This is a genomic window from Burkholderia sp. Bp8991 (genome assembly GCF_003853795.1).
In the GTDB taxonomy this organism is placed as follows: Bacteria; Pseudomonadota; Gammaproteobacteria; order Burkholderiales; family Burkholderiaceae; genus Burkholderia.
On the sequence record NZ_QTQJ01000018.1, the window covers coordinates 115,344 to 162,705 of the forward strand.

Here is a 47,362-nt window from a genome sequence, read left to right on the forward strand (position 1 = left end):
AGTACCGGCGCAGCCGCCGCGGCTGCGTTCGTTGCATGCGCATCGGCCGCGCGCGCGCAATCCGCGTCCGCGCCGCCTGCCGTCCCGCCTGCGGCCCCGTCCGCGGCCGCGGCGGCCGCTGCCGCCGCCGCGTCGCAACCGTCACCCTGCCCGCCCGACTGGGAACCGCAGCTCTGCGAACTGAAGGCCGCGGTCGACGTGCTGAAGAAGCAGCACCTGACCGACGTCGACATCGGCGCGCTGCTCGACGCCACCGTGCACGACGGGATCAAGACGCTGCCGCACGCGCGCTTCTTCAACGCGAAGGAGGAGCAGGAACGGCGCGACGACGAGCGCCGCGCGCGCGACGGCACGCCGGGCATCGGCATCGTGTTCGAGACACGGCCCGACGGGCTGCACATCCTCGACGTCATCCCCGACGCGCCCGCCGAACAGGCCGGCGTGCGGCCCGACGATCTCGTCGTCGCGATGAACGACCGGAGCGTCGTCGGCATCGACAGCAGCGAGGTCGTGAAATTCGCGAAGGGCGACGCGGGCGTGCCGCTGAAGCTCACGGTCCGGCGCGGTCCGAACCACGCGACGCTGACCTTCGCGCCGGTCCGCGCGATCGTCCGGCCACACCCGGCGACGACGAAGCGGCTCGCCGGCGACATCCTGTACACGCGGCTGTCGAGCTTTCCGGAGCCCGCGGTCGGCAGCTATATCGACGCGGTGCAGGCCGCGCGCCGCGCGGGGCCGCCGGTGAAAGGCGTGATCCTCGACCTGCGCATCAACGGCGGCGGCGCGCTGAATGCGGCGATCGGCATCACCGCGCTGTTCGCCGGGCGCGACCGTACCGCGATGATCACGCTCGAGCGCGACGGCACGAAGCGCCGCCGCTTCACGACCAACTGGCCCGACTACGAACTGCCGGTCATGCGCGGCCAGGATCCGCTCGCGCCGCTGCAGGCCGACGACTGGTGGCGCACCGTGCCGCTCGTGGTGCTCGTCGACGGACAGAGCGCGTCGGCCGCCGAAGCGACGGCGGCGGCACTGAAGGATCTCGGCCGCGCGCGGCTGCTCGGGATGCCGACCTACGGAAAGGGACTCGCGCAGACCGGCGTCGACCTGATCGACGGCACGCGCCTCGCTTTCACGTTCGCGCGCAACCTGCGGCCGAACGGCTGCCCGATGGATGGCTACGGCGTCGTGCCGGACTGGCTCGTGCCGCCGCGCCGCGACTCGGACGTCGACGGCGTGCTGCTGTGGTACCGCGAAGTCGATCTCGCCCGCGCGCCGTATGCGGACCGGCTCGCACCCGACCCGTTCGCGCAGGTTCGCAAGGCACGGCAGGCACTGCGCGAAGCCCGCGTGCGCGCGAAGATCGATACGGCGAAGAGCGCGGCGCTTCCGCAGCGCGAATTCGGCACGGCAAGTGACTGGCAGCTCCGGCAAGCGCTCGACGCGCTCGCCGGCCGCCCGGTGCAGACCGTCGCTGCACCGGCGCAACTGATGCCGGCGCAGCCGGTATGCGAGCGCGGCGAGCACTGACGTGCCGTCGGACCGACCGCATCGGCCGCGGTGGTAGATTGAACGCTCCGTCACCTCCGGACCGAAGCCGATGACACACGCCAGACCACGCCGCTCCATCCGCGCATTCCTCGAACATCCGCTCGCCGTGGGAATCGCCTGTGCACTGATCGGCAGCGCCAGCACCTGGATCGTCAACCACGAGATGGCGCGCGCCGACGAGCAGCGCAAGGCCTTCGATGAAGCGTGGGGTCGAGCCGAGCTTTTCGCCGAGAAGCAGGCACGGTACGACGATGTCGCGGCACTCGACGCGCTGGCGGCAGAGATGCCGCAAAACCCGGTGTCGGCGCTCCTCCGGAAGCACTATCGCGCGCTCGGTGCCGATGCGCAACGTGCTCGAGACGACGCACGCGATGCACTGGCCACTCGGCGCCTGCTGCTCTCGAAACCACAGTACGACGCCACTCACCGCTTCATCGAAACGGTATCCGCGACGAACCCGGCCGGCCGGCAGAACATCCCGGCCGATCTCGAAACGCTGCGCGCGACGGCAAAGACGCTGCGCGATACCGACGGCTGATCGACGGCCGCCCTTCCCGATCACCGGAACCCGAACCGCCGCCGCAACACCACCAGCGCCGCGAGGCTCAGCACGGCCGCGAACATCAGGTAGAAGCTCGGCGCGGTCTTCATCCCGGTCGCGCGGATCAGCCATGCGATGATGAACGGCCCGAAGCCGCCGAAGATCGTCACCGCGACGTTATAGGCGAGCGACATCCCGGTCGTGCGCGTCTGCACCGGAAACACTTCGGACAGCAGCCCCGGCAGCGCCGCGAAATAGCCGGTCATCAGGAACGCGAGCAGTACCTGCAGCGCGATCAGCGTGCCGAAGCCCGGATGCGCGACGAGATACGCGAACGCCGGATAGATCAGCACGAGAATGCCGACGGCCGGCGCGAGCATCACGCGCACGCGGCCGTAACGATCCGACCAGTGGCCGACGAGCGGCGCGAACGCCATCTGGATCACGCCGACGACGAGGATCGCCGCGAACGCGGCCGACGGCGCGAGGCCGAGCTGCTTCACGCCGTAGGTCGGCATGAACAGCACGAGATAGGTCGCGACGGTGCCGAGCACCACCACGCCCATCGCGGCGACGAGCCGCGCCTTGTGCGACGCGAACGTGTCGCGCAGCGGGCTCGCGGTGCTTTCCGCCGCGAGGAATTCGGGCGTCTCGTCGACCTTCGAGCGGATGTAGTACGCGACGGGCCCGAGCAGCAGTCCGAAAAAGAACGGGATGCGCCAGCCCCACGCGGCCATCTGCTCGGCCGTGAGCTGCGCGTTCAGCACGGTGCCGAAACCCGCCGCGAGCAGCGTCGTGAGCCCCTGGCTCGCGACCTGCCAGCTCGCGAAGAAACCGCGCCGCCCGGGCACATGCTCGGCCAGGAACGCGGTCGCGCTGCCGAATTCGCCGCCGGCCGAAAAGCCCTGCATCAATCGCGCGGCGACGAGGATCAGCGGCGCCGCGACGCCGATCGTCCGGTAGGTCGGCAGTACCGCGATGACCAGCGTGCCGGCCATCATCAGCAGGATCGACAGCGTGAGCGCGGCCTTGCGGCCCGCGCGGTCGGCGTACGCGCCGAGCACGATCGCGCCGAGCGGGCGCATGAAGAACGACACGCCGAACGTGCCGAGCGTGAGCAGCAGCGACACGGTGTCGTTGCCGGCCGGAAAGAACAGCTTCGAGATCGTCACCGCGAAGAAGCCGTAGACGACGAGGTCGAACCATTCGAGCGCGTTGCCGATCGACGCGGCGACCACCGCGCGCCATACGCGCGACGACGAAGCAATGGAGCTGGACTGCGTGACGGCGTGCATCGGCGATCTCCTTGTCGTTGTACGTTCTGTCCGACGCGTCCGTTCTCGCGCCGCGAGCTGTGCGCACGATTATAGGCGCGCAAAAAAAACCGCCGCGCCCCCGAACAACGGGAGCGCGGCGGCTGGCACGCGACGGGCCGGCGAGCGTGACGCGGCGGCCGGCCCGGCCGGGCGCGTTACTGCTGCTTGACGGCTTCGGCCGTGATCAGCAGCTTCGTCTTCATCTTGAAGCCGTACTGCTTGCCGTAGTCGAGGCCGAAATCGTCGCGGCTGAATTCGCCGACCGCGTCGACGCCGCACACTTCACGCTTGAGCATCGGATGCGGCATGCACTTGAACGAATCGATCTTCAGCGTGAGCGGCTTCGTGACGCCGTGCAGCGTCAGGTTGCCGACCACCGACACCGGCTTGTCGCCGTCGAACTTGATGGTGCCCTTGTAGTTCGCCTGCGGGAACTTGGAGACGTCGAAGAACTCGGCCGTCTGCAGGTGCTCGTCGAGCTTCGCGCTGCCCGTCTGGATCGACGCGACGTCGGTCGTCACGTCGACCGTGCCGGTCTTCGCCGCGCGGTCGAGCGTCACGCTGCCGCTCGACTTGTCGAACTTGCCGCGCCAGACCGACAGGCCGCCGAAGTGGTCGGCCTCGAAGCTCGGGTACGTGTGGCTCGGGTCGAACTGGTACGTCGCGCTGTCGGCGAATGCCGAGAACGACAGCGAGGCGGCCAGCGCGCCCGCGGCGATGATCAGATGCTTTTTCAAATGCTTTCTCCTTGGAACAGCGCCGCGCCCTCGCGCGGCATTCGGGGTGATGCGACAGCCCGCCGCTTACTTCGTGGCGACGAGATGGAACTTGATCTGCACTTCGTCGGCGACGATCGACGTGTCCTTCCACTCGCCGGTGCCGACGTTGAACGCCGAACGCTTGATCGGCAGCACGCCGTCGAAGGTCTGCGTCGCGCCGCTCTGCGTGACCGTGACGGGCACGGTGACGGTCTCGGACTTGCCCTTGATCGTCAGCTTGCCGGTCACGTTGTACTTGTTGCCGCCGGCCGGCGCGATCGCCGACGACGCGAAGGTCGCCTGCGGATACGCCTTCGCGTCGAACCAGTCCTTGCCCGTGACCTGCTCGTTGTACATCTTGTCGCCGAGGTCGAAGCTCGCGATGTCGATCGACATTTGCGCGCTGCCCTGCGCCGCCTTCGCGGGGTCGAACTTCACCTGCGCGGAGAACTTCTTGAACGCGCCTTCGGTCGGCACGTTCATCTGCTTCGACACGGCGGACACCTTGCTCTTCGAGAGATCGACGTCGGCATGCGCCGCGGCCGACGCGACAAGTGACGCCGCGGCGAACGCGGTCAGCATGGAGCGGGAGAAAGACACTTTCATGGGATCCTTCATTTGGCGGAGGGAAGCATCCGCGACAGCAGGCCGTCGCGGTCCAACAACTGGTGCTTGAGCGCCGCGAGCACGTGCATGGCGACGAGCGCAAGCAGAATGTAATTCAAGGACACGTGCAGCGTCTTGAAGGTTTCCTTCAGCACCGGATCGGGATCGATCAGGCGCGGCAGCGGCACGATGCCGAGGTAGACGACCGGGATGTTCGACGCCGAGCTGTACAGGTAGCCCGTTACCGGGATCACGATCATCAGCACGTACAGCAGCATGTGCACGCCGTGCGACACCGCGCGCTGCCACGCCGGCGTGTCGCCCGGCAGCGGCGGCGGCACGTGGGTCGCGCGCCACAGCACGCGCACGACGGCCAGTGCGAACACCGTCACGCCGATCCACTTGTGCCACGAGAAGTACTTCAGCTTCGTCGGCGTGAAGCCGGGGATGTCGGTCATGACCCAGCCGAGTGCGAAGCCGCAGACGATCAGCAGCGCGATCAGCCAGTGCAGCGCGATCGCGGTGTGCGCGTAGCGTGCCGGCCCGGCCGGCGGCGATTTCGATGCCATCTTGGATTCCTCAGTTGAGCGAACGGCTGCGCCGGCCCATTCGTCCGACGCTTGTCAAGGCCGCCATGCTACCGCAACCTTTTGCCACGCGCGGACTCTGAGGACACGCGCGCCAGCCGGCTGCCAGGTTTACGCCATGTTACCGACCGGTCACGCGGCAACCGGGCGTTGACACGTCGAAAAAGCCGTTTTGGTAAGATTGGCGCGGGTTCCGGCCCCGTCGACGCGTCTCCCGCCCGTCGCACAACCGCTTTTCCCATGCAACGACACGACCTGATTGCCTGCCACGAATGCGACGCACTGTTGCATAAACCGCACCTCGCGCGCCGCGAAATCGCACGCTGCCCGCGCTGCGACGCGCTGCTCTATCGCGACAGCACCACGCAGATCGAGCGAATCAGCGCGCTGGCGGTCGCGGCGCTCGTCACGTTCATCATCGCGCAGGGGTTCCCGATCCTCGAAATGGACCTGAACGGCACCCGCGTGCAGACGACGCTGATCGGCGCGATCGATGCGCTGTGGCATCAGGACATGGAGATCGTCGGCGTGATGGTGTTCTGTTCGACCGTGCTGTTCCCGCTCGTCGAGATGGCCGCGCTGCTTTACGTGCTGCTGCCGATCCGGCGTGGCGTCGTGCCGCCGGGCCTGAACTTCGTGCTGCGCATGATCCAGTTCGTGCGGCCGTGGGGGATGATCGAGGTGTTCATGCTCGGGATCCTCGTGACGATCGTGAAGATGGTGAGCCTCGCGCGCGTCGTGCCCGACGCGGCGCTGTTCGCGTTCGCCGCACTCACGCTGATGACCGCCGTCGTGCTGATGTTCGATCCGCGCACGCTGTGGGACATGGCCGACGACCTGCGCGCCGGGCGCTCGCCCGTGCGGCCCGACAACGCCCCGCCGCGACCGGAAGCCCCCCGCCGATGACGACGCCGACCGCCGCCCGCGAGGGCTATGCCAGCTGCCACGCATGCGGGCTCGTGCAGACGATCGACCATCCGCACGCGCATTGCGCCCGCTGCGGAAGCGCGCTGCACATCCGCAAGCCGAACAGCATCATGCGTACGTGGGCGCTGCTGATCGCGGCCGCGATCCTCTATATCCCGGCGAACCTGCTGCCGATCCTGCACACGTCGTCGATCGTCGGCTCGCAGGAAGACACGATCATGAGCGGCGTCATCTATTTCTGGACGTCCGGCGACTGGCCGCTCGCGGTCGTCGTGTTCGTCGCCAGCATCCTCGTGCCGATGCTCAAGCTCGGCGTGCTGACGATCCTCGTCACCAGCGCGCAGCGGCGCGCCACGTGGCGGCCGCTGCAGCGCACGCGCCTGTTCCGGATCGTCGAGCGGATCGGCCGCTGGTCGATGCTCGACATCTTCGTCGTGACGCTCACCGTCGCGCTCGTCCATTTCCGTTCGCTCGCCGTCATCACGGCCGGCCCCGGCGCGCTCGCGTTCGGCTCGGTCGTGATCCTGACGATGCTCGCGTCGATGCAGTTCGATCCCCGCCTGATCTGGGATCCAGTCGAAACCTCAGGGAAACACCATGAATAGTCCGCAAGGCCCGCAGCACGATGCGTCCCGGCCGCCCGATCCCGCGATCTCGACGAAAAGCGGCTGGCTGCCGTCGCTCGTCTGGCTCGTGCCGCTGATCGCCGCGCTGATCGGCATCGGCCTCGTGATCAAGTCCGTGCGCGAGCGCGGCCCGGAAATCTCGATCAGCTTCCACAGCGCGGAAGGGCTCGAGCCGGGCAAGACGCAGGTCAGGTACAAGGACGTCGAGATCGGCACGGTCAAGACGATCAAGCTGTCGAAAGACCTGTCGCGCGTGCTGGTGCAGGTGCAGCTGAAGAAGGAAGCCGAGGACTTCGCGATCAAGGGCTCGCGCTTCTGGATCGTGCGTCCGCGCATCGGCGCGACCGGCGTGTCGGGGCTCGGCACGCTGCTGTCGGGCGCGTACATCGGCGTCGATGCCGGCCACGGGCAGGACACGCAGACCGACTTCACCGGCCTCGAGACGCCGCCGCCCGTGACCGGCGACCAGAAGGGCACGCAGTACGTGCTGCGCGGCGATTCGCTCGGCTCGGTCGACATCGGCTCGCCCGTCTACTACCGCCGCGTGCAGGTCGGCCAGGTGGTCGGCTTCTCGCTCGACAAGGACGGCACCGGCGTCACGTTCAACGTGTTCGTCAATGCGCCGTACAACCAGTACGTCGGCGTGAACTCGCGCTGGTGGCAGGCGAGCGGCGTCGACCTGCGGCTCGATTCGAGCGGCCTGAAGCTGAATACGCAGTCGCTCGCGACGGTGATCCTCGGCGGCATCGCGTTCCAGACGCCGCCGAACCAGGACAGCGGCGCGACGGCGCCGAACAACACGACCTTCCGCCTCGGCTCCGACGAGGCCGACGCGATGCGCGATCCGGACGGCCAGCCGCTGCAGGTCGTGATGAACTTCAACCAGTCGCTGCGCGGGCTCGCGGTCGGCGCGCCGGTCGACTTCCGCGGCATCGTGCTCGGCGAAGTCACGAACATCGGCATCGACTTCGATCCGAAGACCAAGAACTTCCTGATGCCGGTGACGATGAACGTATATCCGGAGCGGCTCGGACCGCGCTTCCGCGAAACGATCGAGAGCAAGGGCGAACCGGCCCGCCGCGAGATCGTCGAGCGCCTGGTCCAGCACGGCCTGCGCGGCCAGCTGCGCACGGGCAACCTGCTGACGAGCCAGCTGTACGTCGCGCTCGACTTCTTCCCGAAGGCGCCGGCCGTGAAGATCGACACAGCGCGCCAGCCGCTCGAGCTGCCGACCGTGCCGAACACGCTCGACGAACTGCAGCTGCAGGTCGCCGACATCGCGAAGAAGCTCGACAAGGTGCCGTTCGACCAGATCGGCGCGAACCTGAACAGCGCGCTGTCGAATGCCGACAAGCTGTTCAAGCAGCTCGACACGCAGGTCGCGCCGGAAGCGCGCGACACGCTGTCGGCCGCGCGGCAGACCTTCTCGACCGCCGAGGTGACGCTGCAGCAGGATTCGCCGCTGCAGTCCGACGTGCGCGGTGCGCTGAAGGAACTCACGCGCACGCTGCAATCGCTGAACGCGCTCGCCGACTATCTGGAGCGCCATCCCGAATCGCTGCTCAAGGGCAAATCAGGAGATCGATAATGACGACGACACGCGTGAACGTCCTCGCGAGCGGCGCGGCGGCAGTGTTCGCCGCACTCGCGCTCGCCGCGTGCAGCTCGCCGCCCGCGCGGTTCTATACGCTGAGCCCGGCCGACGCCGCGGCGCCCGTGCGCACTGCACCCGCCAACCCGCCGTTCCTGATCGAGGTGCCGTCCGTCGGCGTGCCCGAACAGGTCGCGAAGAACCAGCTCGTCGTGCAGAAGAACGCCGCGCAGGTCGACGTGCTCGAGCAGGAACGCTGGGCCGCGCCGCCCGCCGACGAGATTCGCCGCGCGCTGTCCGACGACCTCGCCGCACAGCTCGGCACGATCGACGTCGCGAATTCCGCGTATCCGGCCGGCGTGCCCGTCTATCGGATCAGCGTGAACGTGCAGCGCTTCGAGTCGTGGCCCGGCAAGCGTGCGGCGATCGATGCGGTGTGGAGCGTGCGCGCGGTCGGCACGCAGGCACTGATGACCTGCCGCACGAGCGTCGCGGAACCGGTCGCCGACGGCTACGACGCGCTCGTCGCCGGTCACCGGCGCGCGCTCGACGTGATTGCATCGCAGGCCGCGTCCGGCGTGCGCGCGCTCGCCGCGCGGCGCGGCTCGACGGCTGCCTCGACCCCGTCGACGACCGCGTCCGGCAAGGCAGCGGCCGCCGCGCCCGTCATACCCTGCCCGGCCAATCCGACGCCCGGCGGCGACGCGAGCGCGAGCGTCAAGTCCGGCGCGTAAGCGCGGCGCGCGGCCGGCGTCCGGTGCCTGCGCGCCCGCGACCGGATTCGGCACGCGCCGCCCGATAGTCCTCGTCGGCATCGATCCGCGTGCGCGCGCCGCCGCGCACGCGAACCCGCCGCCCTCGTCGCCACGGCCGACGCAGCACGGCATCCATCGGCCGGACGGCCGCTTTGCAGTGTTTGTCAAAATCCGCCGGAACCGGCGCCATGCAATGCGGTCGGCTTGCGTTTTCGCGCCCAATTGACGATCCTACGCACTTTCCGGCGCGTGCCGCGTGCCGCCTGTCGCGCGCGCCAGCCGGCGGCGATCCGCCCGTTGTGTCCGGTCCGGCCGCCGCGTCTCCCGGGGCTCGCACGCGTGTTCGCGTGCACCGCATCGGGGCAGCCGCATCGCGGGTCGCCGCGCATCGTCCGGCATCCCGACCAGCTTCACCGTTCTCGCCGGCGCCGCGCCGTCTGTTCCCGGCCGGCATCCCGAACCCGCCCGTCCAGGGCTATCGCTATTCCGTTTATGTTTCATTCCCTGACGACCCTGATCAAGAAGTGGCGCGCGTCGCGCAATGCGGGCCACCAGCTCGATGCGCTGCTCGCGCATGCCGACGCGGACGCGCCGTACGCCGAGCGCAGCGAATGGCTGATCGAGCTCGCGCACTGGCTGCGCCGCAACGGCGCGATGCAGGCCGCGCACGACACGCCGGCCGCACGCGATGCCGACGCACGCGCGTATCCGGCGCACGCGCGGCTGCGCTACCTGTTCCACGTGCTCGACCGCAACCCGGCATGGAAATCGCACGCGGCGCGCATCCTGCGCGGGATCCTGCGCGAATGCGACGGCATCTCGCTGCTGTGCGACGCGGGGATGCCCGTGCATTCCGGTTTCTTCGGCGCGCTGTTCGAGCGCATCGACTCGTCGCTGATCCCGCCGGCGCCGAACCGCCGCGAGCTGACGGCGCTGTTCACGCTGATGTTCCCGACGCCGGAAGACGCGCAATGGATCGACGCACTGCCCGACGACCTGCTCGCCCGCCTCGCCGAGCTGATCTCGTTCGACGTCACCGACGAAGAACGCCACGAGCCCGGCTCGTTCTCGCGCGACCTGCTGGCCGCGCTGCACAACCTGACCTGCCAGATCAGCTCGACCGGCCTGTCGCAGACGGTGCGCAGCCGCCTGTCCGACGACGACGCGCGCAAGCCGCTCGAAACGCAGCCGTTCTACCGCCTCACGCGTGCGATGCTCGCGGTCGAGACCGCCCACGCGGCCGTCGAGGACGGCGGCGACCCGAGCAAGCTGCTGCACGAAGTGAATTACCTGCGCGTGCTGCTCGACGAATGCCGGATCGCGGTCGACGACGTGTTCGCGCACCTGTACCGCAACGGCGTGTCGGTCGACATCGTGTTCCAGGTCGAACGGATGCGCATGCGCATCCTGCGCGCGGAACTGCTGCTCAACGCGTGGATGGCACGCGATGACCTGCGCGGGATGGCACGCCTGACGGCCGAACTCGTCGACGCGAACCAGAACAGCCAGAGCGTGTCGCACCTCGTGCGCAGCAACTTCTCGCTGTTCGCGCGCAAGCTCGTCGAGACCAACGCGGACACCGGCGAGCACTACATCTCGCGCGGCCGCGCCGAGTACCTGAAGATGCTGCGGATGGCCGCGGGCGGCGGGCTCGTCACCGTCGTGACCGTGTGCGTGAAGTTCGCGATCACGGGCGCGCACCTGCAGTCGATGCTCGAAGGGCTGCTCGCGGGCGTCAACTACGCGGCCAGCTTCATGCTGATGCACTTCCTGCACTTCACGCTCGCGACCAAGCAGCCCGCGATGACAGCGCCGACGCTCGCGCGCGAGCTCGACGACACCGGTCACGAGGAAGGCGTGAAGGCGTTCGTCGCGTCGGTGATCGCGCTGATCCGCACACAGGCCGCGGCGATCTCCGGCAACGTGCTCGTCGTGCTGCCCGTCTGTCTGCTCGTGCAGCTGTTCGCGGGCAACCTGCTGCACGCGAACCTGATCTCGCCGGAAAAGGCGCATGCGACGCTGCATTCGTTCTCGCTGCTGGGCCCGACCCCGTTCTATGCGGCGCTCACGGGCGTGCTGCTGTGGGCGTCGAGCCTGCTCGCGGGCTGGGCCGACAACTGGTTCGTGCTGCACCGGGTCGGCGACGCGCTCACGTACAACCGCCGGCTGCGGCTCACGCTCGGCGCGTCGGGCGCCGCGAAACTCGCGCACTTCTGCCGCTCGAACGTCGCGGGCGTGGTCGCCAACGTCGGCCTCGGCCTGATGCTCGGCCTGATCCCCGCGATCGTCACCGTGTTCCTGTTCCCGTTCGAGGTGCGGCACGTGACGCTGTCGGCCGGCTCGATCGGAATCGCGCTCGGCGTGCTCGGCAAGGGCGCGCTGAGCACGCCCGAACTCTGGTGGGCCGGCGCCGGCGTGCTGAGCATGGCGATCCTCAACGTGCTCGTGAGCTTCGCGCTCGCGTTCACGATGGCCGTGCGCTCGCGCAGCCTGCGCCGCACCAAGGTGCGCGCGCTGGTCGGCGCGATCGTCCGCACGGTGCTCGCGAAGCCGTCCGCGCTGTTCTGGCCGGCCGGCGGAACGGCCGCGCGCGCCGGCCAGACGGGCTCGCACTGAGCGTTCGACGGCGGCGCGCCCGCCCGGGCGGGCGCCGCCGCGCGGCCCGGCGGGCCGCCCGTCACGGCCGGCCGACCCGCGCCGGCGTCCCGAATCCGACGCAACGCCGGCCCCGGGCGCCCGCGCCGCGTACAATAGTGGACTTTTGCACGTCCTCACCCGCCTTATGTCCTCGCCCACCCTGTACGAATTCTTCGCTCCCTGCCCGCGCGGCCTCGAAGCGGCGCTTGCCGCCGAGCTGGCCGAAATCGCCGGCCGCCATCTGGACGGCGCGCCGTTCACCGCGGGCGCGCAGGTGCCGGGCGGCGTCCATTTCCGCGGCGGCTGGGCCGCCGGCATGGCCGCGAACCTCCATTCGCGAATCGCGAGCCGGATCCTGCTGAAGATCGCGCATCGCCCGTACCGCAACGAACAGGACGTCTACGCGCTCGCGCTCGAGCAGCCGTGGGAACGCTGGTTCGCGTCGACGCAGACGCTGCGCGTCGACATCACCGCGATCAAGTCGCCGCTGAAGAGCCTCGAGTTCGCGACGCTGCGCGTGAAGGACGCGATCTGCGACCGGATGCGCGACAAGACCGGTTCGCGCCCGAGCATCGACACCGGCGCGCCGGACGTGCGCGTGTTCGCGTTCCTGACGGCCACCGAGTGCACGCTGTACCTCGATACGTCGGGCGAGCCGCTGTTCAAGCGCGGCTGGCGCCTCGACAAGGGCGCGGCGCCGCTGCGCGAGAACCTCGCGGCCGGCATCCTGCGCCTGACGGGCTGGACGCCCGGCACCGCGCTGTACGACCCGATGTGCGGCAGCGGCACGTTCCTCGCGGAAGCCGCGCAGATCGCACTCGGCGTCGCGCCGGGCGTCGAGCGCCGGTTCGGCTTCGAGAAGCTCAAGCAGTACGACATCACCGCATGGCAGGGCCTGAAGGTCGCGGCGCTCGACGCGAAACGCGCGGCGCGCGGCAAGCGCGATTCGCTCGGCGTGTACGGCAGCGACATCTCGGGCGACATGCTCGAGAAGGCGCGCGCGAACCTCGAGCGCGCGGGCGTGCCGTCGGTGTGGCTCAAGCAGGTCGACGCGCGCGGCATGACGCCGCCGTGCGACGGCCCGGGCATCATCCTCGCGAACCCGCCGTACGGCGAGCGGATCGAGGTGCGCGGCCGCAGCGCGCGCGGCGAGGTGCGCGAGACGGGCCGCAACCGCGGCAACGACGACGCATTCCGCCGCACGCACACCGACGCGCCGGACAGCGAGTTCTTCAACGCGCTCGGCGATGCGCTCAAGCAGCGCTTCACCGGCTGGCAGGCGTTCCTGCTGACGTCGGACCGCTCGCTGCCGGGCCAGCTGCGCCTGCGCGAATCGGCGAAGACGCCGCTGTTCAACGGCGCGCTCGAATGCCGGCTGTTCCGCTTCGACCTGATCGCCGGCAGCGTGAAGGCACGCCCGGCCACGCCGGAAGGCGACGCCTGATACGCGACGCGGCGGCTGCGGCCGCCTGCTGACACCCTGACGATGCCCGGCCAATCGGCCGGGCATTTTTCTTTCCGCCGCACCCAGGCGAGCGGCGCCACGCGCGCCGCCGAGGTTCCGCGCGGTCGTTGCGGGAGCGAAGCCGCCGTTTGTCAGCGTCATTTGTCAGCGTCGCCACGACTACTGACAGCACGCTGTCAGCAGCCCCCGGTCACACTGCAATCCCGGCGCAATGCAAGGCTGGTTTCCATCAAGAACCCGAACAACACGGAGCTCGTCATGACGTCCGCAACTGCAACCGACACCGCAACCCTGGAACGCGCGATCGCGTGGTTCGACATCCCGTCCCTCGATTTCGACCGGGCGATCCGTTTCTACGAAACCGTGCTGCAGACGACGCTGCAGCGCGAAGTCATCGGCGGCGTGCCGATGGCCATGTTCGATCACGAAGCGTCGAGCACGGGCGGCAGCATCGTGTTCGATCCGCAGCAGATGAAGCCGAGCGCGAACGGCGTGCTCGTCTACCTGAACGCCGGCGAGTCGGTCGTCGCGGCACTCGAACGCGCGAAGCGCGCGGGCGGCGTCGTGCAGGGCTCGGTCGTCGAGTTGCCGAACAACTACGGCTACATCGGCTACCTGATCGACACCGAAGGCAACCGCGTCGGCCTGCACGCGCCGAAATGCCACTGAGTGCGTCCACCCTCCGGCCGGCGCGGCGCTATCATCGCGAAGTCCCCGTAGCCGTTGGAGTCGAGGTGCAGCCATGACGCGCCGTGCCGACCGCCTGTTCCAGATCGCCGAGCTGCTGCGCGGGCGGCGTCTCACGACCGCGCAGCAACTCGCCGACTGGCTGTCGGTGTCGCCGCGCACGGTCTATCGCGACGTGCGCGACCTGCAGCTGTCGGGTGTGCCGATCGAAGGCGAAGCCGGCATCGGCTACCGGCTGAACCGCAACGCCAGCCTGCCGCCGCTCACGTTCACGGCCGAGGAGCTCGCGGCGCTCGCGGCCGGCGCGCGCATGCTCGAGACCTGGGGCGGCGCGCGCTTCGCGGGCGGCGCGCGTTCGGCGCTCGCGAAGATCGCGTCGGCGATGCCGGCCGACAAGCGCACCGCGCTCGATCGCCTGCCGGTGTTCGCGCCGTCGTTCCACATCGACGAGACGTTCTGCGCGAAGGTCGACGCGATCCACCAGGCGGTCGACACGCATCACGTCGTCAGCTTCGACTACCGCGACCGGCTCGGCGCGCACACGAAGCGCCGCGTGTGGCCGCTCGGGCTCGTCTACTGGGGCGGACGCTGGACGATCGGCGCATGGTGCGAGCTGCGCGACGACTTCCGCACCTTCGACATCGCGCGGATGGGTGATATCTCCGTGCACGAGCAGTTTCCGGACATGGAAGGCCGGCGGATCGCCGACTACATGCGGATCGCGGAAGCGCCGATGCGCTGAGGCGGGGAGAGCCGCCGCCCGCTGAATGCCGCGCCGCGGTTCGGCGGTTCGGCTACCTGGTTGTCCGGCGGTCTGTCTGGCTGTCCGGCCGCCCGACTGTCAGGCCACCTCGCCGCCATTCGCACGCCGGGGCGTCCGCGCCCCGGTCGCACCCGTCACTCGCCGAACACCACCGACCGCTTCGGCCGCTCGTCGACGTGCAGCGAAAACACGTCCGGGCGCGCATAGTGCCCGACCACATCGAAGTCGTAACGCGCGCGCACGAGTTCGTCGGTATCGATACGCGCGGTCACGAGCCCGGCCTCGCCGATCAGCGGCTCGGTCAGCAGGTCGCCGAGCGGCCCGACGATCACGCTGCCGCCGCGGATCAGCGGCCGCTCCGGATCCCAGCCCGGCACGTCGATGCCGAGCGCGCGCGGCGACGGCTGCACTTGGCAGGCGCTCACGACGAAGCAGCGTCCCTCGTGCGCGATGTGCCGCATCGAGCTTTGCCACAGGTCGCGCTCGTCGACGGTCGGCGCACACCAGATCTGCACGCCTTTCGCATACATCGCGCAGCGCAGCAGCGGCATGTGGTTCTCCCAGCAGATCACGGCGCCCGCGCGGCCCGCGGCCGTGTCGACCACCGGCAGCGTCGAGCCGTCGCCCTGCCCCCAGATCAGCCGTTCGGTGCCGGTCGGCATCAGCTTGCGGTGCTTCGCGACGAGCCCGTCGCGCGGATCGAAGAACAGCGCCGTGCAGTACAGCGTGCTGCCGCCGCGCTCGATCACACCGACCACGAGGCTCGCGCCCGTGCGCTGCGAGAGCGCGGCCAGTTCGTCGGTTTCGGGGCCCGGCACGTCGATCGCCTGCGCGGCGTAGCGCGCATACGCGTCGCGGCCCTCGGGCAGCCGGTAGCCGAGCCGCGTGCCGAAGATCTCGCCTTTCGGATAGCCGCCGAGCACGGCTTCGGGCAGCACGACGAGCGACGCGCCGCTGTCGCGGATCGCGGTTTCGTAGCCGAGGATCGTGTCGAGCGTGGCGCGCGTGCCGGCGGGCGATGCGCCGATCTGCAGCGCGGCGATGACTGAGGTGGACATGACGACGTCTCCGGTGAATGGGGTGACGCCATCTTTATCGATATCATTTCATCGATCAAATCGATACAACGATAACTGACATGAATACGGATGATATCGCCGGGCTCGACCTGAACCTGCTGAAGGTGTTCGAGGCGCTGTACGAGGAAGGCGGCGCGAGCCGCGCGGCGCTGCGGCTCGGCCTCACGCAGTCGGCCGTCAGCGCGGCGCTCGCGCGGCTGCGCGTGATCTACGCCGACCCGCTGTTCGTGCGCACTGGCCGCGGGCTCGCGCCGACGCCGCGCGCGGACGAGCTCAAGCCGATCCTGTCCGACGCGCTCGACCGCTGCCGCGCGAGCCTCGCGATCGCGGCCGACGGCGGCGAGCGGGTCGGCCGCACGATCTCGATCGGGCTGTCGGACGACTTCGAGATCGCGCTCGGCCGCGCGCTGATCGACGCGGTCGCGCGGGAAGCCGCGGGCATCCGGCTGATCTTCCGGCAGACCCACAGCGGCATCGCGGGCGACGCGCTGCTGCGGCACGGCGTCGATCTCGCGATCGCGTCGGGCGGGTTCTCGGCGAACGGGCTCAGCCGGCGCGCGGTCGCGACGGGCGGCTACGCATGCCTGATCGATCCGGCCGGCCGGGCGCGCGCGCCGCGCACGCTCGCGCTCGCCGATTTCCTGCGGCGCGATCACCTGCTCGTGTCGTCGGGCGGCGTGATCGGGATCGTCGACGAAGCGCTGGCCGCGCTCGGCCACAAGCGGCGCGTGGCGGCGTCGACCACGCATTTCGCGGCGCTGCCGTACCTGCTCGCCGGCTCCGACGCGGTGGCGACGATACCGGCGCACGCGGCCCGCGCGATCGCGCAGTCGACGTCGCTGCGCGCGCTCGCGTGCCCGGTCGAGCTGCCGCGCTACCCGGTGGAAATCGGCTGGCGCACGAGCACGCAGCGCGACCCGGCAATCGTGCGCGTGCGGGACACGATCGCCGCCTGCGTCGCGACGATCGTCGCGCCATAAAAGGGCGCGATGCGGCGTGCACCGCCGAGGCGAGGGCGAGAGCACGGGGGTCGGATTCGTCTAACGTAATGGCCGGCAGCGTCCGGGCGCAACCGGTAAAATGCCGATCCATGAAACCCGAAATCTGGACCCCGCATGTGACCGTCGCGGCGCTCGTCGAGCGCGCCGGTCGCTTTCTCGTGATCGAGGAAGAAACCTCGACGGGCCTGCGCATCAACCAGCCGGCCGGCCATCTCGAGGCCGGCGAGACGCTCGCCGACGCCGTGATCCGCGAGACGCTCGAGGAAACCGCGCATCCGTTCGTCCCCGATGCGCTCGTCGGCGTCTATCTCGCGCACTACGACCGCCCCGGCAGCGCCGGCGCGACCTACCTGCGCTTCACGTTCTGCGGCACGGCCGGCGAGCCGCTGCCGGGCCACGTGCTCGACGACGGCATCGTCCGCACGCTGTGGATGAGCGCCGACGAGCTGCGCGCGTGCAGCGAGCGTCACCGCTCGCCCGCGGTGATGCGCTGCGTCGACGACTATCTGGCCGGGCGGCGCATTCCGCTCGATTTCGTGCACACGCATTCGGTCGCGCCGCGCCCGGACGCATTCGACCGTCAGGCGGTAAACAAATGAGCAAGCGCCGTGTAGTAGTGGGCATGTCGGGCGGCGTCGATTCGTCGGTGACCGCGTGGCTGCTGAAGGAACAGGGATACGACGTGGTCGGCCTGTTCATGAAGAACTGGGAAGACGACGACGACGGCGAATACTGCTCGACGCGCCAGGACTGGATCGACGTGGTGTCGGTGGCCGACCTGATCGGCATCGACGTGGAAGCCGTGAACTTCGCGGCCGAATACAAGGACCGCGTGTTCGCCGAATTCCTGCGCGAATATTCGGCCGGCCGCACGCCGAACCCGGACGTGCTGTGCAACGCCGAGATCAAGTTCAAGGCGTTCCTCGACCACGCGATGTCGCTCGACGCGGAAATGATCGCGACCGGCCACTACGCGCGCGTGCGCGAGCGCGACGGCCGCTTCGAACTGCTGAAGGCATTCGATCATACGAAAGACCAGTCGTACTTCCTGCACCGGCTGAACCAGGCGCAACTGTCGAAGACGATGTTCCCGCTCGGCGAGATCCCGAAGACGAAGGTGCGCGAGATCGCCGCGCAGATCGGCCTGCCGAACGCGAAGAAGAAGGACTCGACCGGCATCTGCTTCATCGGCGAACGGCCGTTCCGCGACTTCCTGAACCGCTATCTTCCGACGAAACCCGGTCCGATGAAGACGCCGGACGGCAAGGTGGTCGGCGAGCACATCGGCCTCGCGTTCTACACGTTCGGCCAGCGCAAGGGCATCGGCCTCGGCGGCAGCAAGAGCGGCAGCGGCGAGCCGTGGTTCGTCGCGGCGAAGGACATCGCGTCGAACACGCTGTACGTCGTGCAGGGCCACGACCATCCGTGGCTGCTGTCGCGCGAGCTCGTTGCCGGCAACGTGAGCTGGGTCGCGGGCGAACCGCCGGCCGACGGCTTCGCGTGCGGCGCGAAGACGCGCTACCGGCAGGCCGATGCGGCATGCGCGTTCGGCGCCGCCGCACCCGGCCCGGCCGGCGAAGCCCGCTTCTCGCTCGCCTTCGACGACGCGCAATGGGCGGTCACGCCCGGCCAGTCGGCCGTGCTGTACGACGGCGAGATCTGCCTCGGCGGCGGCATCATCGAGTTCGCGGCCACCGGCCAGCCCGGCCAGACGGCGCCGGCACCGGCGGTAGCCCGCGCGGGTGCGCTCGCCGAAGCACGCTGACATCCATTCGGTTTAGACTTGCGGCACGCCGCGCCCGGCGGAACACGATTCCGCCGCGGCCGGTGCGCCGCCGCGCAGCGTACGCATGGCGGCATTTCAAGATGCAGGGTCTATTCATGTATGGAACGCACATGCGTTGCCACGAGAACGGCCGCTCGCGAGGCGCGCGACGCCGCGAATACTGACGTATTCGCAAGGAGCGCAACGCGGCGAGCGGCCGTTCTCGTGGCAACCCCAAATTAAGAAATTCATGTCACGGGAATGCCCGAAATCGCCCGCATGGCGGCGTCGCTCGTCACTTGTTTGGCTCGGCCAAACGGCGCTCCTCGCTCCTTGCCCTGCGCGCGCTTTCGGGCATTCGCATGCGCGTTCCATACATGAATAGACCCTAGGAGTCCCCATGCTTTCCAGACGCTACCTCGCGATGTGGTGTGCCGTCCTGCTGCTCGTTGCCGCGGCCGCGCTCGCGTCGATCCACGTGCTTTCCTGGCTGTGGATCATCATCCCCGTCGCCCTCGTCGCCGTCGGCCTGTACGACCTGAACCAGGACCGTCACGCGATCCTGCGCAACTACCCGCTCTGGGGCCATTTCCGCTTCCTGTTCGAGTTCATCCGGCCTGAAATCCGCCAGTACTTCGTCGAGGACGACACCGACGAGAAACCGTTCTCGCGCGCGCAGCGCAGCCTCGTCTACCAGCGCGCGAAGAACGTCGCCGACAACCGCCCGTACGGCACCGAACTGAACGTGAAGTCCGTCGCGCACGAATGGATCAGCCACTCGCTCGCGCCGACGAAGCTGCCGAACCACGACTTCCGCATCCGGGTCGGCGCGAACCGCGCGCAGCCGTACGACATCTCGATCTTCAACATCTCGGCGATGAGCTTCGGCTCGTTGTCCGCGAACGCGATCCGCTCGCTGAACCTCGGCGCGAAGAAAGGCGGGTTCGCGCACGACACCGGCGAAGGCTCGCTGTCGAAGTACCATCGCGAAAACGGCGGCGACATCATCTGGGAAATCGCGTCCGGCTACTTCGGCTGCCGCAATGAGGACGGCACGTTCAACCCGGACAAGTTCGCGAAGCAGGCCGCCGATCCGCAGGTCAAGATGATCGAGATCAAGCTGTCGCAAGGCGCGAAGCCGGGCCACGGCGGCGTGCTGCCGGCCGCGAAGATCACGCCCGAGATCGCCGAGACGCGCGGCGTGCCGATGGGCAAGGACTGCATCTCGCCCGCGACGCACTCGCAATTCTCGACGCCGCGCGGGCTGCTCGAATTCGTCGAACGGCTGCGCACGCTGTCGGGCGGCAAGCCGACCGGCTTCAAGCTGTGCATCGGCCATCCGTGGGAGTTCTTCGGGATCGCGAAGGCGATGCTAGAGACGGGCATCGTGCCCGACTTCATCGTCGTCGACGGCGCGGAAGGCGGCACCGGCGCGGCGCCGCTCGAATTCACCGACCATGTCGGCGTGCCGCTGCAGGAGGGCCTGCTGCTGGTGCACAACACGCTCGTCGGGATCGGCGTGCGCGATCGCGTGAAGATCGGCGCGAGCGGCAAGATCATCAGCGCGTTCGACATCGCACGCACGCTCGCGATCGGCGCGGACTGGGTGAACTCGGCACGCGGCTTCATGTTCGCGGTCGGCTGCATCCAGGCGCAGCACTGCCACACCGACCGCTGCCCGACCGGCGTCGCCACGCAGGACCCGGTGCGCCAGCGCGCCCTCGTCGTGCCCGACAAGGCCGAGCGCGTGTTCAACTTCCACCGCAATACGCTGCACGCACTGCAGGAACTCGTGCAGGCGGCCGGCCTCGGCCATCCGTCCGAGCTGCGCGCGCATCACATCGTGCAGCGCGTCGCGCCGCACGAGGTGCGGCTGATGTCGCAGCTGCTGAAGTACCTGAAGCCCGGCGCGCTGCTCGACGGCCAGACCTGCGGCTATACGCTGTACGACAAGTGGTGGCCGATCGCGCGCAGCGATTCGTTCGTGCTCGGCGAAACCGTTTACACGTCGATCGAGTAACGCGCGAGCGCCCGCCGCCGGGCGGCTCGCCAAAGAGAAAAGCGCCCCGCGGGGCGCTTTTCTCTTGTCTGCCCGATCCGCGGGCGGCGGCAGGTCAGCCTTGCGGCAGCGTGTCGACGAACGTCTGCCGCTGCGATAGCTTCACGAAATGCTTGTCGAGATTCGGATGGCGGTCGCGCCAGTTGAGTTCGGACATCCGGAAGTCGAGGTAGCCGAGCGCGCAGCCGAGTGCGATGTCGGCGAGCGTGTAATGATTACCGACGCACCACGTCTTGCCGCCGAGGCCCTGCGACATCGCGACGAGCGCGTCGTCGATCTTGCGCTGCTGGCGCGCGATCCAGCTCGCGCTGCGCTGCGCTTCGTCGCGCAGCGTGTGTTCGAGACGGATCGCCACGGCCGCGTCGAGCACGCCGTCGCCCAGCGCTTCCCAGCACCGCACTTCGAGCCGCTCGCGTCCCGACGGCGGAATCAGCTTGCCGACCGGCGACAGCGTGTCGACGTATTCGCAGATCACGCGGGAATCGAACACCGCGGCACCATCCTCCATCACGAGACACGGGACCTTGCCGAGCGGATTCGATGCATGAATGTCCGTCTCCGGCGCCCATACGTTCTCGAGCTCCAGCTTGTAGTCGATCTTCTTTTCAGCAAGCACGATCCGCGCCTTGCGGACGTACGGGCTGCTGAGCGAACCGATTAATTTCATCATCTGCCTTTTCAAGGGAACTGCCGAGAGTATACGTTGTCGCCGATCATAACCGGCCGGCGCGGCCCGATAGAAAATCGCCCGTCCGGCCTGTGGATGGTTTGCAACAGCCGCCGCCGAGCCCCGTCCGGCGCGGCTTGCGGCCGTGTCTCTCACGCGCCGCGTCCGGCGGCGCTACAATCGCACGATGAATGCGCCCCTCGATACCGCCATCGCCGTCGACGTCTACCGCCAGCGCCGTGAACGCGTGCTTGCCACACTGCGCGCCGCCGGCGGCGGCGTCGCCATCGTTCCCACCGCGCCGGAAATGCTGCGCAACCGCGATACGGCCTTTCCGTACCGGCATGACAGCTACTTCCACTACCTGACGGGCTTCACCGAGCCGGACGCCGTGCTCGTGCTGAACGCGGCCGGGTCGCACGGCGCGCCGGAATCGATCCTGTTCTGCCGCGCGAAGAATGCCGACCGCGAGATCTGGGAAGGTTTCCATTACGGGCCCGAGGCCGCGCGCGATGCGTTCGGCTTCGACGCGGCCTACGCGGTCGACGTGATCGACACCGAAATGCCGCGCCTGCTCGCCGATGCGGGCACCGTGCACTACCGGTTCGGCGCGTCGGCCGAGTTCGACCGCCAGCTCGCCGGCTGGATCGATGCGGTGCGCGCGCAGGCGCGCAGCGGCGTCGCCGCACCGGACGCGCTGCTCGACCTCACGCCCCTGCTCGACGACATGCGGCTCGTGAAGGACGAACACGAACTCGCGATCATGATGCGCGCCGCACACATCTCCGCGCTCGCGCACCGTCGCGCGATGCAGGTGTGCCGCCCGGGGATCCGCGAGTACGAACTCGAGGCCGAGCTGCTGTACACGTTCCGCAAGCATGGCGCGCAGGCGCCCGCGTACGGCTCGATCGTCGCGGCCGGCGCGAACGCGTGCGTGCTGCATTACCCGGCCGGCAACGCGGCCGCGCGGGACGGCGACCTGATCCTGATCGATGCCGCGTGCGAACTCGACGGCTACGCGTCGGACATCACGCGCACGTTCCCGGCCAACGGGCGCTTCTCGCCCGCGCAGCGCACGCTGTACGACATCGTGCTCGCCGCGCAGCAGGCCGCGATTGACGCGACGCGCGCGGGCGTGCCGTTCGAGGCGCCGCACGACGCGGCCGTGCGGGTGCTGGCGCAAGGGCTGCTCGATACGGGCATCATCCCGAAGACGCGCTTCTCGAGCGTCGACGACGTGCTCGCCGAGCGCGCGTACGCACGCTTCTACATGCACCGCACCGGCCACTGGATCGGCATGGACGTGCACGATTGCGGCGACTACCGCGAGCGGCTCGCCGCGCGCGACGCCAACGGCGCGCTGCCGTGGCGCACGCTGAAAGCCGGCATGACGCTCACCGTCGAGCCGGGCCTGTACGTGCGCGCCGCCGACGACGTGCCGTCCGAATACTGGAACATCGGCATCCGCATCGAGGACGACGCGATCGTGCGCGAGCACGGTTGCGAGCTGATCACGCGCGACGTGCCGGTGGCGGCCGACGAGATCGAGGCGCTGATGCGTGCGGGCGCGGCGCACGGCGCGTGAGCGTACCGCAGGTTGACATCGCGCCGGTGCCGGACCGTCGTTGGCCCGGTGTTGATCTGCCGTTGACCTGCCGTTGACCCGCAGTTGACCGTTACCCCGTTTCACGAACACTGATGACGACCGCTTCCTCCCCGGCCACGCCGGACCATGACCTCGCCATCGTCGGCGCGGGCCCCGTCGGGCTCGCGCTCGCCGGCTGGCTCGCCCGACGCAGCGCGACGCAGCACGCGTCGATCGCGCTGATCGACGCGCGCGAGCCGGCCGCGAGCGCGAACGACCCGCGCGCGATCGCCGTGTCGCACGGCAGCCGCGTGCTGCTCGACACGCTCGGATGGCCGGCCGACGCAACGCCGATCGAACACATCCACGTGTCGCAGCGCGGCCATTTCGGCCGCACGCTGATCGACCGCGACGAGCACGACCTCGCCGCGCTCGGCTACGTCGTGCGCTACGGCTCGATCGTGCAGGCGCTCGCGCAGGCCGTGCGCGGCACGCGCGTCGACTGGCTCACGTCGACCACCGCACGCACGCCGCAACAGGACGCCGACGGCGTCACGCTGACGCTCGACGGCCCGCAAGGCGAGCGCACGCTGCGCGCGCGCATCGTCATCAACGCCGAAGGCGGGCTGTTCCACGAACAGCAGGCCGATACCGGCAAGCATCGCCGCGACTATGGCCAGACCGCGATCGTCGGCACGGTCACCGTCTCGGCGCCGCGCCCGAACGTCGCCTGGGAGCGCTTCACGCACGAAGGCCCGCTCGCGCTGCTGCCGCTTGGCGGTGCCGATTATTCGCTCGTGTGGTGCTGCACGCCCGACGAGGCGGCCCGCCGCGCCGCCCTTCCCGACGACGCGTTCCTGCGCGAACTCGGCGCTGCATTCGGCGAGCGGATGGGCCGATTCGTCGCGATCGCGGGGCGCGCATCGTTCCCGCTCGGATTGAACGCGGCACAGACGCTCGTCAACGGGCGCATCGCGATCGTCGGCAACGCCGCGCAAACGCTGCATCCGGTCGCCGGCCAGGGGCTCAACCTCGGGCTGCGCGATGCGCACACGCTCGTCGACGCGCTGTCCACGCAGGGCTTCGAAGCGACCGCGCTTGCCACCTTCAACGCACGGCGCGCGCTCGACCGGCGCTTCACGATCGGCGCGACGGACACGCTCGCGCGCCTGTTTACCGTCGACGCCGGCCCTCTTCCGCTGCTGCGCGGCGCGGCGCTCACCGCGCTCGAATTCGTGCCGCCGCTCAAGAAGGCGATCGCACGCCAGATGATGTTCGGCCAGCGCAACTGACACGCCGCGCGTTGCGCGCGGTCAGGCCGCGCAAACCGGGTCAAATCGGCGGGGCATGGGAATACGGTAAAATAGCTGTTTTCCCTCTGCCCTTTTTTGCCCGCGACGCCCGGCGCTCGCGGGCGGTGCCATTGCGATGCCCGTTATCGGCTCTCACGTATTGCGTAACAACCTGTTCGTCGCCCCGATGGCCGGCGTGACGGATCGTCCGTTCCGCCAGCTGTGCAAGCGGCTGGGGGCCGGGTACGCCGTGTCCGAGATGGTCGCGTCCAATGCGCAGCTGTGGAAGAGCGCGAAGACGATGCGACGGGCGAACCACGAAGGAGAGGTCGAGCCGATCGCGGTGCAGATCGCCGGCGCCGATCCGGCGATGATGGCCGAAGCGGCCCGCTACAACGTCGACAACGGCGCGCAGATCATCGACATCAACATGGGTTGCCCGGCGAAGAAGGTCTGCAACGTCGCGGCCGGCTCCGCGCTGCTGCAGAACGAGCCGCTCGTGCAGCGGATCGTCGAGGCCGTCGTCGCGGCGGTCGGCACGGGGCCGGATGCGGTGCCCGTCACGCTGAAGATCCGCACCGGCTGGGATCGCGAGCACAAGAACGCGATCACGGTCGCGCGCCTCGCCGAGGCGGCCGGCATCTCGATGCTGACCGTGCACGGCCGCACGCGCGCCGACCTCTACCGCGGCGACGCGGAATACGACACCATCGCGGCCGTGAAGGCGGCCGTGCGCATCCCGGTCGTCGCTAACGGCGACATCACGTCGCCGGCAAAAGCGAAGGCCGTGCTCGACGCCACCAGCGCCGACGCACTGATGATCGGTCGCGCCGCGCAAGGCCGGCCGTGGCTGTTCCGTGAAATCGATCATTTCCTGCAAACCGGCGAGCTGCTGCCCCCGCCGCGGATCGACGAGATCCAGCACGTGATGAACGAACACCTGGAAGACCACTACGCGTTCTATGGTGAATTCACGGGCGTCCGTACTGCGCGCAAGCACATCGGCTGGTACACTCGCGGCCTTTCCGGTGCCAACGGGTTCCGGCACAGGATGAACACGCTCGATTCCACCCGCGAGCAACTCGCCGCCGTCAATGCATTCTTCGAGGCGCAAAAGGCGCTGTCGGACCACCTCGTCTACGTCGATGACGAAGAGGAAAACGGCCAGGGCGAGTCGGACGACCATAACCAGTTAGCAGCATGAGCAAGCACAACATCGAACAATGTGTCCGCGAGAGCCTGGACGTGTATTTCCGGGATCTAGACGGCTCCAATCCGCACGACGTCTATGAAATGGTGATGTCCTGCGTCGAAAAGCCGATGCTCGAGGTCGTGCTCGTACAGGCCGGCGGCAACCAGTCGCTCGCCGCGGAGTACCTCGGCATCAATCGCAATACGCTGCGCAAGAAGCTGCAGCAGCACGGCCTGCTGTAGGCGGCCGTCCCGTCCCCGTTTCCCTGGCTATTGGTGGTTCCATCATGATCAAGCAAGCGCTCATTTCCGTTTCCGACAAGACCGGCATCGTCGACTTCGCGAAGTCGCTGTCCGACCTCGGCGTCAAACTCCTGTCGACCGGCGGCACCGCGAAACTCCTCGCCGACGCGGGCCTGCCCGTGACCGAAGTCGCTGACTACACGGGCTTCCCGGAAATGCTCGATGGGCGCGTGAAGACGCTCCACCCGAAGGTGCACGGCGGCATCCTCGCCCGCCGCGACCTGCCCGAGCACATGCAGGCGCTGGAGCAGCACGGCATCCCGACGATCGACCTGCTGGTCGTGAATCTGTACCCGTTCGTCGCGACGATCGCGAAGGACGACTGCACGCTCGCCGACGCGATCGAGAACATCGACATCGGCGGCCCGACGATGCTGCGCTCGGCCGCGAAGAACCACCGCGACGTGACGGTCGTCGTCGACCCGGCCGATTACGCGGTCGTGCTCGATGAAATGAAGGCGAACGGCAACGCGATCGGCTATGCGACCAACTTCCGCCTCGCGACCAAGGTGTTCGCGCACACCGCGCAATACGACGGCGCGATCACGAACTACCTGACGAGCCTGACCGACGAGCTGCAGCACGCATCGCGCAGCGCATACCCGGCCACGCTGAACATGGCGTTCGACAAGGTGCAGGACCTGCGCTACGGCGAGAACCCGCACCAGAGCGCGGCGTTCTACCGCGACCTCGCGGCGCCGGCCGGCGCACTGGCGAACTACCGCCAGCTGCAGGGCAAGGAACTGTCGTACAACAACATCGCGGATTCGGACGCGGCGTGGGAATGCGTGAAGACGTTCGACGCGCCGGCCTGCGTGATCATCAAGCACGCGAACCCGTGCGGCGTCGCGGTCGGCAACGATTCGGCCGACGCGTACGCGAAGGCATTCCAGACCGACCCGACGTCGGCGTTCGGCGGCATCATCGCGTTCAACCGCGAAGTCGACGAGACGGCCGCGCAGGCGGTGGCCAAGCAGTTCGTCGAAGTGCTGATCGCGCCGTCGTTCACGGACGCCGCGAAGCAGGTGTTCGCCGCGAAGCAGAACGTGCGCCTGCTCGAAATCGCGCTCGGCGACGGCCATAACGCGTTCGACCTGAAGCGCGTGGGCGGCGGCCTGCTCGTGCAGTCGCTCGATTCGAAGAACGTGCAGCCGAGCGAGCTGCGCGTCGTCACGAAGCGTCAACCGACCGCGAAGGAAATGGACGACCTGCTGTTCGCATGGCGCGTCGCGAAGTACGTGAAGTCGAACGCGATCGTGTTCTGCGGCAACGGCATGACGCTCGGCGTCGGCGCAGGTCAGATGAGCCGCGTCGATTCGGCACGCATCGCGAGCATCAAGGCGCAGAACGCGGGCCTCACGCTGGCCGGTTCGGCCGTCGCGTCGGATGCGTTCTTCCCGTTCCGCGACGGTCTCGACGTCGTCGTGGCGGCAGGCGCGACCTGCGTGATCCAGCCGGGCGGCTCGATGCGCGACGACGAAGTGATCGCGGCGGCCGACGAGCACGGCATCGCAATGATCCTGACGGGCGTGCGCCACTTCCGTCACTGATCGCACGCGGCCCGCGCGGCCGCCGCACGAAAACCCGGCGGCATCATACCCGCCGGGTTTTTTATTGCGCGGCGCCGGCGCACGCAGCCACGCGGCCGGCCCCGCGCACCATTCGTTGTAGTATCGCGGCATCAGGTTTTTCTCCTCACTCATGCGAATTCTCGGCATCGACCCCGGCCTGCGCGTCACCGGCTTCGGCGTCATCGACGTCAGCGGCCACCGGCTCGCCTATGTCGCAAGCGGCGTGATCCGCACGCCTACGGCTGACCTGGCTACCCGGCTCGGCACGATCTTCCAGGGCGTATCGACGCTCGTGCGCGAACACGCGCCCGACCAGGCCGCGATCGAGCAGGTGTTCGTGAACGTGAACCCGCAGTCGACGCTGCTGCTCGGCCAGGCGCGCGGTGCCGCGATCTGCGGGCTCGTCTCCGGCGGCCTGCCGGTGGCGGAATACACCGCGCTGCAACTGAAGCAGGCGGTCGTCGGTTACGGCCGCGCGACCAAGTCGCAGATGCAGGAGATGGTCACGAGACTGCTCAACCTGACCGGCCAGCCTGGCAGCGACGCGGCCGACGCGCTCGGGATGGCGATCTGCCACGCGCACAGCGGCAATACGCTCGGCACGATCGGCGGCCTCGCGCCGGCGCTCGCGAAAAGGGGGCTGCGCGTGCGGCGCGGACGGCTCGTCGGCTGACGCGACGGCACGCATCCCCTCGGCGCGGCGCGCGGCTACCCGAGTCGCGCGCATTGCGCCTGCCACCGCCCTGCCTGCCTGATCGCCGCGCGTCGCGCACGCGTCGCGCGGCGCCCCGACCTGACGGCCAACCCATCGGCATCGCGCCGCACCTGCGCTACACTCGCGCTTTCTTCCTCGCATCCCGCCATCCATGATCGGTCGCATCGCCGGCATCCTGCTCGAAAAGAATCCGCCTCACCTGCTCGTCGACTGCAACGGCGTCGGTTACGAAATCGACGTGCCGATGAGCACCTTCTACAACCTGCCGCAAACGGGCGAGCGCGTCGTGCTGCTCACGCAGCAGATCGTGCGCGAGGACGCGCACCTGCTGTACGGCTTCCTGACGCCGCAGGAGCGGACGACCTTCCGCGAACTGCTGAAGATCACCGGCATCGGCGCGCGCATGGCGCTGGCCGTGCTGTCCGGCATGAGCGTGCAGGAGCTCGCGCAGGCGGTGACGATGCAGGACGCCGCGCGCCTCACGCGCCTGCCCGGCATCGGCAAGAAGACCGCCGAGCGCCTGCTGCTCGAGTTGAAGGGCAAGCTCGGCGCGGACCTCGGCGCACTCGCCGGCGCCGCGTCCCAGTCCGACCACGCGACCGACATCCTCAACGCGCTGCTCGCGCTCGGCTATTCGGAAAAGGAAGGCCTCGCCGCGATCAAGAACGTGCCGGCCGGCACCGGCGTGTCCGAAGGCATCAAACTCGCGCTCAAGGCACTGTCGAAGGTGTAACGGCCGCCCGAGCCGGCTGTCGGAGCCAGTGTCGCGCCGTCGCGCGGCACGCGCCAGTCGGCCGTTCGGCCAGTTCGGCCGCGCGACGGCGCGCGGTACAATGGCCGCATGATTGAAACCGACAAACTCGCCGCCGAGCGGATCATCGCCGCCACGCCCGCCTCGTCGCACGAGGAGGTGTTCGAACGCGCGCTGCGGCCGCGCCAGCTCGACGACTACGTCGGCCAGGAAAAGGTGCGCGGCCAGCTCGAGATCTTCATCGAGGCCGCGAAGCGCCGCGCCGAGCCGCTCGACCACGTGCTGCTGTTCGGGCCGCCCGGCCTCGGCAAGACCACCCTCGCGCACATCATCGCGCGCGAGATGGGCGTGAACCTGCGCCAGACGTCGGGCCCCGTGCTCGAACGCGCGGGCGATCTCGCCGCGCTGCTGACCAACCTCGAAGCGAACGACGTGCTGTTCATCGACGAGATCCACCGGCTGTCGCCGGTCGTCGAGGAAATCCTGTATCCGGCGCTCGAGGATTACCAGATCGACATCATGATCGGCGAAGGGCCGGCCGCGCGCAGCGTGAAGCTCGACCTGCAGCCGTTCACGCTGGTCGGCGCGACCACGCGCGCGGGGATGCTGACCAACCCGCTGCGCGATCGCTTCGGGATCGTCGCGCGCCTCGAGTTCTACGATGCCGAGCAATTGTCGCGCATCGTGCGGCGCTCGGCGTCGCTGCTGAACGCGCAGATCGATTCGAACGGCGCGCTGGAGATCGCGAAGCGCTCGCGCGGCACGCCGCGGATCGCGAACCGGCTGCTGCGCCGCGTGCGCGACTATGCGGAAGTGAAGGCCGACGGCCAGATCACCGCGGCCGTCGCCGACGCCGCGCTCGCGATGCTCGACGTCGACCCGGTCGGCTTCGACCTGATGGACCGCAAGCTGCTCGAGGCGATCCTGCACAAGTTCGACGGCGGCCCGGTCGGCATCGACAACCTCGCAGCTGCGATCGGCGAGGAGCGCGACACGATCGAGGACGTGCTCGAACCGTACCTGATCCAGCAGGGCTTCCTGCAGCGCACGCCGCGCGGGCGCGTCGCGACGCTGCTCACGTACCGCCACTTCGGGCTCTCCGCGCCCGACGCCGGCAACCCCGAACGCGGGATGTGGGATACCGCCGACGGGAAGTAACCCGCTGCCCGCGCCAAGCTCGCCATGACCACGCCGCCCAGCCCGCACCCCGCCCCGCCCACACCGGGCCCGCGCTGGGTCGAACCGATCCGCAAGCGGCTCGTGGCCGGCATCACGCACCTGACGACGGGCGGCGGCGGTCCGTCGATCGATCTCTCGTCGCCGCCCGGAGACCCGGGGCTGTTCGGCCCCGACGCGATCTGCTGGCGCGTGCATGCCGATTTCACGTCGATGATGACGGGCGGCATTGCCGCGCTACTGCTGCAGGCGCTCCATCCGCTCGCGCTCGCGGGCGTCTGGGATCACTCGTCGTTTCGCACCGACATCCTCGGCCGCTTGCGGCGCACCGCCACGTTCATCACGGGCACGACGTTCGGCAGCCGCGCGGACGCACTCGCGCTCATCGAGCGCGTGAAAACGATCCACGCGCGCATATCGGGCACTGCGCCCGACGGCCGGCCGTATCGAGCCGACGATCCGGCGTTGCTGACGTGGGTGCATGTCGCGGAAGTTTCGAGCTTCCTCGCCGCGCATTTGCGCTATGTGAATCCGTCGCTGTCGGGCGAGCTGCAGGACAGCTACTACGCGGAAACGGCATTGATCGCGGAGTTGCTCGGCGCCCGGGATGTGCCCCGTTCACGCGCCGAGGTAGCGGCCTATTTCGCGCGCATGCAGCCCGAACTCGAAGCCGGGCCGCACACCTTCGAGGTCATGGACATCCTGTTGAACGTGCCGGTCGCAACGCCCGCGCTGCGGCCAGCCGCGTCGCTGATCATGCATGCGGGAATCGACCTGCTGCCGCCCTGGGCGCAGCGCATGCTCGACGTGTCGACGTTCGCGCCGCTGCGACGCGCGGTGGTCCGGCCCGGTGTGCGGGCAGTCGCGCCCGTGCTGCGCTGGGCGCTCGTCAACGGCGCGTCGAAGCGCGCACGCCGCCGCGCAACCGCGACACCGCCCGACGGCACCCCGCCCGCCTGACGATCTGCTTCTTCCGCCGGGCGAAGCCAGTACGACCGGATCAGAGTACCTTGCGATACCCGTCGTCGTCGCTCGCGGCGTCGAGGTGCGACACGTCGGCCCATTGCACGACCTGTGCGCGACCATCGACGTAATCGACGACGTTGATGCTCGTGTTGAGCAGCTGATAGCTGCGCGGCGCCGACAGGTCGATACCGTTGGCGAAGCGGTACACGCAGTCGAGCACGCCGCCGTGTGCAACACACGCGATCCGGCCGCCCGGATGCGCGGCGACGATCGGCTCGAGCGCATGCAGCACGCGATGATAGAACTCGCGCTGCGACTCGCCGCCGTCGGGCGCGAAGCCCGGGTCGCGCGTCTGCCACGCGGCGTAGGCGTCCGGAAACAGCGTCTCGATCTCGGTGCTGTCATGCCCCTGGAACACGCCGTACGCGCGTTCGCGCAGCCCTTCGCGCAACTGCAGCGGCAGCCCGAGCGCATCGGCAAAGGGTTGCGCGGTTTGTTGCGCGCGCATCAGGTCGCTCGAATAGATCGCGTCGATCCGCTGTCCTTCGCGCGCGTCCCGCGCGAGCCGGACGGCCAGCCGCTGCGCCTGCGCGAGCCCCGTGTCGGCCAGTGGAATGTCGATATGGCCCTGGATGCGCTTGATGCGGTTCCAGGCCGTCTCGCCATGGCGAATGAAGAGAATCTGCGTGGTGGCCATCGCGGCGCGTCTCCGGGAATGAATCAGGGCCGCACTTGCAGCCAGAACGTCACGGGGCCGTCGTTGACGAGCGACACCTGCATGTCGGCGCCGAACTCGCCCGTCTCGACGACCGGATGACGCTCGCGCGCGGCCGCGACGAAATAGTCGAACAGGCGCGCGCCTTCGTCGGGCGGCGCGGCCGGCGTGAAGCTCGGCCGCAGCCCGCTGTTGGTATCGGCCGCGAGCGTGAACTGCGACACGAGCAGCAGGCCGCCGGCGCCGCCCGCGCCGTCGATGTTCGACACCGGCAGGTTCATCTTGCCCGCGGCATCGCTGAACACGCGATAGCCGAGCAGCTTCGCGAGCAGCTTGTCGGCCGCGGCCTCGGTGTCGCCGCGCTCCGCGCAGACGAGCGCGAGCAGCCCTGCGCCGATCTCGCCCGTCGTACGGTCGCCGACGCGCACGTCGGCGCGCTTCACGCGCTGGATCAGCGCGATCATGCGGTCAGCGTGACGCGCGCGAAGCGGCGCTTGCCGACCTGGACGACGAACTCGCCGGCCTCGACCTTCAGTCCCTTGTCGGAGACGGTCGCGCCGTCGATCTTCACGCCGCCCTGCTCGATGTTGCGCAGCGCTTCGCTCGTCGACGGCACGAGGCCCGCCTGCTTCAGCAGCTGGCCGATCGCGAGCGGCGCGCCCGCGAGCGTGACCGACGGGATGTCGTCCGGCACGCCGCCCTTCGCGCGGTGGTTGAAGTCCTCCAGCGCACGCTCGGCATCGGCCTGCGAGTGGAAGCGCGCGACGATTTCCTGCGCGAGCAGCACCTTGAAGTCGCGCGGGTTGCGGCCGCCTTCGGCGTCGCGCTTGAAGCCCGCGATTTCTTCGATGCTGCGGAACGACAGCAGCTCGAAGTAACGCCACATCAGCGTGTCCGAGATGCTCATCAGCTTGCCGAACATGTCGGTCGGCTTCTCGCTGATGCCGACGTAGTTGCCCTTCGACTTCGACATCTTCTCGACGCCGTCGAGGCCTTCGAGCAGCGGCATCGTGAGAATGCACTGCTGTTCCTGGCCGTACTGCTTCTGCAGTTCGCGGCCGACCAGCAGGTTGAACTTCTGGTCGGTGCCACCGAGCTCGAGGTCGGCGTTCAGCGCGACCGAGTCGTAGCCCTGCATCAGCGGGTACAGGAATTCGTGGATCGAGATCGGCACGCCGCCCTGGAAGCGCTTCGTGAAATCCTCGCGCTCGAGGATCCGCGCGACCGTGTAGCGCGACGCGAGCTTGATCATCCCGTCCGCGCCGAGCGGCATCGACCATTCGCTGTTGTAGCGGATCTCGGTCTTGGCGCGGTCGAGCACGAGCGCAGCCTGCTCGAAGTAGGTCTTCGCGTTCGATTCGATCTGCTCACGCGTGAGCGGCGGGCGCGTCGCGTTGCGGCCCGACGGGTCGCCGATCAGCGACGTGAAATCGCCGATCAGGAAGATCACCGTGTGGCCGAGGTCCTGCAGCTGACGCATCTTGTTCAGCACGACCGTATGGCCGATGTGGATGTCGGGTGCGGTCGGGTCGAGGCCGAGCTTGATGCGCAACGGCGTGCCGGTGGCCGCGCTGCGCGCGAGCTTCTGCGCGAACTCTTCCTCGATCAGCAGTTCGTCGACGCCGCGCTTCGTGACGGCGAGCGCATGGCGGACTTCGTCGGTGATCGGGAAAACAGGCTTGGAACTGGGTTCGGTGCTCATCGGGGCCAGGAAGAATGTCGCAAAGACAGGGATTTTCCCATAACTTGCGCGTGCATCGCTTAACGACGCGTCAGGTTGCGCGGATAATCGGGCGCAAGGCGCGTGGCACCGGCCCGCGCCGCTCGATCCAGGAGGACCCAACGTGCCGCAACGACATCCGCAACCCGCCCATCCGGCCGACGGCATCTACTTCGGGCTGATGTCGGGAACCAGCATGGACGGCGTCGACGGCGTCGCCGTGCGTTTCGAGACCGGCCGCGCGCCGGTCGTGCTCGCGGAAGCGTTCGTCGGCTTCGCCCAATCGCTGCGCGACGCGCTGTTCGCGCTGCAGCAGCCCGGCGACAACGAGATCGACCGCGAATCGGTCGCGGCGAATGCGCTCGTCGCGCGCTATGCGGTGTGCTGTCACGAGCTGCAGCGCACGGCCGGCCTGTCGCGCGAGGAGATCCGCGCGATCGGCGTGCACGGCCAGACGGTCCGGCACCGTCCCGAGCGCGGCTACACGCGCCAGCTCAACAATCCGGCGCTGCTCGCCGAACTCACCCATCTCGACGTGATCGCCGATTTCCGCAGCCGCGACGTCGCGGCCGGCGGCCACGGCGCGCCGCTCGCGCCGGCGTTCCACGCGACGGTGTTCGGCGCGCCGGGCGAGACGCGGGTCGTCTGCAACCTCGGCGGCATCAGCAACATCACGATCCTGCCCGGCGAAGGCGGCGACGTGCGCGGCTTCGACTGCGGGCCCGCGAACGCGTTGCTCGACGAATGGGCGACGCGCCATCTCGGCAAGCCCTACGACGACGGCGGCAAGTTCGCCGCGCGCGGTACCGTGCACGCGGCGCTGCTCGACGCGCTGCTCGACGAACCCTACTTCGTCGCGCCGCCGCCGAAAAGCACCGGCCGCGACCTGTTCAATCCCGCGTGGCTCGACGCGAAGCTCGCCGCGTTCACGCAGGTCGCGCCGGAAGACGTGCAGGCGACGCTGACGGCACTCACCGCCGTCTCGGTCGCGCGCGAGATCGCCCGGCACGCGGCCGGCTGCAAGGCCGTGTTCGTCTGCGGCGGCGGCGCCCGCAACCCGGTGCTGCTCGATGCGCTCCGGCATGCACTGCACGAGGCCGGCGTGCCGGCGACGGTGGAGACGACGGCCGCGCTCGGCGTGCCGCCGCAGCAGGTCGAGGCGCTCGCGTTCGCGTGGCTCGCGTACCGCTTCACCGCGCGCCAGCCCGGCAATCTCGCGAGCGTGACGGGGGCCGCGGGCGAGCGCGTGCTCGGCGCACTTTATCCGCGCTGATACGAGAAAACGACGAAACGAGCGGGAGCCCCGATGCGGCGCGTCCGGGTTGCGCCGACAGGCCGCCCGCGCGGTTCGTCGCGTACAACGGACGCAAAAAAACGGGGCATCAAGCCCCGTTTTTCATTCCGGCGAACCGGACAGGATCCGTCGTGCGTTCAGACCGAGAACGACGAGCCGCACCCGCAGGTGGTCGTGGCGTTCGGGTTCTTGATCACGAACTGGGCACCGTTGAGGTCGTCCTTGTAGTCGATCTCGGCGCCGACCAGGTACTGGTAGCTCATCGAGTCGATCAGGAGCTGGACGCCGTTCTTGTTCATCACGGTGTCGTCCTCGTTGACTTCCTCGTCGAACGTGAAGCCATACTGGAAGCCCGAGCAGCCGCCACCCTGCACGAACACGCGCAGCTTCAGGTCGGGATTGCCCTCTTCGTCGATCAGTTGCTTGACCTTGTCGGCCGCGGCGTCGGTGAAGACGAACGGTGCCGGCATTTCGGTGGTCGTTGCTGCGGATTCGGTAACAGCGTTCATGCGAACTCTCCAAAAAGCTTTAGCCGCTATTGTAGGGCCGATCAGAAGATCGTGCTGATGTCCATGAAATCAATAGGTTCTTGTTGATTTCAGTAAAGGAAACCGCCCGCGGGGCGCCGCCGCGCGGGCATAAAAAAACCGCCAGCGCGAAAACTGGCGGTTTTTCCGGCGGACGCCGCCCGGAAGCGGCGCGGCCATGAAGCGGAATTAACGCTTCGAGAACTGCTTTGCGCGACGTGCCTTGCGCAGACCAACCTTCTTACGCTCGACTTCACGTGCATCGCGCGTGACGAAGCCTGCGTTCGACAGCGACGGCTTCAGCGTTGCATCGTAGTCGATCAGCGCGCGGGTGATGCCGTGACGCACTGCGCCTGCCTGACCCGTTTCGCCGCCGCCGTTGACGTTGACCTTGATGTCGAACGTCTGGCCGTGGTTCGTGAGTTCCAGCGGTTGACGCACGATCATCAGCGACGTTTCACGCGAGAAGTAGTCGGCGATGGGCTTGCCGTTGACGATGATGTCGCCCTTGCCAGCCTTGATGAAGACACGTGCGACTGCGCTCTTGCGGCGGCCCGTACCGTAGTTCCAGTTACCGATCATGTGGGCTCCCCTTAGATCTCGAGCGCCTTCGGCTGTTGAGCCGAATGCGGATGCGTAGCTTCAGCGTAGACCTTCAGCTTCTTGATCATCGCGTAGCCGAGCGGGCCCTTCGGCAGCATGCCCTTGACCGCCTTCTCGAGCGCACGGCCCGGGAAGCGTTCTTGCATCTTGCCGAACGTCGTTTCATAGATACCGCCCGGGTAGCCCGAGTGACGGTAGTACTTCTTGTCCAGAGTCTTGTTGCCCGTGACCTTCAACTTGCTCGCGTTGATGATGATGATGAAATCACCAGTGTCGACGTGCGGGGTGAACTCAGGCTTGTGCTTGCCGCGCAGACGGCGTGCCACTTCGCTGGCAACACGGCCGAGAACCTTATCCGTCGCGTCAATCACGTACCATTCGCGCGTCACCTCATGGGCTTTTGCGGAAAACGTCTTCATGATCGATCCAAAAAAAATGCTTTGCCCGATGTGTTCTTCCTGCTTGTCTGTGTGCGCTTCGAGGCGCGGTGCAGGCTCTCCCTGTTCTTTTTCCGTGGGCATGAATGCGGAAAAGCCCTGAATTATAAAGGAAATACCGCAGCGCGGTCAAAGAGAATCCACGCCCCGTGCCGGCGGCGCCCGAAATGGGCCAAAATTCGGTCGTGCCCCGATACACCAGGCGAACCGAGCGCCTGGGGCGGCACCCATCGACGCGCGGCACCTGACCTTGCCGCGCCAGACCGGCCGATCACGGAAAACAACAAACAAGCATGATGAAACAACGACTTACGCCCTTTCTCGCGGCCGCGCTGCTGGCCGCCGCGGCGCCCGCCGTCGCCGCCCGGGCCGGCTGCGAGGCCAAGCTCGACGCTCTCGACGCCCGCATCGCCGACGCCCGCCACGCCCATGCCGAAGATCGTATCGCCCGCCTGCGCGCGGTGCGCGAACGCGTGCGCCACTTCTGCGCGCGTGGTCATGGCCATGCATCGGCCGCACACGTTCCGGCCCCTGCCGCCCGTTCGACGGACACGCCGCCCGGCGCGGCATCGTAGCCAGCCGCGCGGCGGCCGGCGTAAACGGGAGTCAATGACGGATATCGACGCGCGCAAACTGCGCGCCGATGCTTGCATGGGACGAAAAAAAGCCCGAACGGCTGGTTCGGGCTTAATCCACCTTAGGAGGAGGGTGGAGGAGACATGCGGAGGTTGCCGCAGCGCGACAACCAATGAGGCTCATTATACGAATGCGTCGCCGACTTCACAAGAAAATTTGCATTACGAAATCCAACACCATAATGCGGAATCCGGTAAGCCTCACGCGATGAATGGATTTTCCCTTTTAAAATCAATCAACTGGGAAGAAAGCGCGCAGCCGGAAGCCCGCCACGCCTAGAGTAAAACCCCTAAAGACAGCAGGGAAATCGCCGTTCGGCGCCCCGCCGGGCACCGCACGCGGCGGCATGGCGTGGCGCGTCGTGCAGCGCATCAGCCGAGCGAAGCGCTGCGGGCTACAATGCCGGATCGAATCCGAATCAGGCAACGCTGGAGTGCAAGCATGGAATGCAAAGTAAGCTGGATGGGTCAGGACGGCATGGCGTTTTCCGCCCAGACCGGGAGCGGGCACCTCGTCGCGATGGACGGCGCGCCGGAAGGCGGCGGCCACAACCTCGCGCCGCGCCCGATGGAAATGGTGCTGGTCGGTACCGGCGGCTGCACCGCGTACGACGTCGTGCTGATCCTGAAGAAGAGCCGCCAGGAAGTCACCGGCTGCTCGGTCACGCTGAAGGCCGAACGCGCGAGCGAAGATCCGAAAGTGTTCACGAAGGTCCACTTCCACTTCACCGTCACCGGCCGCAACCTGAACCCGGCCACGGTCGAGCGCGCGATCAACCTGTCGCACGACAAGTACTGCTCCGCGTCGATCATGATCGCGAAGACCGCCGAACTCACGCATTCGTTCGACATCGTCGCCGACTGAACGCACGGCGGCCACGCATGAAAAAAAGGGCCGGCGCTCCTGACGGAGCGCCGGCCCTTTCGCATTCGAACGGCAAAGCAGGCCGATAAGCCGGATTCTGTGCACGCTGCACGCCGAAGCGCGCGGCGCGTGGCAGCCATTCCTCTAGGCGCGCCATTGCTGACGCGCTCAAGCTTCCTACCCGCAGACGAGACGGGGGCCCCGTCCTGCATCCGAAAATGCGCGCCTGCCTACTTGGAATTGCTCCGGGTGGAGGTTACCGTGCCGGCGAACGTCGCCGTCGCCGCGGTGCGCTCTTACCGCACCGTTTCACCCTTACCTGATCCCGGCTTGCGCCGGGCCATCGGCGGTTTGCTTTCTGTTGCCCTGTTCCGCGTGTCGCCACGGATGGCCGTTAGCCATCACCCTGCCCTGTGGAGTCCGGACTTTCCTCGCCCCCGCCTGCCCGAAGGCGGCGAGGCCGCGACTGCCTGGCCTGCTTTGCGACGCGCATTCTAGCACTGTGCGCCGCCGCCGGCAGCGCGCGAGCGGCGGCCGCTGCGGAAAACCGCCGGATCGTCGTAGAACGCGGGCGCGGCATTCGCTTCGCACCAGCCCGGCACGCCGAGCACCGGCAGCGGCGCGAAATCGCGGCTCGTCAGGTCGCGGGTCGCGAGCTCGCCGGCGATCCGCGCATCGACATGCGCGGCACGCTGCGCGTCAGGCCACGAAAAATAGTCGTCGCCCACTTCGACGATCCATGCGTGCGCGGTGCACGACTTGTAGGGCGCGACGAGCTTCTCGAGCAGCGCATGGCCGACGAGCCGCGCCTCGCAGCGCGTGCCCCACGCGTCGCGCGCCGCCACCAGCAGCTGCTGCCAGCTGAAGCCGCGCAGCGCATCGGCGAGCGTGCGGTCGGCCGTCACGAACAGCGCGGCATTTTCGTCGAACAGCGTCAGCGCATCGCGCAGCGTGCCGCGCACCGGCCCGACGCCGCCCGCGACATCGATCGCCGCGGCCTGGCGTGCGTTCAGCGCAGCCTTGGTGCGCGGATACGCGAACCAGACGAGCGCATTGAAGAAGTCGTGAAGATTGTGGCGGGTCGGGACGCCGCCGGTCGCGGCGATATGGGTTTCGTATGCGATGCCGGGCGGCAGCTCGGCCTGTGGCACGAAGCGCAGCGGCTTGCCGCGGCCGCTGACACGGGCATCACCGCGCAGTGCGCCGTTCAGTGCGTCGAGCAGCGCGGCCTCGCCCGCGAGCGCGGCCGCCTGAAGCGTGCGGCCCGGTTCCGCGTAACGCGCGAGCCACGGCGCGGACCAGTCGATCCGCGCGAACGCCGCCGCGCCGCCGCCGGCCGCATGGCCGGCCGCGCGCGGCGGCGTGCCGGTCACGCGAACTTCCAGCCGATCGATTCGCCGGCGCGCAGCGGCACGACCGGCGTATCGCCCGCGAACACCTCGCGCGGCAGTTCCCAGGTCTCGCGGCGCAGCGTGATCGTCTCGGTGCTGTGCGGCAGCCCGTAGAAATCGGCGCCGAAGCGGCTCGCGAAATTTTCCAGCTTGTCGAGCGCGCCCGCCTTGTCGAACGCTTCCGCATACAGCTCGAGCGCGTGCAGCGCCGTGTAGCAGCCCGCGCAGCCGCACGCGGTTTCCTTCGCGTCGCGTGCGTGCGGCGCGCTGTCGGTGCCGAGGAAGAAGCGCGGGTTGCCCGACGTCGCGGCTTCGACGAGCGCGACGCGGTGCGTTTCACGCTTCAGCACCGGCAGGCAGTAGTAATGCGGGCGGATCCCGCCGACGAACAGCGCGTTGCGGCTGTACAGCATGTGCTGCGGCGTGATCGTCGCGCCGAGCAGGCCCGGCGCCGCATCGGCGTCGCGCACGTAGTCGGCCGCGTCCTTCGTGGTGATGTGCTCGAACACCACCTTCAGGCCGGGGAAATCGCGGCGCAGCGGCGTCATCACGCGGTCGATGAACACCTTCTCGCGATCGAACATGTCGATCGCCGGGTCGGTCACCTCGCCGTGCACGAGCAGCGGCATGCCGGTTTCCTGCATGACCTCGAGCGTCTTCGCGCACTTCGCGAGATCGCTGACGCCGTGGTCGGAGTTCGTCGTCGCGCCGGCCGGATACAGCTTCACGCCGTGCACGAAGCCGCTGTCGCGCGCACGGCGGATTTCGTCGGGCGACGTGTTGTCGGTCAGGTACAGCGTCATCAGCGGCTCGAACGCCATGCCCGCCGGCAGCGCGGCCAGGATTCGCTCGCGATAGGCCTGCGCTTGCGCGGTGGTCGTGACGGGCGGCTTCAGGTTCGGCATGACGATCGCGCGGGCGAACTGGCGCGCCGTGTGCGGCAGCACCGCGGCCAGCATGTCGCCGTCGCGCAGGTGCAGGTGCAGGTCGTCGGGACGGGCGAGCGTGAGCGTCGCCGGAGAGGAAGCGTTCGAGGCAGTCATAGGAGGCGTCGTGAGGAACGGGCTGGCCATCTGCGGGGCCGGAACGCGCGTGCGCGGGCCGACTGACGGCAAACCGCAACACGGGGCCTTCGGCCGGCGGAATCCGCTTTTTACCGCTCAAGGCTCGGTGATATGCTAGAAGCCACATTGTACCGGGGTTCACCCGGTTGGTTACCCTGCTTCCGCCCCCGCCCCAAGTAAAATGTGCCAACTCCTAGGAATGAACTGCGCCGCGCCGACGGACGTCACATTCTCCTTCACAGGTTTCGCGGCCCGGGGCGGCCTCACCGATCACCATGCCGACGGCTGGGGGATCGCGTTCTTCGAGGACAAGGCCTGTCGCCTCTTCGTCGACCACCAGGCATCGGCCACGTCGCCGCTCGCCGAAATGGTCAAGCGCTACCCGATCAAGTCCAAGAACACGATCGCGCACATCCGCAAGGCCACGCAAGGCCACATCCTGCTCGAGAACAGCCACCCGTTCATGCGCGAGCTGTGGGGGCGGCACTGGATCTTCGCGCATAACGGCGATCTGCAGGAGTACGAACCCGATCTCGACGGCAGCGTCTACCATCCGGTCGGCACCACCGACAGCGAGAAGGCGTTCTGCGTGCTGATGCAGGGGCTGCGTGAAGCGTTCCCCGGCGCGCAGCCGCCGTTGCCGGAGCTGTTCGAGCGCGTCGGCGAGCTGACGCGCGACATCACCGATCACGGCGTGTTCAACTTCCTGATGTCGAACGGCCAGGCTCTCTTCGCGCACTGCTCGACGCGGCTGCACTACCTCGTGCGGCGCTGGCCGTTCTCGACCGCGCATCTGGTCGACGAAGACCTGTCGATCGACTTCGCGAAATACACGACGCCCGAGGATCGCGTCGCGGTGATCGCCACGCAGCCGCTGACCGACAACGAAATCTGGACCTCGTTCGAACCGGGCGAGCTGATCATGTTCCAGTGCGGCGACGTCGCCGCGCGGATGCAGATTCCGGTGCCCGAGTGCGTGCTCGAGAAACTGCGCAACCCGGCGCTCGACGCGTCGGCGTCCGCGCCGTGCGGTACGCAGCACGCCGCACTCGCGGCCGGCGCCGACGGCGATTCCGACGACTCGATCGATTTCTGAGCGCGCCGCGCCGCCGCCGGGCGCGCGCTTCATGCGTTGCGCTGTTCCGCCAGCGTCGCGGCCCGGCGATCCCGCGTCATGCCCGGATCGTCGAACCACGCATCCGGCGCCCGGCATCCGCCGATGATTGCCCGCATTGAAAATCTCCCCCGACAACTCCATTCAGGCTGCCATTTCAAGCACGCGTGCGTCGCCACACGACATTCACTTTTATTTAATTAATTTTCAAGTGAAAATGATTAACCGTCGAAACAAATAAAACAAGATATTCTAAACCGGATAATCCGGAAGCCTCAGCTTAAAACAAAATCCCCACGTCTATCGTGCGCCAGCCTACCGAACCGGCGCTTCCGCCTGTTCTATAAAAAATCCACCAAGCCCTTATTCACAAAGGCTTTCAGTTCGACTACCCACACAACTCAGAAATACCACTCAATACCGTTACCATCCCCACATTTCCTGATTTTTTGAAAATCGCCCGCCCCGCCAATTAGTAGACTCGCTCCATCTTCGGTGTAACGAAACCCGACCGGCGCGTCATGCAGCCACGGCTGCCGCATGTCCATTCGCGTCACCGTGGAATGCGCATTCGCCGCATGCGGCGAATACCACTTCAAAACAAGAAAGAGGGCATGTCGTGAATCACTCATTTCGATCGATCTGGAGCGACGCCGCCGGCTGCTGGGTCGCGGTCGCGGAAACGACACGGGCGCGCGGCAAGCGTTCACGCCGGGAATCGGGCGCAAGCACCCGCGCCGGCCGCACGGCGATGCGCCGCTCGCCGCTGCGCGTCGCCGCGCTCGGTGCCGCGCTGGCCGCGCTGTCGGCCGGCTCCGCGTACGGGTCGAGCTGCGGCGACGGTTCGGCGGTCGCGAGCGGCGGCAGCTGCGCGCTCGGCAGCGTCAGCCCGACCGTGAACGACAACCTGGCCGGCGCCACGACCGTGTCCGGCGGCGACGCGGTCGGCGTGACGGGCGCATGGACGGCGCAGAACAGCGGCGACGCCGGCTACACGCGCATCCCGTTCGGCACGACGACGATCGTGTCGGGAAATCCGGATCAGCCGCTGGTGTCGCTCGGCGGCAAGACGCAAAACATCGGCACGCCCGACACGATCACGGGCACCCATACGTCGGTCGCCACCTACGACTCGTCCGCGTTCTCCGCGTCGACGGTCGGCACGACCGACGTGCCCGTCTACCTCGACGTCAACGGCGACCAGTACGTGAACACGCGGATCGGCACCGTCGACCGCTCCGGCGGCACGCTGAACGTGTCGATCGGCAATCCCGCCAACGCGCCCGGCTCGGCCGGCAACGCAATCACGATGGCCGCGAAGCAGACGGACCTCACCGTCGCGGACGGGACGGGCGCCACCCCAAGCGTCGTCAACTGGAATTCACGCAACCAGGTCTGGTTCACCACCGGCGACTACCTCGCGAGCGGCGGCTCCGTCGGCAACCTCCAGCTCGACGTGCCGGCCTATGCGGGCACTTTCACCGCGTTCGACGGCAGCACGTGGACCGTCAGCGACGCCGCGTCGCTCGCCGCCTACAACGACTTCCTCGTGCGTTCGGTCCGGAGCGGCGCGCTCGGCTCGCAGGCCGCGTACGACACCGCGTTCGGCCAGGCCGTCACGTTCTCGAAGGAGACCTTCCAGTACGCGAACAACGTGTCCGCCGGCGACAAGAACACGCTGCCGATCGATCACCTGTCGGCAATGCACGGCACCGGCGCGAACGCGACGCTGCAGATCGGCAAGGACGGCCAGATCGACTTCCGCGGCACCAACACGATCGCATCGAGTTCGGCCGTCCTCGCGGAAAACGGCGCGCACTTCGTCAACGACGGCCGCCTGTCGGGCGATTTCACGCTGGTGCGCCTGCTGAGCGGCGCGAGCGGCGTCAACAATGGCGTGATCTCGTCCGGCTACGCGTCCGGCAACAATTTCGACACGAGCAGCGGCACGCCGCCCGACAACTTCGGGTTCCATGCGTACACCGAGGGCAACGGCGTGTACGCGAACGGCTCGGGCACCTCGTTCGTCAACCACGGCGTGATGAACGTCGGCGCGTGGACGCTCGCCGGCGACCGCCCCGACCTGCAGAACTACGCGGTGGCCGTGACGGGCGGCGCGAACGCGTCGAACGCCGGCACGATCAACGTCGGCGTCAACGCGACGACGCTCGACAGCCAGGTGATCGGCGGCTTCGCGGTGGGCGGCACCTTCACGAACGCGGCCGGCGGCACGATCTATCTCGGCCGCGCGGCCCAGTACGGGCCGGGGGCGGCGGCGAACGACGTCGCGCTGTCCGCGCATGCGTACGGGATCCTGCTCGGCGCGTCGGGCACCGCCAGCAACCTCGGCTCGATCGTGATCGGCTCGCAGACGCAGAACGGCGCCGGAATGGCGAGCATCGGTTCGTCGTCCGGCACGCTGCGCAACGCGGGCACGATCGTCGTGAACGGCGCGGCGCCCGGCACGCCGTTCGCCAACGTCGGCATGCTCGCGGCCAACACGGCCGCGACCGTGACCAACACCGGCACGATCACGCTGAACGGCGTGAACGGCATCGGCATCATGGTGGTCGGCACCGGCTCGACCGCGACGGCCGCAACGTCGACCGGCACGATCAACGTGGCCGGCGGGCTCGATCCGGCATCGGACACGCGCAACTACGGCGTGTGGGCCGAAGGGCCGCGCGCGAAGGCCACGGTCGACGGCGCGCTCAACCTGACGGGCACCGGTGCGATCGGCGTCCATGCGCGCTCGGGCGCGACGATCAACGTCGACGCGAACGCGGTGCCCCACTTCATGTCGGGCACGAACCAGATCGGCTTCTATGCGTATGGCGCAGGCTCGAAGATCAACGTCGCCGCGCAGCACCTGAGCGTCGATACCGACGATTCGACGCTGTTCCGCATGGCGGGCGGCGCGGCCTATACGGGGGCATCGGCCGCCGGCACGCTGACGACCGACGTCAACGGCCAGCGCGCGCGCGGCGTGCTCGCGACCGGCGCCGGCACGACGCTGTCCACCGGCCACGCCACCTACAACGTCAACGGCGCGAACGGCATCGCGGTTGCAGTCGAAGGCGGCGCGAAGGGCACGATCGACTCGGGCGCGACCATCAACCTGAATGCGGCCGGCGCGATCGCGGGCGTCGTCGACGGCCAGGCGCACGACCTCGCCGGCGCGAATGCCGGCGCACCGGTCGCGACGACGCTGACCAACGATGCCGCGGTCACCTCGTCGACCGCGGGCGTGACGGGTTTCGTCGCGCAGAACCTCGGCACGCTCGACAACCGCGACACGGTGCTGCTGAGCGGCGCAGGCTCGACGGGCGTCGTGGTCGGCACGCTCGGCACCGTGAACAACGCGTCGGCGATCCGCGTGGTCAACGGCACCGGCGCGCTCGTGCAGGGCGCGTCGGCGACGCTTGCCAACGCGGGCACGATCGAGGCCGACGACGGCGTCGCGGGCGTGCACCTGACCGGCGCGGGTGCGTCGGTCGCGCTGTCGGGCGCGGGCACCGTCGTCGTGAACGGCAGTGCCGACGGCGTGCTGATCGACTCGACCGTCTCGAACGGCGGGATCGCGGCCGGCGCGACGTCGATCGCGGCGGGCGGCGCCGGCAAGGGCATCGACAACCTCGGCACGAACACGACGATCGCGCTGTCAGGCACGCAGATCGGCACGACCGGCAATGGCGCCGACGGGCTGTCGTCGACGGGCACGAGCGCACGCATCGCGACCGACGCGGCGACCGTCGTACGCACCGCCGGCGACAACGCACGCGGCCTCTTCGTGACGGGCGCGGATTCGACGCTGGCGGCCGACGGCACGACCGTCGCGACGACCGGCGCCGGCGCGCATGCGATCGTCGCGGGCAGCGGCGCGACCGTGTGGCTGTCGGGCACGAAGGTCTCTGCGGCGGGCGTGGCAGCCGACGGTCTCGTCGCGCGCAACGGCGGCCGTATCGGCGACACGGGTTCGTCGCTCGCGAGCGCGGCCGGCAACGGCGCGACCGTCGACGGGGGCGGCATGCTCGCGCTGACGGGCACGACGCTCAAGGGCGCGACGGCCGGCGTCATGAGCACGGACACGCTCGCGACCGGCGCGACGAGCTCGGTGCGCGTCGACGGCGGCAGCGTCGCGTCCGTCACCGGGCCGGCGTTCGCCGCACGCGGCGGCACCGTCGACATCGCGGTGCGCAACGGCACCGTCGTGACGGCCGGCAACGGCACGCTGCTGGACCTCGCGAACGGCAGCACCGCGACCTTCAACGCATCGGCCGTGAATCTCGCCGGCGACATCGTGTCGGACGCGTCGAGCACCGGCAACGTGTTCCTGACGAACGGCACGACCCTGACCGGCACGATCGACCCGGTCGCGCTGAGCGTCGACGGCTCGAGCACGTGGCACATGACCGGCAGCTCCGTGCTGAGCAGCCTGAACAACGCGGGCCTGGTCGCGTTCGCCGCACCGTCCGGTTCACCGACGGCGGCCGCCAGCTACCGGACGCTGACGACCGGCAATTACGTCGGCAACGGCGGCACGATCGCGCTGAACACCTACCTCGGCGCCGACGCATCGCCGACCGACCGGCTGATCGTGAACGGCGGCACCGCGAGCGGCACGACCGGGCTGAAAATCGCGAACACGGCCGGCACCGGCGCGCAGACGACGGGCGACGGGATTCCGGTGGTCGTCACGGCCAATGGCGGCACGACTACCGCGTCGGCGTTCCATCTCGCGGGCCCCGTACAGGCCGGCGCGTACGAATACCGTCTCTACCGCGGCGGACAGGGCGATGCGAACGGCTGGTACCTGCGCTCGCAACTGGACCCGACGGACCCCGGCGATCCGGTCGGCCCGTCCGTCATCGAGGGCGGCGACAACGGCGGCAATCTCGCGTACCGTCCTGGCGTCGCGGGTTATGCGATGACGCCGCTGCTGAACGCCGACTACGGCTTCTCGACGCTTGGCAAGCTGCACGAGCGCGTCGGCGACATCTACAACCTCGAGAAGCAGGCGCCGGGCAACCGCGACGGCGTGTGGGGCCGCATCGGCGGACAGAGCCTCGACGCGAACGCGGGCCGCTTCGCGGCCGACGAGCGCACGTTCTTCGCGCAGTTCGGCAAGGACTGGACGCTCGACCAGGCGCCCGCCGGCGGCAGCACGCATGCGGGCGTGACGGCGAGCATCGGCGTCGCGAACGCGAGCTTCAGCGACACGGCACGCGCCGACACGGCCGGGCTGTCGACGTCGACGGGCTCGGTCGAGATGCACGCGCAGAGCGTCGGCGGCTACTGGACACGCTACCTGTCCGACGGCACCTACTTCGATAGCGTCGGCCAGGTCACGCACTACGGCAACCGCTATCGCGACAGCTACGGCAACGAGGCCTCGCAGAACGGCTTCGGCATCGCGCTGTCGCAGGAGGTCGGCAAGCCGTTCGGGATCGGCGGCACGCCGATCGCGGTCGAGCCGCAGGCGCAGCTGATGTACCAGTACCTGAAGCTGAACGGGTTCAACGACGACGTATCGGCCGTGTCGGGCACGACGACCCACGCGCTGCGCGGACGCGTCGGCGTGCGCGTCTTCCGGCCGAACCTCGACGCGAACGCGGGCGGCGGCGCCGCGACACCGTACTTCACGGCCGACGTGCTGCACGACTTCCTGTCGCCGGGCCAGACCGTCGTCGGCGGCACGCCGTTCGCGACGCACCTGGGCCGCACCTGGTACGAGCTCGGCCTTGGCGTGACCGCGGGCTTCGGCAAGTCGGGCGCGTTGTACGCGAACGTGAAATATGCGCGCAACATCGGCGGCGATTACCGGCGCGGCGTGACCGGGCAGGTCGGCTACCGCTACAGCTGGTAACGCCCGACTCGGCAACCCGTCCGCTGCCACCGGCGGGCGACGGGCAGCCCGCGAAAAAAACCGCCCGGTGTTCAGCCGGGCGGTTTTTTCATCGGCGTGCATGCGGCGCACGCGCTGCACGAACGCTCAGTGCAGGATTTTCGCGAGGAAGTCCTTCGCGCGGTCCGACTTCGGATTCGAGAAGAAATCGTCCTTGCGGT

Annotated in this window: 43 protein-coding genes and 1 other RNA gene (1 of these 44 running past the window's edge); 29 read left to right on the top strand and 15 right to left on the bottom strand. The window is 68.5% G+C overall.

The genetic code is table 11. The annotated features are described in order from the left end of the window. Nucleotides 1-1,530 carry the 3' portion of a S41 family peptidase gene (locus tag DIE02_RS21150; protein ID WP_185702643.1) on the top strand. It extends 42 nt beyond the left edge of the window, so only the last 1,530 of its 1,572 coding nucleotides appear in the window; the start codon falls outside the window, past its left edge; the stop codon is at nucleotides 1,528-1,530. A 70-nt stretch (nucleotides 1,531-1,600) separates the two neighbouring features. After that, nucleotides 1,601-2,089: a hypothetical protein gene (locus DIE02_RS21155; RefSeq protein WP_124487977.1), complete on the top strand. Its 489-nt coding sequence runs from the start codon at nucleotides 1,601-1,603 to the stop codon at nucleotides 2,087-2,089. Between the two features lie 20 nt (nucleotides 2,090-2,109). Here the strand turns inward: DIE02_RS21155 and DIE02_RS21160 are convergent, their stop codons facing one another. The 4 genes from DIE02_RS21160 to DIE02_RS21180 all read right to left on the bottom strand — a co-directional run bounded on the left by DIE02_RS21160 (nucleotide 2,110) and on the right by DIE02_RS21180 (nucleotide 5,341). After that, complete coding sequence (locus DIE02_RS21160; RefSeq protein WP_124487978.1) at nucleotides 2,110-3,387, bottom strand: MFS transporter; 1,278 nt, start codon at nucleotides 3,385-3,387, stop codon at nucleotides 2,110-2,112. Between the two features lie 176 nt (nucleotides 3,388-3,563). Then, entirely contained in the window at nucleotides 3,564-4,145 is a 582-nt protein-coding gene (locus DIE02_RS21170) for a YceI family protein (RefSeq protein WP_044844018.1), read from the bottom strand. Nucleotides 4,146-4,211: 66 nt separating this feature from the next. Beyond that, nucleotides 4,212-4,772: a YceI family protein gene (locus DIE02_RS21175; RefSeq protein WP_124487979.1), complete on the bottom strand. Its 561-nt coding sequence runs from the start codon at nucleotides 4,770-4,772 to the stop codon at nucleotides 4,212-4,214. A gap of 8 nt (nucleotides 4,773-4,780) precedes the next feature. Then, on the bottom strand, nucleotides 4,781-5,341 hold the full coding sequence (locus tag DIE02_RS21180) for a cytochrome b (protein ID WP_044844017.1): 561 nt from the start codon (nucleotides 5,339-5,341) through the stop codon (nucleotides 4,781-4,783). Between the two features lie 258 nt (nucleotides 5,342-5,599). Here DIE02_RS21180 and DIE02_RS21185 point away from each other — a divergent pair, with 258 nt between their 5' ends. From DIE02_RS21185 to DIE02_RS21225, 8 genes are all read left to right on the top strand, one after another. After that, nucleotides 5,600-6,265: a paraquat-inducible protein A gene (locus tag DIE02_RS21185; protein ID WP_124487980.1), complete on the top strand. Its 666-nt coding sequence runs from the start codon at nucleotides 5,600-5,602 to the stop codon at nucleotides 6,263-6,265. Next, nucleotides 6,262-6,891 carry a paraquat-inducible protein A gene (locus DIE02_RS21190; protein WP_124487981.1) on the top strand — a complete coding sequence of 210 codons (630 nt, stop codon included), beginning with the start codon at nucleotides 6,262-6,264 and terminating at the stop codon, nucleotides 6,889-6,891. The genes DIE02_RS21185 and DIE02_RS21190 overlap by 4 nt, the downstream gene beginning before the upstream one ends. Then, nucleotides 6,884-8,500, top strand: coding sequence for an intermembrane transport protein PqiB (locus DIE02_RS21195; RefSeq protein ID WP_044844014.1), 1,617 nt, complete (start codon nucleotides 6,884-6,886; stop codon nucleotides 8,498-8,500). The genes DIE02_RS21190 and DIE02_RS21195 overlap by 8 nt, the downstream gene beginning before the upstream one ends. Continuing rightward, the gene (locus DIE02_RS21200; RefSeq protein WP_044844013.1) at nucleotides 8,500-9,237 is read left to right on the top strand and encodes a membrane integrity-associated transporter subunit PqiC; all 738 of its coding nucleotides are present in this window, start codon (nucleotides 8,500-8,502) and stop codon (nucleotides 9,235-9,237) included. Before DIE02_RS21195 ends, DIE02_RS21200 begins: the two co-directional genes overlap by 1 nt. A gap of 513 nt (nucleotides 9,238-9,750) precedes the next feature. Further along, nucleotides 9,751-11,874: a site-specific recombinase gene (locus tag DIE02_RS21210; RefSeq protein ID WP_124520274.1), complete on the top strand. Its 2,124-nt coding sequence runs from the start codon at nucleotides 9,751-9,753 to the stop codon at nucleotides 11,872-11,874. A gap of 166 nt (nucleotides 11,875-12,040) precedes the next feature. Further along, entirely contained in the window at nucleotides 12,041-13,339 is a 1,299-nt protein-coding gene (locus DIE02_RS21215; RefSeq protein ID WP_044848269.1) for a class I SAM-dependent RNA methyltransferase, read from the top strand. Nucleotides 13,340-13,618: 279 nt separating this feature from the next. Then, on the top strand, nucleotides 13,619-14,029 hold the full coding sequence (locus DIE02_RS21220; protein WP_044848270.1) for a VOC family protein: 411 nt from the start codon (nucleotides 13,619-13,621) through the stop codon (nucleotides 14,027-14,029). Nucleotides 14,030-14,102: 73 nt separating this feature from the next. Beyond that, nucleotides 14,103-14,789: a YafY family protein gene (locus DIE02_RS21225; protein WP_044848271.1), complete on the top strand. Its 687-nt coding sequence runs from the start codon at nucleotides 14,103-14,105 to the stop codon at nucleotides 14,787-14,789. A gap of 155 nt (nucleotides 14,790-14,944) precedes the next feature. Here DIE02_RS21225 and DIE02_RS21230 read toward each other — a convergent pair whose 3' ends face one another. Then, nucleotides 14,945-15,868, bottom strand: a complete 924-nt coding sequence (locus DIE02_RS21230; protein WP_044848272.1) for a carbon-nitrogen hydrolase family protein — start codon at nucleotides 15,866-15,868, stop codon at nucleotides 14,945-14,947. Between the two features lie 80 nt (nucleotides 15,869-15,948). Between DIE02_RS21230 and DIE02_RS21235 the strand changes: the two genes are divergently transcribed. From DIE02_RS21235 to DIE02_RS21255, 4 genes are all read left to right on the top strand, one after another. Beyond that, entirely contained in the window at nucleotides 15,949-16,869 is a 921-nt protein-coding gene (locus DIE02_RS21235) for a LysR family transcriptional regulator (protein WP_124520272.1), read from the top strand. A gap of 110 nt (nucleotides 16,870-16,979) precedes the next feature. Continuing rightward, nucleotides 16,980-17,489, top strand: a complete 510-nt coding sequence (locus DIE02_RS21240) for an NUDIX hydrolase (protein WP_124487985.1) — start codon at nucleotides 16,980-16,982, stop codon at nucleotides 17,487-17,489. Then, complete coding sequence (mnmA, locus tag DIE02_RS21245; protein WP_124529746.1) at nucleotides 17,486-18,655, top strand: tRNA 2-thiouridine(34) synthase MnmA; 1,170 nt, start codon at nucleotides 17,486-17,488, stop codon at nucleotides 18,653-18,655. Before DIE02_RS21240 ends, mnmA begins: the two co-directional genes overlap by 4 nt. Before the next feature lie 400 nt (nucleotides 18,656-19,055). Then, nucleotides 19,056-20,675: an FMN-binding glutamate synthase family protein gene (locus DIE02_RS21255; protein WP_044848276.1), complete on the top strand. Its 1,620-nt coding sequence runs from the start codon at nucleotides 19,056-19,058 to the stop codon at nucleotides 20,673-20,675. A 94-nt stretch (nucleotides 20,676-20,769) separates the two neighbouring features. On the opposite strand, the gene DIE02_RS21260 is transcribed toward DIE02_RS21255, so the two are convergent. Further along, on the bottom strand, nucleotides 20,770-21,381 hold the full coding sequence (locus tag DIE02_RS21260; protein ID WP_044848297.1) for a glutathione S-transferase family protein: 612 nt from the start codon (nucleotides 21,379-21,381) through the stop codon (nucleotides 20,770-20,772). Between the two features lie 187 nt (nucleotides 21,382-21,568). Between DIE02_RS21260 and DIE02_RS21265 the strand changes: the two genes are divergently transcribed. The 9 genes from DIE02_RS21265 (at nucleotide 21,569) to DIE02_RS21305 (ending at nucleotide 30,925) form a co-directional block, all read left to right on the top strand. After that, the gene (locus DIE02_RS21265) at nucleotides 21,569-22,966 is read left to right on the top strand and encodes an aminopeptidase P N-terminal domain-containing protein (protein ID WP_124487987.1); all 1,398 of its coding nucleotides are present in this window, start codon (nucleotides 21,569-21,571) and stop codon (nucleotides 22,964-22,966) included. Between the two features lie 113 nt (nucleotides 22,967-23,079). Continuing rightward, entirely contained in the window at nucleotides 23,080-24,258 is a 1,179-nt protein-coding gene (locus DIE02_RS21270) for a UbiH/UbiF/VisC/COQ6 family ubiquinone biosynthesis hydroxylase (protein ID WP_124487988.1), read from the top strand. A 136-nt stretch (nucleotides 24,259-24,394) separates the two neighbouring features. Next, a complete protein-coding gene (gene dusB / locus DIE02_RS21275) occupies nucleotides 24,395-25,462 on the top strand; it encodes a tRNA dihydrouridine synthase DusB (protein WP_124529748.1) in 1,068 nt (355 codons plus the stop codon). Beyond that, nucleotides 25,459-25,692, top strand: coding sequence for a Fis family transcriptional regulator (locus DIE02_RS21280; protein ID WP_006476892.1), 234 nt, complete (start codon nucleotides 25,459-25,461; stop codon nucleotides 25,690-25,692). The genes dusB and DIE02_RS21280 overlap by 4 nt, the downstream gene beginning before the upstream one ends. Nucleotides 25,693-25,736: 44 nt before the next feature. After that, entirely contained in the window at nucleotides 25,737-27,302 is a 1,566-nt protein-coding gene (gene purH / locus DIE02_RS21285) for a bifunctional phosphoribosylaminoimidazolecarboxamide formyltransferase/IMP cyclohydrolase (protein WP_044848279.1), read from the top strand. 151 nt (nucleotides 27,303-27,453) lie between these two features. Then, nucleotides 27,454-27,996 (top strand): crossover junction endodeoxyribonuclease RuvC, encoded by a 543-nt coding sequence (gene ruvC / locus DIE02_RS21290; RefSeq protein ID WP_044848280.1) that lies wholly within the window; start codon nucleotides 27,454-27,456, stop codon nucleotides 27,994-27,996. A 193-nt stretch (nucleotides 27,997-28,189) separates the two neighbouring features. Next, nucleotides 28,190-28,771: a Holliday junction branch migration protein RuvA gene (gene ruvA / locus DIE02_RS21295; protein ID WP_044848281.1), complete on the top strand. Its 582-nt coding sequence runs from the start codon at nucleotides 28,190-28,192 to the stop codon at nucleotides 28,769-28,771. A 108-nt stretch (nucleotides 28,772-28,879) separates the two neighbouring features. Beyond that, entirely contained in the window at nucleotides 28,880-29,947 is a 1,068-nt protein-coding gene (ruvB, locus tag DIE02_RS21300) for a Holliday junction branch migration DNA helicase RuvB (RefSeq protein WP_124529750.1), read from the top strand. Nucleotides 29,948-29,971: 24 nt separating this feature from the next. Next, a complete protein-coding gene (locus tag DIE02_RS21305) occupies nucleotides 29,972-30,925 on the top strand; it encodes an oxygenase MpaB family protein (RefSeq protein ID WP_124529752.1) in 954 nt (317 codons plus the stop codon). 40 nt (nucleotides 30,926-30,965) lie between these two features. On the opposite strand, the gene DIE02_RS21310 is transcribed toward DIE02_RS21305, so the two are convergent. The 3 genes from DIE02_RS21310 to tyrS are packed head-to-tail and all read right to left on the bottom strand — an operon-like array spanning nucleotide 30,966 to nucleotide 33,348. Then, entirely contained in the window at nucleotides 30,966-31,628 is a 663-nt protein-coding gene (locus DIE02_RS21310; RefSeq protein ID WP_124487989.1) for a histidine phosphatase family protein, read from the bottom strand. A 23-nt stretch (nucleotides 31,629-31,651) separates the two neighbouring features. Continuing rightward, on the bottom strand, nucleotides 31,652-32,110 hold the full coding sequence (gene dtd / locus DIE02_RS21315; protein ID WP_006751891.1) for a D-aminoacyl-tRNA deacylase: 459 nt from the start codon (nucleotides 32,108-32,110) through the stop codon (nucleotides 31,652-31,654). Next, complete coding sequence (tyrS, locus tag DIE02_RS21320) at nucleotides 32,107-33,348, bottom strand: tyrosine--tRNA ligase (protein ID WP_044848285.1); 1,242 nt, start codon at nucleotides 33,346-33,348, stop codon at nucleotides 32,107-32,109. The genes dtd and tyrS overlap by 4 nt, the downstream gene beginning before the upstream one ends. Nucleotides 33,349-33,490: 142 nt before the next feature. On the opposite strand from tyrS, the gene DIE02_RS21325 reads away from it, so the two are divergent. Beyond that, complete coding sequence (locus DIE02_RS21325) at nucleotides 33,491-34,639, top strand: anhydro-N-acetylmuramic acid kinase (RefSeq protein WP_124487991.1); 1,149 nt, start codon at nucleotides 33,491-33,493, stop codon at nucleotides 34,637-34,639. A gap of 158 nt (nucleotides 34,640-34,797) precedes the next feature. On the opposite strand, the gene erpA is transcribed toward DIE02_RS21325, so the two are convergent. The 3 genes from erpA to rplM form a co-directional block, all read right to left on the bottom strand. Continuing rightward, on the bottom strand, nucleotides 34,798-35,169 hold the full coding sequence (gene erpA, locus DIE02_RS21330) for an iron-sulfur cluster insertion protein ErpA (RefSeq protein WP_006401687.1): 372 nt from the start codon (nucleotides 35,167-35,169) through the stop codon (nucleotides 34,798-34,800). Between the two features lie 207 nt (nucleotides 35,170-35,376). Further along, entirely contained in the window at nucleotides 35,377-35,769 is a 393-nt protein-coding gene (gene rpsI, locus DIE02_RS21335; protein ID WP_011883283.1) for a 30S ribosomal protein S9, read from the bottom strand. 11 nt (nucleotides 35,770-35,780) lie between these two features. Further along, complete coding sequence (gene rplM, locus DIE02_RS21340) at nucleotides 35,781-36,209, bottom strand: 50S ribosomal protein L13 (RefSeq protein WP_009687896.1); 429 nt, start codon at nucleotides 36,207-36,209, stop codon at nucleotides 35,781-35,783. 311 nt (nucleotides 36,210-36,520) lie between these two features. Between rplM and DIE02_RS21345 the strand changes: the two genes are divergently transcribed. The 3 genes from DIE02_RS21345 to DIE02_RS21355 all read left to right on the top strand — a co-directional run bounded on the left by DIE02_RS21345 (nucleotide 36,521) and on the right by DIE02_RS21355 (nucleotide 37,727). Continuing rightward, a complete protein-coding gene (locus DIE02_RS21345; RefSeq protein ID WP_124529754.1) occupies nucleotides 36,521-36,802 on the top strand; it encodes a DUF1090 family protein in 282 nt (93 codons plus the stop codon). Between the two features lie 34 nt (nucleotides 36,803-36,836). Continuing rightward, on the top strand, nucleotides 36,837-37,142 hold the full coding sequence (locus DIE02_RS35800; RefSeq protein WP_124529756.1) for a hypothetical protein: 306 nt from the start codon (nucleotides 36,837-36,839) through the stop codon (nucleotides 37,140-37,142). Nucleotides 37,143-37,262: 120 nt separating this feature from the next. Continuing rightward, nucleotides 37,263-37,727: an OsmC family protein gene (locus DIE02_RS21355; RefSeq protein ID WP_072465471.1), complete on the top strand. Its 465-nt coding sequence runs from the start codon at nucleotides 37,263-37,265 to the stop codon at nucleotides 37,725-37,727. 70 nt (nucleotides 37,728-37,797) lie between these two features. Here the strand turns inward: DIE02_RS21355 and rnpB are convergent. The 3 genes from rnpB to pyrC all read right to left on the bottom strand — a co-directional run bounded on the left by rnpB (nucleotide 37,798) and on the right by pyrC (nucleotide 40,161). Then, nucleotides 37,798-38,209, bottom strand: an RNA gene (gene rnpB, locus DIE02_RS21360) — RNase P RNA component class A. A gap of 12 nt (nucleotides 38,210-38,221) precedes the next feature. Beyond that, the gene (locus DIE02_RS21365) at nucleotides 38,222-39,100 is read right to left on the bottom strand and encodes a DUF3025 domain-containing protein (protein ID WP_124529758.1); all 879 of its coding nucleotides are present in this window, start codon (nucleotides 39,098-39,100) and stop codon (nucleotides 38,222-38,224) included. Beyond that, nucleotides 39,097-40,161, bottom strand: a complete 1,065-nt coding sequence (gene pyrC / locus DIE02_RS21370) for a dihydroorotase (protein WP_044848289.1) — start codon at nucleotides 40,159-40,161, stop codon at nucleotides 39,097-39,099. Before pyrC ends, DIE02_RS21365 begins: the two co-directional genes overlap by 4 nt. Nucleotides 40,162-40,363: 202 nt before the next feature. Between pyrC and DIE02_RS21375 the strand changes: the two genes are divergently transcribed. Both DIE02_RS21375 and DIE02_RS21380 read left to right on the top strand, forming a co-directional pair. Beyond that, complete coding sequence (locus tag DIE02_RS21375) at nucleotides 40,364-41,278, top strand: class II glutamine amidotransferase (RefSeq protein WP_124529760.1); 915 nt, start codon at nucleotides 40,364-40,366, stop codon at nucleotides 41,276-41,278. A gap of 637 nt (nucleotides 41,279-41,915) precedes the next feature. Beyond that, nucleotides 41,916-47,162 (top strand): autotransporter outer membrane beta-barrel domain-containing protein, encoded by a 5,247-nt coding sequence (locus DIE02_RS21380; RefSeq protein WP_124529762.1) that lies wholly within the window; start codon nucleotides 41,916-41,918, stop codon nucleotides 47,160-47,162. Nucleotides 47,163-47,362 lie beyond the last annotated feature (200 nt).

Excerpts from the sequence above, each read along its gene's own strand:
- DIE02_RS21155 (WP_124487977.1), top strand. The coding sequence starts at position 1,601 with ATGACACACGCCAGACCACGCCGCTCCATCCGCGCATTCCTCGAACAT.
- DIE02_RS21160 (WP_124487978.1), bottom strand. The coding sequence starts at position 3,387 with ATGCACGCCGTCACGCAGTCCAGCTCCATTGCTTCGTCGTCGCGCGTA.
- DIE02_RS21175 (WP_124487979.1), bottom strand. The coding sequence starts at position 4,772 with ATGAAAGTGTCTTTCTCCCGCTCCATGCTGACCGCGTTCGCCGCGGCG.
- DIE02_RS21180 (WP_044844017.1), bottom strand. The coding sequence starts at position 5,341 with ATGGCATCGAAATCGCCGCCGGCCGGGCCGGCACGCTACGCGCACACC.
- DIE02_RS21185 (WP_124487980.1), top strand. The coding sequence starts at position 5,600 with ATGCAACGACACGACCTGATTGCCTGCCACGAATGCGACGCACTGTTG.
- DIE02_RS21190 (WP_124487981.1), top strand. The coding sequence starts at position 6,262 with ATGACGACGCCGACCGCCGCCCGCGAGGGCTATGCCAGCTGCCACGCA.
- DIE02_RS21195 (WP_044844014.1), top strand. The coding sequence starts at position 6,884 with ATGAATAGTCCGCAAGGCCCGCAGCACGATGCGTCCCGGCCGCCCGAT.
- DIE02_RS21200 (WP_044844013.1), top strand. The coding sequence starts at position 8,500 with ATGACGACGACACGCGTGAACGTCCTCGCGAGCGGCGCGGCGGCAGTG.
- DIE02_RS21210 (WP_124520274.1), top strand. The coding sequence starts at position 9,751 with ATGTTTCATTCCCTGACGACCCTGATCAAGAAGTGGCGCGCGTCGCGC.
- DIE02_RS21215 (WP_044848269.1), top strand. The coding sequence starts at position 12,041 with ATGTCCTCGCCCACCCTGTACGAATTCTTCGCTCCCTGCCCGCGCGGC.
- DIE02_RS21220 (WP_044848270.1), top strand. The coding sequence starts at position 13,619 with ATGACGTCCGCAACTGCAACCGACACCGCAACCCTGGAACGCGCGATC.
- DIE02_RS21225 (WP_044848271.1), top strand. The coding sequence starts at position 14,103 with ATGACGCGCCGTGCCGACCGCCTGTTCCAGATCGCCGAGCTGCTGCGC.
- DIE02_RS21230 (WP_044848272.1), bottom strand. The coding sequence starts at position 15,868 with ATGTCCACCTCAGTCATCGCCGCGCTGCAGATCGGCGCATCGCCCGCC.
- DIE02_RS21235 (WP_124520272.1), top strand. The coding sequence starts at position 15,949 with ATGAATACGGATGATATCGCCGGGCTCGACCTGAACCTGCTGAAGGTG.
- DIE02_RS21240 (WP_124487985.1), top strand. The coding sequence starts at position 16,980 with ATGAAACCCGAAATCTGGACCCCGCATGTGACCGTCGCGGCGCTCGTC.
- mnmA (WP_124529746.1), top strand. The coding sequence starts at position 17,486 with ATGAGCAAGCGCCGTGTAGTAGTGGGCATGTCGGGCGGCGTCGATTCG.
- DIE02_RS21255 (WP_044848276.1), top strand. The coding sequence starts at position 19,056 with ATGCTTTCCAGACGCTACCTCGCGATGTGGTGTGCCGTCCTGCTGCTC.
- DIE02_RS21260 (WP_044848297.1), bottom strand. The coding sequence starts at position 21,381 with ATGAAATTAATCGGTTCGCTCAGCAGCCCGTACGTCCGCAAGGCGCGG.
- DIE02_RS21265 (WP_124487987.1), top strand. The coding sequence starts at position 21,569 with ATGAATGCGCCCCTCGATACCGCCATCGCCGTCGACGTCTACCGCCAG.
- DIE02_RS21270 (WP_124487988.1), top strand. The coding sequence starts at position 23,080 with ATGACGACCGCTTCCTCCCCGGCCACGCCGGACCATGACCTCGCCATC.
- dusB (WP_124529748.1), top strand. The coding sequence starts at position 24,395 with ATGCCCGTTATCGGCTCTCACGTATTGCGTAACAACCTGTTCGTCGCC.
- DIE02_RS21280 (WP_006476892.1), top strand. The coding sequence starts at position 25,459 with ATGAGCAAGCACAACATCGAACAATGTGTCCGCGAGAGCCTGGACGTG.
- purH (WP_044848279.1), top strand. The coding sequence starts at position 25,737 with ATGATCAAGCAAGCGCTCATTTCCGTTTCCGACAAGACCGGCATCGTC.
- ruvC (WP_044848280.1), top strand. The coding sequence starts at position 27,454 with ATGCGAATTCTCGGCATCGACCCCGGCCTGCGCGTCACCGGCTTCGGC.
- ruvA (WP_044848281.1), top strand. The coding sequence starts at position 28,190 with ATGATCGGTCGCATCGCCGGCATCCTGCTCGAAAAGAATCCGCCTCAC.
- ruvB (WP_124529750.1), top strand. The coding sequence starts at position 28,880 with ATGATTGAAACCGACAAACTCGCCGCCGAGCGGATCATCGCCGCCACG.
- DIE02_RS21305 (WP_124529752.1), top strand. The coding sequence starts at position 29,972 with ATGACCACGCCGCCCAGCCCGCACCCCGCCCCGCCCACACCGGGCCCG.
- DIE02_RS21310 (WP_124487989.1), bottom strand. The coding sequence starts at position 31,628 with ATGGCCACCACGCAGATTCTCTTCATTCGCCATGGCGAGACGGCCTGG.
- dtd (WP_006751891.1), bottom strand. The coding sequence starts at position 32,110 with ATGATCGCGCTGATCCAGCGCGTGAAGCGCGCCGACGTGCGCGTCGGC.
- tyrS (WP_044848285.1), bottom strand. The coding sequence starts at position 33,348 with ATGAGCACCGAACCCAGTTCCAAGCCTGTTTTCCCGATCACCGACGAA.
- erpA (WP_006401687.1), bottom strand. The coding sequence starts at position 35,169 with ATGAACGCTGTTACCGAATCCGCAGCAACGACCACCGAAATGCCGGCA.
- rpsI (WP_011883283.1), bottom strand. The coding sequence starts at position 35,769 with ATGATCGGTAACTGGAACTACGGTACGGGCCGCCGCAAGAGCGCAGTC.
- rplM (WP_009687896.1), bottom strand. The coding sequence starts at position 36,209 with ATGAAGACGTTTTCCGCAAAAGCCCATGAGGTGACGCGCGAATGGTAC.
- DIE02_RS21345 (WP_124529754.1), top strand. The coding sequence starts at position 36,521 with ATGATGAAACAACGACTTACGCCCTTTCTCGCGGCCGCGCTGCTGGCC.
- DIE02_RS35800 (WP_124529756.1), top strand. The coding sequence starts at position 36,837 with ATGACGGATATCGACGCGCGCAAACTGCGCGCCGATGCTTGCATGGGA.
- DIE02_RS21355 (WP_072465471.1), top strand. The coding sequence starts at position 37,263 with ATGCCGGATCGAATCCGAATCAGGCAACGCTGGAGTGCAAGCATGGAA.
- pyrC (WP_044848289.1), bottom strand. The coding sequence starts at position 40,161 with ATGACTGCCTCGAACGCTTCCTCTCCGGCGACGCTCACGCTCGCCCGT.
- DIE02_RS21375 (WP_124529760.1), top strand. The coding sequence starts at position 40,364 with ATGTGCCAACTCCTAGGAATGAACTGCGCCGCGCCGACGGACGTCACA.